The sequence below is a fragment of the Micromonospora sp. NPDC051924 genome (assembly GCF_055586005.1).
The window spans coordinates 1-57063 of record NZ_JBVJJA010000010.1; the positions used below are offsets into that span (position 1 = coordinate 1).

The 57063-nt window shown below is 73.5% G+C and carries 51 protein-coding genes (1 of these 51 only partly in view); 35 read left to right on the forward strand and 16 right to left on the reverse strand.

The genetic code is table 11. From position 1 onward, the window contains the following. Positions 1-126: 126 nt before the first annotated feature. Complete coding sequence (locus ACZ6S5_RS10310) at positions 127-1260, reverse strand: peptidoglycan recognition protein family protein (protein ID WP_465999685.1); 1134 nt, start codon at positions 1258-1260, stop codon at positions 127-129. Positions 1261-1645: 385 nt separating this feature from the next. Between ACZ6S5_RS10310 and ACZ6S5_RS10315 the strand changes: the two genes are divergently transcribed. The 12 genes from ACZ6S5_RS10315 (at position 1646) to ACZ6S5_RS10370 (ending at position 14533) form a co-directional block, all read left to right on the forward strand. Then, the gene (locus ACZ6S5_RS10315; RefSeq protein ID WP_465999686.1) at positions 1646-2092 is read left to right on the forward strand and encodes a TlpA family protein disulfide reductase; all 447 of its coding nucleotides are present in this window, start codon (positions 1646-1648) and stop codon (positions 2090-2092) included. Between the two features lie 118 nt (positions 2093-2210). Then, positions 2211-2651, forward strand: coding sequence for a DUF4395 domain-containing protein (locus tag ACZ6S5_RS10320; RefSeq protein ID WP_465999687.1), 441 nt, complete (start codon positions 2211-2213; stop codon positions 2649-2651). Positions 2652-2917: 266 nt separating this feature from the next. Next, the gene (locus tag ACZ6S5_RS10325; RefSeq protein WP_465999688.1) at positions 2918-4030 is read left to right on the forward strand and encodes a LacI family DNA-binding transcriptional regulator; all 1113 of its coding nucleotides are present in this window, start codon (positions 2918-2920) and stop codon (positions 4028-4030) included. Next, the gene (locus ACZ6S5_RS10330; protein WP_465999689.1) at positions 4027-4959 is read left to right on the forward strand and encodes a carbohydrate ABC transporter permease; all 933 of its coding nucleotides are present in this window, start codon (positions 4027-4029) and stop codon (positions 4957-4959) included. The genes ACZ6S5_RS10325 and ACZ6S5_RS10330 overlap by 4 nt, the downstream gene beginning before the upstream one ends. A gap of 2 nt (positions 4960-4961) precedes the next feature. Next, complete coding sequence (locus tag ACZ6S5_RS10335; protein WP_465999690.1) at positions 4962-5801, forward strand: carbohydrate ABC transporter permease; 840 nt, start codon at positions 4962-4964, stop codon at positions 5799-5801. A gap of 41 nt (positions 5802-5842) precedes the next feature. Continuing rightward, entirely contained in the window at positions 5843-7138 is a 1296-nt protein-coding gene (locus tag ACZ6S5_RS10340; RefSeq protein ID WP_465999691.1) for an ABC transporter substrate-binding protein, read from the forward strand. A gap of 2 nt (positions 7139-7140) precedes the next feature. After that, positions 7141-8274, forward strand: coding sequence for an ADP-ribosylglycohydrolase family protein (locus ACZ6S5_RS10345; RefSeq protein WP_465999692.1), 1134 nt, complete (start codon positions 7141-7143; stop codon positions 8272-8274). Then, positions 8271-9653: an ADP-ribosylglycohydrolase family protein gene (locus ACZ6S5_RS10350; RefSeq protein ID WP_465999693.1), complete on the forward strand. Its 1383-nt coding sequence runs from the start codon at positions 8271-8273 to the stop codon at positions 9651-9653. Before ACZ6S5_RS10345 ends, ACZ6S5_RS10350 begins: the two co-directional genes overlap by 4 nt. Then, complete coding sequence (locus ACZ6S5_RS10355) at positions 9650-10585, forward strand: ribokinase (protein ID WP_465999694.1); 936 nt, start codon at positions 9650-9652, stop codon at positions 10583-10585. Before ACZ6S5_RS10350 ends, ACZ6S5_RS10355 begins: the two co-directional genes overlap by 4 nt. Then, entirely contained in the window at positions 10582-12525 is a 1944-nt protein-coding gene (locus ACZ6S5_RS10360; RefSeq protein ID WP_465999695.1) for an SUMF1/EgtB/PvdO family nonheme iron enzyme, read from the forward strand. The genes ACZ6S5_RS10355 and ACZ6S5_RS10360 overlap by 4 nt, the downstream gene beginning before the upstream one ends. After that, positions 12525-13712: a CaiB/BaiF CoA transferase family protein gene (locus ACZ6S5_RS10365; protein ID WP_465999696.1), complete on the forward strand. Its 1188-nt coding sequence runs from the start codon at positions 12525-12527 to the stop codon at positions 13710-13712. Before ACZ6S5_RS10360 ends, ACZ6S5_RS10365 begins: the two co-directional genes overlap by 1 nt. After that, on the forward strand, positions 13712-14533 hold the full coding sequence (locus ACZ6S5_RS10370; protein ID WP_465999697.1) for an HpcH/HpaI aldolase/citrate lyase family protein: 822 nt from the start codon (positions 13712-13714) through the stop codon (positions 14531-14533). Before ACZ6S5_RS10365 ends, ACZ6S5_RS10370 begins: the two co-directional genes overlap by 1 nt. A gap of 22 nt (positions 14534-14555) precedes the next feature. Here the strand turns inward: ACZ6S5_RS10370 and ACZ6S5_RS10375 are convergent, their stop codons facing one another. Together ACZ6S5_RS10375 and ACZ6S5_RS10380 are read right to left on the reverse strand one after the other, a co-directional pair. After that, positions 14556-15068, reverse strand: coding sequence for an anthrone oxygenase family protein (locus tag ACZ6S5_RS10375; RefSeq protein WP_465999698.1), 513 nt, complete (start codon positions 15066-15068; stop codon positions 14556-14558). Continuing rightward, positions 15065-15463 carry a nuclear transport factor 2 family protein gene (locus ACZ6S5_RS10380; protein ID WP_465999699.1) on the reverse strand — a complete coding sequence of 133 codons (399 nt, stop codon included), beginning with the start codon at positions 15461-15463 and terminating at the stop codon, positions 15065-15067. Before ACZ6S5_RS10380 ends, ACZ6S5_RS10375 begins: the two co-directional genes overlap by 4 nt. Before the next feature lie 68 nt (positions 15464-15531). Between ACZ6S5_RS10380 and ACZ6S5_RS10385 the strand changes: the two genes are divergently transcribed. Further along, positions 15532-16122 (forward strand): TetR/AcrR family transcriptional regulator, encoded by a 591-nt coding sequence (locus ACZ6S5_RS10385; protein WP_465999700.1) that lies wholly within the window; start codon positions 15532-15534, stop codon positions 16120-16122. Positions 16123-16153: 31 nt separating this feature from the next. Here ACZ6S5_RS10385 and ACZ6S5_RS10390 read toward each other — a convergent pair whose 3' ends face one another. From ACZ6S5_RS10390 to ACZ6S5_RS10415, 6 genes are all read right to left on the reverse strand, one after another. After that, on the reverse strand, positions 16154-16564 hold the full coding sequence (locus ACZ6S5_RS10390) for a VOC family protein (RefSeq protein WP_465999701.1): 411 nt from the start codon (positions 16562-16564) through the stop codon (positions 16154-16156). Between the two features lie 142 nt (positions 16565-16706). Beyond that, on the reverse strand, positions 16707-19076 hold the full coding sequence (locus ACZ6S5_RS10395) for an ATP-binding cassette domain-containing protein (RefSeq protein WP_465999702.1): 2370 nt from the start codon (positions 19074-19076) through the stop codon (positions 16707-16709). Between the two features lie 140 nt (positions 19077-19216). Continuing rightward, positions 19217-19573: a VOC family protein gene (locus tag ACZ6S5_RS10400; protein WP_465999703.1), complete on the reverse strand. Its 357-nt coding sequence runs from the start codon at positions 19571-19573 to the stop codon at positions 19217-19219. Positions 19574-19637: 64 nt separating this feature from the next. Further along, on the reverse strand, positions 19638-20084 hold the full coding sequence (locus tag ACZ6S5_RS10405; protein WP_465999704.1) for a helix-turn-helix transcriptional regulator: 447 nt from the start codon (positions 20082-20084) through the stop codon (positions 19638-19640). Between the two features lie 204 nt (positions 20085-20288). Then, positions 20289-20726 carry a lipoyl domain-containing protein gene (locus ACZ6S5_RS10410; RefSeq protein ID WP_465999705.1) on the reverse strand — a complete coding sequence of 146 codons (438 nt, stop codon included), beginning with the start codon at positions 20724-20726 and terminating at the stop codon, positions 20289-20291. A 105-nt stretch (positions 20727-20831) separates the two neighbouring features. Further along, complete coding sequence (locus ACZ6S5_RS10415; protein WP_465999706.1) at positions 20832-26909, reverse strand: DNRLRE domain-containing protein; 6078 nt, start codon at positions 26907-26909, stop codon at positions 20832-20834. A gap of 671 nt (positions 26910-27580) precedes the next feature. Between ACZ6S5_RS10415 and ACZ6S5_RS10420 the strand changes: the two genes are divergently transcribed. Next, a complete protein-coding gene (locus ACZ6S5_RS10420) occupies positions 27581-28690 on the forward strand; it encodes a WD40/YVTN/BNR-like repeat-containing protein (protein ID WP_465999707.1) in 1110 nt (369 codons plus the stop codon). A 12-nt stretch (positions 28691-28702) separates the two neighbouring features. Here ACZ6S5_RS10420 and ACZ6S5_RS10425 read toward each other — a convergent pair whose 3' ends face one another. Next, positions 28703-29035 (reverse strand): hypothetical protein, encoded by a 333-nt coding sequence (locus tag ACZ6S5_RS10425; RefSeq protein ID WP_465999708.1) that lies wholly within the window; start codon positions 29033-29035, stop codon positions 28703-28705. 173 nt (positions 29036-29208) lie between these two features. On the opposite strand from ACZ6S5_RS10425, the gene ACZ6S5_RS10430 reads away from it, so the two are divergent. Genes ACZ6S5_RS10430 through ACZ6S5_RS10440 form a run of 3 tightly spaced genes read left to right on the forward strand, consistent with a single transcriptional unit; the run spans position 29209 to position 33392 of the window. After that, positions 29209-30507 carry an NAD(P)/FAD-dependent oxidoreductase gene (locus tag ACZ6S5_RS10430; RefSeq protein ID WP_465999709.1) on the forward strand — a complete coding sequence of 433 codons (1299 nt, stop codon included), beginning with the start codon at positions 29209-29211 and terminating at the stop codon, positions 30505-30507. Positions 30508-30518: 11 nt separating this feature from the next. After that, entirely contained in the window at positions 30519-31568 is a 1050-nt protein-coding gene (locus tag ACZ6S5_RS10435; RefSeq protein WP_465999710.1) for a glucose 1-dehydrogenase, read from the forward strand. 12 nt (positions 31569-31580) lie between these two features. Beyond that, the gene (locus ACZ6S5_RS10440) at positions 31581-33392 is read left to right on the forward strand and encodes a glycoside hydrolase family 15 protein (protein ID WP_465999711.1); all 1812 of its coding nucleotides are present in this window, start codon (positions 31581-31583) and stop codon (positions 33390-33392) included. A 3-nt stretch (positions 33393-33395) separates the two neighbouring features. Here the strand turns inward: ACZ6S5_RS10440 and ACZ6S5_RS10445 are convergent, their stop codons facing one another. Continuing rightward, positions 33396-34355, reverse strand: coding sequence for a LysR family transcriptional regulator (locus ACZ6S5_RS10445; protein WP_465999712.1), 960 nt, complete (start codon positions 34353-34355; stop codon positions 33396-33398). On the opposite strand from ACZ6S5_RS10445, the gene ACZ6S5_RS10450 reads away from it, so the two are divergent. Further along, on the forward strand, positions 34245-34586 hold the full coding sequence (locus ACZ6S5_RS10450; RefSeq protein WP_465999842.1) for a hypothetical protein: 342 nt from the start codon (positions 34245-34247) through the stop codon (positions 34584-34586). The two genes, ACZ6S5_RS10445 and ACZ6S5_RS10450, sit on opposite strands and share 111 nt — an antisense overlap. Positions 34587-34590: 4 nt before the next feature. Here ACZ6S5_RS10450 and ACZ6S5_RS10455 read toward each other — a convergent pair whose 3' ends face one another. Together ACZ6S5_RS10455 and ACZ6S5_RS10460 are read right to left on the reverse strand one after the other, a co-directional pair. Beyond that, positions 34591-34764 carry a hypothetical protein gene (locus ACZ6S5_RS10455; RefSeq protein WP_465999713.1) on the reverse strand — a complete coding sequence of 58 codons (174 nt, stop codon included), beginning with the start codon at positions 34762-34764 and terminating at the stop codon, positions 34591-34593. Between the two features lie 107 nt (positions 34765-34871). Further along, entirely contained in the window at positions 34872-35375 is a 504-nt protein-coding gene (locus ACZ6S5_RS10460) for a MarR family winged helix-turn-helix transcriptional regulator (protein WP_465999714.1), read from the reverse strand. A gap of 148 nt (positions 35376-35523) precedes the next feature. Here ACZ6S5_RS10460 and ACZ6S5_RS10465 point away from each other — a divergent pair, with 148 nt between their 5' ends. From ACZ6S5_RS10465 to ACZ6S5_RS10475, 3 genes are read left to right on the forward strand one after another with little or no spacing between them, the layout of a single operon-like run. Next, complete coding sequence (locus tag ACZ6S5_RS10465; RefSeq protein ID WP_465999715.1) at positions 35524-36417, forward strand: SPFH domain-containing protein; 894 nt, start codon at positions 35524-35526, stop codon at positions 36415-36417. 42 nt (positions 36418-36459) lie between these two features. Beyond that, on the forward strand, positions 36460-36807 hold the full coding sequence (locus ACZ6S5_RS10470; RefSeq protein WP_465999716.1) for a PadR family transcriptional regulator: 348 nt from the start codon (positions 36460-36462) through the stop codon (positions 36805-36807). Continuing rightward, positions 36804-37880, forward strand: coding sequence for a hypothetical protein (locus ACZ6S5_RS10475; protein ID WP_465999717.1), 1077 nt, complete (start codon positions 36804-36806; stop codon positions 37878-37880). The genes ACZ6S5_RS10470 and ACZ6S5_RS10475 overlap by 4 nt, the downstream gene beginning before the upstream one ends. Before the next feature lie 22 nt (positions 37881-37902). Here the strand turns inward: ACZ6S5_RS10475 and ACZ6S5_RS10480 are convergent, their stop codons facing one another. Genes ACZ6S5_RS10480 through shbA form a run of 3 tightly spaced genes read right to left on the reverse strand, consistent with a single transcriptional unit; the run spans position 37903 to position 41005 of the window. After that, on the reverse strand, positions 37903-39510 hold the full coding sequence (locus ACZ6S5_RS10480; RefSeq protein WP_465999718.1) for a sensor histidine kinase: 1608 nt from the start codon (positions 39508-39510) through the stop codon (positions 37903-37905). Positions 39511-39557: 47 nt separating this feature from the next. Next, positions 39558-40430, reverse strand: coding sequence for a hypothetical protein (locus tag ACZ6S5_RS10485; RefSeq protein WP_465999719.1), 873 nt, complete (start codon positions 40428-40430; stop codon positions 39558-39560). Continuing rightward, positions 40427-41005, reverse strand: a complete 579-nt coding sequence (gene shbA, locus ACZ6S5_RS10490; RefSeq protein WP_465999720.1) for an RNA polymerase sigma factor ShbA — start codon at positions 41003-41005, stop codon at positions 40427-40429. Before shbA ends, ACZ6S5_RS10485 begins: the two co-directional genes overlap by 4 nt. A gap of 160 nt (positions 41006-41165) precedes the next feature. On the opposite strand from shbA, the gene ACZ6S5_RS10495 reads away from it, so the two are divergent. The 14 genes from ACZ6S5_RS10495 to ACZ6S5_RS10560 all read left to right on the forward strand — a co-directional run. Next, positions 41166-42173, forward strand: coding sequence for an ABC transporter ATP-binding protein (locus ACZ6S5_RS10495; RefSeq protein ID WP_465999721.1), 1008 nt, complete (start codon positions 41166-41168; stop codon positions 42171-42173). Beyond that, entirely contained in the window at positions 42170-42940 is a 771-nt protein-coding gene (locus ACZ6S5_RS10500) for an MlaE family ABC transporter permease (RefSeq protein ID WP_465999722.1), read from the forward strand. The genes ACZ6S5_RS10495 and ACZ6S5_RS10500 overlap by 4 nt, the downstream gene beginning before the upstream one ends. Position 42941: 1 nt before the next feature. Next, positions 42942-43745 (forward strand): MlaE family ABC transporter permease, encoded by an 804-nt coding sequence (locus ACZ6S5_RS10505; protein ID WP_465999723.1) that lies wholly within the window; start codon positions 42942-42944, stop codon positions 43743-43745. A gap of 2 nt (positions 43746-43747) precedes the next feature. Beyond that, on the forward strand, positions 43748-45028 hold the full coding sequence (locus ACZ6S5_RS10510) for an MCE family protein (RefSeq protein ID WP_465999724.1): 1281 nt from the start codon (positions 43748-43750) through the stop codon (positions 45026-45028). Continuing rightward, positions 45025-46059, forward strand: a complete 1035-nt coding sequence (locus ACZ6S5_RS10515; protein WP_465999725.1) for an MCE family protein — start codon at positions 45025-45027, stop codon at positions 46057-46059. Before ACZ6S5_RS10510 ends, ACZ6S5_RS10515 begins: the two co-directional genes overlap by 4 nt. After that, positions 46056-47039: an MCE family protein gene (locus tag ACZ6S5_RS10520; RefSeq protein ID WP_465999726.1), complete on the forward strand. Its 984-nt coding sequence runs from the start codon at positions 46056-46058 to the stop codon at positions 47037-47039. Before ACZ6S5_RS10515 ends, ACZ6S5_RS10520 begins: the two co-directional genes overlap by 4 nt. Continuing rightward, positions 47039-49711: an MCE family protein gene (locus ACZ6S5_RS10525; RefSeq protein ID WP_465999727.1), complete on the forward strand. Its 2673-nt coding sequence runs from the start codon at positions 47039-47041 to the stop codon at positions 49709-49711. Before ACZ6S5_RS10520 ends, ACZ6S5_RS10525 begins: the two co-directional genes overlap by 1 nt. Further along, positions 49708-50943 (forward strand): MCE family protein, encoded by a 1236-nt coding sequence (locus tag ACZ6S5_RS10530; RefSeq protein WP_465999728.1) that lies wholly within the window; start codon positions 49708-49710, stop codon positions 50941-50943. Before ACZ6S5_RS10525 ends, ACZ6S5_RS10530 begins: the two co-directional genes overlap by 4 nt. Continuing rightward, the gene (locus tag ACZ6S5_RS10535; protein WP_465999729.1) at positions 50940-51848 is read left to right on the forward strand and encodes a hypothetical protein; all 909 of its coding nucleotides are present in this window, start codon (positions 50940-50942) and stop codon (positions 51846-51848) included. Before ACZ6S5_RS10530 ends, ACZ6S5_RS10535 begins: the two co-directional genes overlap by 4 nt. 16 nt (positions 51849-51864) lie before the next feature. After that, positions 51865-52371 (forward strand): hypothetical protein, encoded by a 507-nt coding sequence (locus ACZ6S5_RS10540; RefSeq protein WP_465999730.1) that lies wholly within the window; start codon positions 51865-51867, stop codon positions 52369-52371. A 239-nt stretch (positions 52372-52610) separates the two neighbouring features. After that, complete coding sequence (locus tag ACZ6S5_RS10545; RefSeq protein WP_465999731.1) at positions 52611-54254, forward strand: serine/threonine-protein kinase; 1644 nt, start codon at positions 52611-52613, stop codon at positions 54252-54254. A 53-nt stretch (positions 54255-54307) separates the two neighbouring features. Then, on the forward strand, positions 54308-55333 hold the full coding sequence (locus ACZ6S5_RS10550) for a hypothetical protein (RefSeq protein WP_465999732.1): 1026 nt from the start codon (positions 54308-54310) through the stop codon (positions 55331-55333). Between the two features lie 73 nt (positions 55334-55406). After that, complete coding sequence (locus ACZ6S5_RS10555) at positions 55407-56363, forward strand: membrane protein (RefSeq protein ID WP_465999733.1); 957 nt, start codon at positions 55407-55409, stop codon at positions 56361-56363. A gap of 136 nt (positions 56364-56499) precedes the next feature. Beyond that, positions 56500-57063: the 5' portion of a hypothetical protein gene (locus tag ACZ6S5_RS10560; protein WP_465999734.1), read on the forward strand. 255 nt of this gene lie beyond the right edge of the window; only the first 564 of its 819 coding nucleotides appear in the window; the start codon lies at positions 56500-56502; its stop codon lies off the right edge, out of view.

Genomic DNA, 57063 nt, shown 5'->3' on the forward strand with positions numbered 1-57063 from the left:
GGAGGGGGGGGGGGGGGGGGGTGTCGGGGGGGGGGGGGGGCGGGGAGGGGGGGGGGGGGGGGGGGGGGGGGGGGGGGGGGGGTTCCCCCCCCCCCCCCCCCCACCGCCCTCCCCACCGGTGCGCCGTCAGTCCATCTGGAACGACTGACGCACCACACCCCCCACCAGAGCACACCAGGTGGTGGTGCTGACCTTGCCGTTGGTGTCCAGGCCGTGCAGCTCCTGCAGGTCCTGCAGGGCCTTCTTGGTGACCCAGTCGTACTCGCCGGTGACGGCGACGTCGGCGTACCCCTTGGAGTTGAGCATGAACTGCACCGCGCTCACCGGGATGCCGACCGCGTCCTTGTCGAGTTCGGGCGCGAGGGTCTCCCAGGTCGGCGCGGTGAGGGTGGCGTCGATGTCGACCGGGATGCCGTTGCGCGCCTGCCAGTCCTGCACGGCGGCGACGGTGGCGGCGTCGAAGACACCGGTGACCGGGACGGCGTAGCCGCGGAAGGTGAGCAGGTACTGCGCCACCTTCACGACCGGCCCGCCGACGAAGCGCCAGATGTCCGGCCAGCGCCGGGCGGGCACGTCGGCCAGGTCGGTGCCGAGCTTGGCGAAGACCCGGCGGCGCAGCGCGGGGAACTCCCGGTAGAACATCGCCCCGGGGCACTGGGTGGCCCGGAAGTCCCAGTGGCCGAAGATGTCGTGAGCGTGCAGGCCGTACTGCCGGCAGACGGTGGTGCAGAGCTTCACCAGGGTGGCGAGCAGTTCCTCCGGCGGCGTCTCGGTGACGTACGTGCCCTCGTTCTCGATGCCGATCGCCCGGCCGTTCTCGCCGGGGCAGTGCGCCGAAATCATCTGCCGGTCGCCGGCCTGCAGCCGCTCCAGGCTGCCGTGCCGCCCCTCGGTGACGTAGCCGCCCCGGCTCACCGTGAAGTGCTGCCCGGTGTCCGACCAGTGGTTCACGTCCATGTGCAGGTTCTGGCAGTCCCGGGCGAGCTGCTTGGCGTGCTCCTCCGAGTAGTCCGTGCTGTTCGGAAACGCCATGTGGTGCACGATGATCTTGTTGGTGGGGATCGCGCTGATCGACAGTGGATCCGCCGGCGGACGGGCGCCCCACTCGTCGCAGCTGATGATCCAGTCGAGGTCCGCGCCCGGGTCGGCCTGCGCGGCGGCCGGGAAGGCGAGCTCGCTCCCGACGACCGCGACCGCGGCGGCGCCGAGTCCGGCCCGCAGCAGGGTACGGCGGTCCAGCTCGGGGTGGTCGAAATGCATGTCATCTCCTCTGTGGCCGGTCGGGCGGCCCCACGACGGCACGCGGCAACGGGCGGCGGCCCGCTCGGGCGTCCTGAAAAGGAACTCCAAGAACCGCGCGTGGTGTGGAGGATATTGCCACGACGGGGCCGAGCGCCAGAGGGTGAGCCGGATCGATGCGAACGCGCGGGCGGACCTGCTCCGCATCTCCACGGGCGGCCGATCGCCCTGGAGGTCGCTCTCACCCTCCTGAGCGGGCGGCCGGCCTTCCTCGCCCGCGTCGACGAGTCCCTCGCCGGCTGAGCCCGCGGTCGGCAGGCCATTCCGACCCGGTGGATAGGTGATCTGCGTCCGACCTGCGGGACGGCAGGCCCGGGGCAGCGGCTCGCTGTGGCACCCTTGACCGGTGCGAAGCCCCAGCATGACCGGCGTACTCGTGGTGCTGGTCGTGCTCGCGCTCGCCGGCGTTCTCGGCTGGTGGTGGCAGCGCCGCGACGGCCGGATCCAGGCCGTCGCCACGCGCGGCGACGACGTGGCGGCCGGCGCGCTGGCCGGCGTCGGCGTGCCGGCCGGCGCGGTCACCCTCGTGCAGTTCTCCGCCCCGGTCTGCGCGCCCTGCCGGGCCACCCGGCGGGTGCTCGAGGCCGTCCGTGCGGACCTCGCCGGCGTGCACCTGGTCGAGGTTGACGTCGAGGAGCACCTGGACGTGGCCCGCGCGCTCGGCGTCTGGCGTACCCCGACCGTGCTGGTGGTGGACGCGGCCGGACGCGTGGTCCGGCGGGCCGCCGGCGTGCCGGACCGCGACGACCTGCGCGCGGTGCTCGCGCCGCTGCTCGCCGAGGTGACGCGGTGACCGGGGTGGCGTTGACCCGGCGGCGGGTGGTGGATCACGGGTGGCTCGCGGCGAGTCTCTGTGCGGCGGTCCGTCCCGCCTGACCGACCGACCCCCTCGCCCGGAACGGAACCTTCGCATGCTGCTCGACCCCCGTGGGCCGCGGTTCGCCGCCGTCCTCACCACCGTCGTCCTCGCCGTTGCCCTGATCACCGGCTCGGGGCTGCTCGTGCTCGCCCAGGCCGTCGTCTTCGCGATCACCGCCGCCAACCCCCGCCTCGGCCCGTACGGCCTGCTCTACCGCACCCTGGTGGCGCCGCGGTTGGGCCCGCCCGCTGAGCTGGAGCCGGCGGCGCCGGTCCGCTTCGCCCAGCTCGTCGGCCTGGTCTTCGCCGGCCTGGGCGCGGCCGGCTGGCTGGCCGGCGTGCCGGCGCTCGCGCTGGCCGCCACCGGCGCCGCGCTCGCCGCCGCCTTCCTCAACGCCGCCTTCGACCTCTGCCTCGGCTGCGTCAGTTACCTGGCGCTGCGCCGCCTCGCCGGCCGCCCCCTGGCCGCCCGGGTGCCCGGCCCGACGCGCTGACCGCGGGCGGCGGCACCGCGCCCCCACGCCGGCACGCCCGGCACGCCGGCCGGTAGCCCCGCCGTGCCGGGCGTGCCGCGCCGCGAGCAGAAGCGGCCCGGGGGGCGAGGTCACCTTCCGTAGCGCGGGGCATCCCGGGCATCGATCGAGCGGTGATCCAGCTCGCGGGCGGTTGGAAACGTTTTCGTAACGAGCCCTTGACCTGACTGTCGGATCGGGCGCAGACTCCCGGAAACGTTTACAGCAGGCAGCTGGAGGTGCGGGACGTGGGTCGTAAACGTTTACAGGAGTCGGCCGACGGCCGGCCCACCGTCCACACCGTCGCCGCCCGCGCCGGCGTCTCCATCGCCTCCGCCTCGCGCGTCCTCAACGGTGTCGGCGGCAGCCCGGAGACCATCCGCAAGGTGCGCGAGGCGGCGGCCGAGGTCGGCTACGTGCCCAACGCCATCGCCCGCTCGCTCCAGTCCCAGCGCACCGGCCTGATCGCCCTCGCCGTCGAGGACATCGGCAACCCGGTCTACGTCGAGATGATGCGGGCCATCGAGTCCGTGGTCGCCGCCTCCGGCCGGCAGCTGCTGGTGCACGCCACCGGCGGGCAGATCGCCAACGAGACCGCCCTCCTGCGCCGGCTCGCCCACCGGTACGTCGACGGCATGATCGTCTCGCCGATCCGGGTCACCGACGACCACCTCGCGGCGCTGGTCGACAGCCCGGTGCCGGTGGTGGTGGTCGGCCAGCTCGGCGCCGACGCTCCGGTGGACAACGTCCGCACCGACTCGCGTACCGGCGTGGGGCTGGCAGTCGACCACCTGGTCGCGGCCGGACGACGGCGGATCGGCTTCGTCAACGGCCCGCTCGACACCGTCCCGGGCGTCGCCCGCGACGCCGGCTTCCGAGCCGCCCTCGCCGCGCACGGCATCGACCTCGACGAGCGCCTGGTCGAGGTCGGCGACTTCCGGTACGCGGCCGGCCGCGCCGCCACCGAACGGCTGCTGGCCCGGACCCGTCCCGACGCGCTGATCTGCGCCAACGACCTGATCGCCGTCGGCGCGCTGCACGCCCTCCTCGCCGCCGGCCACCGCGTCCCCGAGGACGTGGCCCTGGTCGGCATGGACGACACCGAGCTGGCCCGGATGATGTTCCCGCAGCTGTCCAGCGTCTCCCTCGGGTCGGCCGAGCGCGGTCGGCGCGCCGCCGAGCTGCTGCTGCAGCGCATCGCCGACCCGAGCCTGCCGCCCCGCCGGGAGCAGGTCGCGCCCAGCCTCGCCGTCCGCGCCTCCAGCGCCGCCGTGCCCGACGCCGCGCCGCTGTTCGTCCCCGCGACCGGCACCGCCGGCGATGACCTGCCCGCGCCGCGTACCCCGGAGGTGACGGCATGACCACGGTGGCCGAACGGCCCGACGTCGCCCACGCCGACGGGCCCCGCCCGGCCCGCACCCGCTCCGACCGGCTCGGCATCTACCTGTTGCTGCTCCCGTCGCTGTTGCCGATCGTGGTGCTGTCGGTCTTTCCGCTGCTGCGCGGCATCTACCTGGGCTTCACCGACGCCCGCGCGGGCCGGCACGTCGAGATCAGCTTCACCGGGCTGGCCAACTACCGGAAGCTGCTCGGTGACGAGCTGTTCTGGAACTCCTTCAAGATCGGCCTGCTCTGGGCGGTCGGCGTGACCGTGCTCCAGTTCCTGCTCGCCCTCGGCCTGGCCCTGCTGCTCAACCAGCAGTTGCGCTTCCGCGGCATCGCCCGGGTCCTCGCGGTGGTGCCGTGGGCGATGCCCCCGGTGGTGGTCGGCATCCTCTGGAAGCTCGTCTACCACCCCGACGCCGGCCTGCTCAACGAGTTCTTCCACCGGATCGGCGCCGACGGCCTGCGCACCAACTGGCTCGGCGACTTCAGCACCGCCCTGCCCGCGGTGATCCTGGTGGGCGTCTGGGCCGGCATGCCGCAGACCACCGTCGTGCTCCTGGCCGGGCTGCAGGGCGTGCCCCGCGACCTGCACGAGGCCGCCGCGGTTGACGGGGCGAGCACCTGGCACCGGTTCCGCAACGTCACGCTGCCCGCCATCGCGCCGGTCATCGTGGCGATCACCTCGCTGGACTTCATCTGGAACTTCAACTCGTTCGGCCTGGTCTACGTCCTCACCGCCGGCGGGCCGGGCGGCAAGACCATGCTGCCGATGCTCTTCGCCTACGAGGAGGCGTTCCGCTACGGCAACTACGGCTACGCCGCCGCGCTCGGCAACGTGATGGTCGTGATCATCGTCGCGCTGCTCGCCGTCTACCTGCGTCGCCGGCTGAGGGAGGCGAACTAGAGATGTTCGGAAAGCCGAGCCGCACCGCGCGGAGCCTGCAGTACCTCGCCCTGACCGGGTACCTGATCTTCCTCGGGTTCCCGCTGGTCTGGCTGCTGTCCACCGCATTCAAGCCACCGCGCGAACTGGTGCGGCTGCACCCCACGCTGATCCCCACCAACCCGACGCTGCAGAACTTCGTGCAGGCCTTTACCGAACAGGAACTCGGTCGGGCCGCGCTCAACAGCCTCCAAGTGTCACTCGCCTCGGCGGTGCTCACCGTGCTCGTCGCGCTGCCCGCCTCGTACGCCCTGGCGCGGTTCCGCACCAAGCTCGGCACCGCCGCGCTCGGCTGGGTGCTGCTGTCGCAGCTGTTCCCGTTCGTGCTGCTGATCATCCCGATCTTCCTGGTGCTGCGCGGGGTGGGGCTGGCCAACACGCACGCCGGTCTGGTGCTCATCTACGTGGTCTGGGCGCTGCCCTTCGCGCTGTGGATGCTCCAGGGTTTCGTCCGCAACATCCCCCGCGAACTGGAGGAGGCGGCCAGCGTCGACGGCGCCACCCGGCTCCAGGTGCTGCGCCGGGTCGTCTTCCCGCTGCTCGCCCCGGGCATCGTGGCCACCGCGCTGTTCTCCTTCATCTCCGCCTGGAACGAGTTCTTCTTCGCCCTGGTCCTGCTCAAGACCCCGGAACTGGCCACCCTGCCGGTGACCCTGGCCCGGTTCGTCGGCATCGAGGGCACCGCCCGGCTCGGCCCCCTGGCCGCCGGATCCCTGCTGGCCACCCTGCCCAGCCTGATCTTCTTCGCGTTCATGCAACGCCGGCTCTCGTCCGGGTCGCTCGCCGGCGCGGTCAAGGGCTGAACCGCATCCCCCAACCCACCACCAAGGAGAGGAAATCCCCCATGCTCCGTAGCAGATTCCGTCGACTCGCCGCGGCCGCCGCGGTCGCGGTCGTCGGCCTCGGCGCCCTCACCGCGTGCGGTGACGGCGGCGGCGAGGACGAGAACGCCTCCGGCCCGGTCAAGCTGCGTTTCCTCAGCCTCGCCTGGCAGAAGGAGTCGCTGCAGGCCAACAAGGACCTGGTCGCCAAGTGGAACAGTGAGCACCCCGACATCCAGGTCGAGTACGTCCAGGGCGACTGGAACTCCGTCCACGACCAGCTGCTCACCTCCTTCGAGGGCGGCGACGCGCCGGACATCGTCCACTACGAGGCCGCGGCCATTGGCGAGTTCAGCAAGCAGGGCTACCTGGCCGACGTCTCCAAGCTGCTCTCGGACGACTTCAAGGGCCAGATCGACCCGGGCGTCTGGGACACCGCCACCTTCGACGGCAAGGTCACCGGCATCCCGTTCCTGCTGGAGTCGCAGGTCGTCATCGCCAACAAGAAGCTGTTCGACGCCGCCGGCGTCGCCGTCCCGCCCGCCGACGGGGGTTGGACCTGGGACGAGTTCCAGGCCAACGCGCAGAAGCTCACCAAGCCCGGCCAGTACGGCGTCGCCTGGGCGCTCAAGTCGCCCACCAACCGGGTGATGAACTTGGCGCTGAACTACGACGGCAAGTTCTTCTACACCGACGGCGGCAAGACCGAGGTCAAGGTCGGCGACGCGGAGAAGGAGGTGCCGAAGCGGATCCACGACATGCTCTACACCACCAAGTCCGCCTCCCCGGAGGCGCTCGGCATGAGCGGCGCGGACACCCTGCCCGGCTTCTTCGGCGGCAAGTACGCCATGCTCCCCGGCTCGGTCTCGCTGCGCCAGCAGATGGTCGAGCAGGCCCCGGCCGGCTTCGAGTGGGTCACCCTTCCGCCGATCAAGGGCCTGTCCACCAAGCAGGCGGCCAACCCGCAGACGCTGTCCATCTCCGAGGACAGCAAGCACAAGAAGCAGGCCGCCGAGTTCCTCCAGTGGTTCCTGAACCCCACCAACATGGCCACCCTGGCCAAGGGTGACTGGCTCGTGCCGACCGGCAAGCAGGCCAACCAGGAGCTGGTCAAGGCCACCGGGGGCAAGCAGGGCTGGGACGTCGCCGCGGACAGCGCCGCCGACCTGACCGTCGCCCCGTTCCAGAAGGTCGACGCCTACCCGGAGTGGAAGACCAAGTACGCCACCCCGGCCCTCCAGCAGTACTTCGCCAACAAGATCACCCTGGACCAGCTCGGCACGCAGCTGGTCGACGGGGGCAAGCAGGTTCTGAGGTAACCATGTCACTCTTGCTCGACACGTCGGTCGGTTGCCTCGTCGGCGCCGCCGTGGGCGACGCCCTCGGCGGAGCCACCGAGACGGCCCTGCCCGAGCAGATCCGCGCCCGGTTCGGCGGCTGGGTCGAGGGGATCGTCGGCCCGTACCACGCCGACTGGGCCACCGCGCGGCCACTCGCGCCGTACCACAAGGGCGACGGGCACATCACCGACGACACGTTGATGACCCACGCGCTGGTCCGGGCGTACGCGGCCAAGCGGGACCACCTCGACGCGTACGACGTGGTGGAACTGCTCGTGCCCGACCTGATCGAGCGGGTGGTCTACATCCCGGACCTGGAGCGGGAAGGGGTGACCTTCCACCGCCTGGCCGCGGCCGAGCGGTGGCTGGTCACCCGCCTGCACCACGCGCACGCCGACCCCCGCGAGGCCGGCGTGGGCAACATCGTCAACTGCGGCGCCGCCATGTACATGGCCCCGGTCGGCATCGTCAACGCCGGCGACCCGGCCGGGGCGTACGCGGAGGCCGTGGAGATCGCCGGGGCGCATCAGCACAGCTACGGGCGGGAGGCCGCGGCGGTGTTCGCCGCCGCGGTCGCCGCCGCCGCGCCCTCCGGCGCGGGCGTCGACGACGTGCTCGCCGCGGCGCTCGACCTGGCCCGCGACGGCACCCGCGCCGCCATCGACGCGGTGGTCAAGGAGGCCCGGGGGCACGACGACTGGCGGGCCGCCATCCCGGCGCTGCGCGCCGCCGTCGCCCCCTACGACACGGTGGGGGAGGAGTACCGCAGCCCCGGCCTGGGCGCCCGCCGCCCGAGCCGACTGCACGCCATCGAGGAGCTGCCGGTGGCCCTGGGCATGCTGGTGGTGGCCGGCGGCGACTACCGCGCCGCGGTGCTGGGCTCGGTCAACTACGGCCGCGACGCCGACTCCACCGCCACCATGGCCGGCGCGATCGCCGGGGCGCTCGGCGGTGCCGCGGCGGTGCCGGCCGAGTGGTCGGACACGGTCGCCGCGGCGTCCCGCACCGACCTGGTCGAGCCGGCCCGGGTGCTCGCCGAGGTGGCCACCGAGGTCTTCCGGCGCGACCGGGAACGCTTCGCCCGCCGTGCCGAACGCTTCGGCGGCCTGGCATGAGCGCAGCGGCCCGGGGGCTGCGGCTGACCTGGGTGCAGCCGGAGGACCTGCTGCCGCACGAACTGGCCGCCAGCACCGACGAGGGGCGCGACGTCGCCGACCTCGCCGCGCGCTGGGCGGCGGCCGGCGGCGACGTCACCGCCCCGGTCAGCGGGGCGTCGGCGGTGCCGGCCGCCCCGCGGCTGCGCGCCCTCGCCGTCGAGCTGCTCGACGCCGCCGACGCCCGGCCCGCCCCGGACACCGAAACCGAGCCGGGTGACCTGGACGCCGTCCGGAAGAGCTGGCCGGGCGCGTGGCAACTGCCCACCACCGTCGAGCGGGACCGGCTGCACGGCGCCTGGCTCGGCCGGGCCGCCGGCTGCCTGCTCGGCAAGCCGGTGGAGAAGATCCCCCGTCCCGGGATCCGGGAGATCCTCTCCGCCACCGGCCGGTGGCCGCTGCGCGACTGGTTCACCGCGCAGGGGCTGCCGGCCGAGGTGGCCGCCCGCTGGCCGTGGAACCGGCGCAGCGCCCCGACGAGTCTGGCCGAGAACATCGCCGGCATGCCCGAGGACGACGACCTCAACTTCGCGCTGCTGGCCCTGCGCATCCTGGAGACCCACGGCAGCGACTTCACCAGCGCCGACGTGGCCCAGGCCTGGCTGGACTGGCTGCCCGCCGGACGGGTCTTCACCGCCGAGCGGGTCGCCTACCGCAACCTGCTGCTCGGCCTCACCCCACCGGACACCGCCCGCCGGCACAACCCGTTCCGGGAGTGGATCGGCGCGCAGATCCGCACCGACGTGTACGGCTGGACCAACCCCGGCCGCCCCGACCGGGCCGCCGAGGCCGCCTGGCGCGACGCCGCGGTCAGCCACGTCCGGGCCGGGGCGTACGGGGCGATCTGGGTGGCGGCCCTCGCCGCCGCGGCACCCGTCGCCGGCGGCATCGACGAGGTGCTCGACGCGGGGGAGTCGGTGCTGCCCCCGGGCAGCCGGTTCACCGCCGCGATCCGGGAGGCCCGCGCCCTCGGCGCCGGCACCGACGACTGGGAGAGCATCGTGGACACCCTCTACGCCCGGCACGGGCACCTGCACTGGGTGCACGTGCGCAACAACGCCGCCCTGGTCGCGGCGGCCCTCGCGTACGGGCGCGGCGACTTCGAACGGTCCATCTGCGCCGTCGTGAGCGGCGGCTGGGACACCGACTCCAACGGGGCCACCGTCGGCGCGGTCACCGGGGCGCTCACCGGCGCCGCCGGGCTGCCGTCGCGCTGGGTCGCCCCGCTGCGCAACCGGCTGGCCAGCAGCATCGCCGGCTTCGACGGCATCGGCTTCGACGAGCTGGCCGACCGTACCCTCGTCCTGACCCACGCCTCGGGCGAGCGGAGCGCCGCATGAGCGCCCGGGTGGTGGTGGTCGGCAGCGCCAACCTCGACCTGGTCGTCACCGCGCCGCAACTGCCCAGGCCGGGCGAGACGGTGCTCGGCGACGACTTCCGCACCGTGCCCGGCGGCAAGGGCGCCAACCAGGCCGTCGCCGCCGCGCGGGCCGGCGCGGACTGCGACTTCATCGGCGCGGTCGGCGCCGACGAGTTCGGCACGCAGCTGCGCGACAACCTGGTCGCCGCCGGCATCGACGTGCGGGGCCTGCGCACCGTCGACGGGCCGTCCGGCGTCGCGCTGATCGCCGTCGACCACGCCGCGGAGAACTGCATCGTGGTCGCGCCCGGCGCCAACGCCACGCTGGCCGACCTCGACGGCGCCGACCGGACGGCGATCGCCGCCGCGGACGTGCTGCTGCTGCAACTGGAGGTGCCGCTGGCCGCGGTCGGCCAGGCCGCCGCGTCGGCCCGGGACGGGGGCGCCGCCGTGGTGCTCAACGCCGCCCCGGCCCGGCCGCTGCCGACCGAACTGCTCGACCTGGTCGACGTGCTGGTGGTCAACGAGCACGAGGCCGCCGTCGTGGCCGGGGTGTTCACCGACGAGCCCGCCGCGCTGCTGGACACCCTGGTCACCCTGGTGCCCCGGGTGGTGCTCACCCTCGGCGCCCGCGGCGCCGCGTACGCCGACCGGGACGGCACCCGGATCGAGGTGCCGGCGCCGAAGGTCGACGCGGTGGACACCACCGCCGCGGGCGACGCCTTCACCGGCGCCCTCGCGGTCGCCCTCGCCGAACGCGGCGGACTGGCCGCCGACACCGCCACCGCGGTGCTGCGCTGGGCGTGCGCCGCCGGCGCGGCCTGCGCGCAGCGCCCTGGGGCGTCCACCGCGCTGCCCGAGCGGGCCGCCGTCGAGGCGCTGGCCGCCGCCACCTACGGAGGGGACGAGTGAGCTTCAACCCGTACGTGCCCCGGCCCATCGACCGGCCGACCGACGTGCCGCTCGGCGCGCACGCCGACCTGACCACCCTGGACGAGGCGAAAGTCTTCGCCGCCCCCGACGACCCGGCCGACTGGCCTGCCTGGCGGGAGCAGCTCACCCGGTGGCGGGCCGACGCCCGCGCCCGACACGGCTACACCGGCGCGCACTACGACGAGATCGCCGGGGACTGCTTCACCGTCTGCCTCGCCTGGCTCTGGGACGAGACCCTCTACGATCACGACCGGGGCATGTTCACCGTCGAGGCGTTCCTCGACGCGGCCCGGCGTGACTTCGGCGGTTTCGACGGCATCGTGCTGTGGCACGCGTACCCGGTGATCGGGCTGGACGAGCGCAACCAGTTCGACTGGTACCGCGACGTGCCCGAACTGCCCGAGGTGGTACGGACGTTCCAGGCCCACGGGGTCCGGGTGTTCGTCGACTACAACCCGTGGGACACCGGCACGAGGCGGGCGGCCGGCGCCGACGCCGACGAGGTCGCCGCGCTGGCCGCCACCCTCGGCGTGGACGGGGTCTTCCTGGACACCCTCAAGGAGGGCGCCGGTGAGCTGCGCAGGGCCCTCGACGCCGCGCGCCCCGGCCTGGTCCTGGAAGGGGAGAGCCGGGTGCCGCTGGCCCGGATCGCCGACCACGGCATGTCCTGGGCGCAGTGGTTCGCCGACTCGGACACCCCCGGCGTGCTGCGGGCCAAGTGGTTCGAGCGCCGGCACATCCTGCACCACACCCGCCGCTGGCACCGCAGCCACCTCGACGAGCTGCACTCCGCCTGGCTCAACGGCTGCGGCGTGCTGGTCTGGGAGAGCGTCTTCGGCGTCTGGGTCGGCTGGAACGACCGGGACAAGGCCGTGCTGCGCGCCATGCGCCGCGTGCAGGGCAGCCACGCCGCGTGGTTGCGGTCCGAGGACTGGGTCCCGCTCGCCGACCACCCCGGCGCCGGCCAGGTGTACGCGTCCCGCTGGACCCACGACGACCGGCCGCTGTGGACCGTGGTCAACCGGGGCGCCGACCACGACGGGCCCTGGCTGGTCACCGACCCCCGCCCGGAACGCTTCGTCGACCTGGTCACCGGCGCCGAGCTGACCGTCACCGAACTCGAGGACGGCCGGGTCGCCGTCGGCGGGTCCCTGCCTGCCGGGGCGATCGCCGCCGTGGTCGCCACCGACGCCCCGCTGCCCCGGCACGCCCCGCCGACCGGCGACCCGTCCTTCCCGGCCCGCGCCGCCGTGCGGACCCGCACCCCGTGGGCGCGGCTGGCCGCCCTGCCCGACGGCATGGCCACGGTCGAGGCCGGCCGGCGCGAGCTGACCGTCCACCACCGGGTCCGGGAGACCGGCCTGTACGGCGAGGCCCCGTACGTCGACGAGTGGAAACCGCTGCCGCCCCGGCTGCACCACACCGGCACCCTGCACCGGACCGTCCGGCTCGGCCACTTCGCCATCGCCACCCACGAGGTCACCCACGGCCAGTACGCCCGGTTTCTCGCCGCCACCGGCTACCGGCCGGTGCGACCGGAAAGGTTCACCGCCGGACAGGGCCCCGCCGACGCCCCGGTCACCGGGGTGGACCTCGCCGACGCCCGCGCGTACGCGGACTGGGCGGGGATGCGGCTGCCGACTGAGGACGAGTGGCAGGTGGCTGCCGAGGCGGGACTGCTCGTCCGGCGGGAACCCCTGGTGTGGAACCTGATCGAAAGTGAACACACCGACGGGCGGACTCGGTTCGTCATCCTCAAGGGCGGCTGCGCGTACCGAGCGGAGGGTTCCGACTGGTACCTCGACGGTGGCCGGCAAGACCCCGACGTCTCGGTGAAGCTGCTGCTGACCGGCGCCGGCCTCACCCGCTCCACCTCGATCGGCTTCCGCTGCGCCGCTGACCTGCCGGGGGAGGCGTGATGGCCGCGCCGCTGCACGGGATCAAGGTGGTCGACCTGGCCACCCTCTTCGCCGGGCCGCTCGCCGCCGCGTTCCTCGGCGACTTCGGTGCCGATGTGATCAAGGTGGAGCACCCGACGAAGCCGGACCCGTCCCGGGGACACGGCCCCGCCAAGGACGGCGTCGGCCTGTGGTGGAAGGTGCTCGGCCGCAACAAGCGCACCGTCACCTGCAACCTCTCCGATCCGCAGGGCGCGCAGCTGCTGCGCCGGCTGCTCGCCGACGCCGACGTGCTGGTGGAGAACTTCCGCCCCGGCACCCTGGAACGCTGGGGCCTGGGCCCGGACGAGCTGCACGTGGTCAACCCGCGGCTGGTCATCGCCCGGATCAGCGGCTTCGGCCAGGTCGGCCCGTACGCGCCCCGGCCCGGGTTCGGCACCCTCGCCGAGGCGATGAGCGGCTTCGCCGCCGCCACCGGGGAACCCGACGGGCCACCGACCCTGCCCCCGTTCGGCCTCGCCGACTCGGTGACCGCGCTCGCCGCCGCGTACGCGGTCATGCTGGCCCTGCGCGGCCGGGACCTGACCGGCCGGGGCCAGGTGGTCGACCTGGCCATCATCGAACCGATCATGGCGATGCTCGGCCCGCAGATCACCTGGTACGACCAGCTCGGCTACGTGCAGCCCCGGCTGGGCAACCGGTCCAACAACAACGCCCCCCGCAACACCTACCGCTGCGCGGACGGTCGATGGGTCGCGGTGTCCACCAGCGCGCAGAGCATCGCCGAGCGGGTGGTGCGCCTGGTCGGCCGGCCCGAGCTGGTCGACGAGCCGTGGTTCGCCACCGGCAGCGGCCGGGCCGCGCACGCCGACGAGCTCGACAAGGCGGTCGGTGCCTGGGTGGCCCAGCGCGGCCGGGACGAGGTGGTCGCGGCCTTCGAGGCCGCACAGGCGGCGGTCGCCCCGGTCTACGACGTTCGCGACATCGTTGCCGACCCGCAGTACGCCGCGCTCGGCACCGTGGTCACCGTCCCCGACGAGGAGTTGGGCGAGGTCCGGATGCAGAACGTGCCGTTCCGGATGTCCGCCAGCCCGGGGGAGATCCGGCACGCCGGCCGCCGGCACGGGCAGGACACCGACGCGGTCTACCGGGCGCTCGGGCTGACCGACGACGAGCTGGCCGCGCTGCGCGACCGGGGGGTGATCTGATGCTGCTCACCTGGCTCTACGTGCCCGGCGACCGGCCCGACCGGTTCGCCAAGGCGGTCGCCTCCGGCGCCGACGCGGTGATCCTCGACCTGGAGGACGCCGTCGTCGCCGGGCGCAAGGCGTACGCCCGCGAGGCGGTCGCCGAGTTCCTCGCCGAACCGCAGCCGGTGCCGGTCCAGGCGCGGGTCAACGAGCTGACCGGCCCGGACGTCGACGCCGACCTGGCCGCCGTCGCCGGGAAGCCGGGGCTGTCCGGGCTGCGGCTGCCCAAGGTGGAGTCCGCGAGTGTCGTCGCCGCCGTCGCCGCCCGGGTCGACATCCCGCTGCACCCGATCATCGAGTCGGCGGTGGGGTTGGAGTCCGCGTACGCCATCGCGGGCGCGCACCCGGCGGTGGCCTCGCTCGGGCTCGGTGAGGCGGACCTCGGCTCGGACCTGGGCGTCGCCACCGACGACGGCCTGCTCTGGGCGCGCGGCCGGATCGTGGTCGCGGCCCGCGCGGCCGGCCTGCCGCCGCCGGCCATGTCGGTGTACGCGAACGTCGCCGACCTCGACGGGCTGGCCGCCTCCTGCGCCGCCGGGCGGCGGCTCGGCTTCCTCGGCCGGACGGCCATCCACCCGCGCCAGCTGCCGGTGATCGTCGAGGCATTCCGCCCGGCCGACCACGAGGTGGCCAAGGCCCGGGAACTGCTCGCCGCGGTCGCCGACGCGCAGACCCGTGACTCCGGCACCGTGGTGTTGCCCGACGGCCGTTTCGCCGACCGGGCCATGGTGGCGGCGGCCCGCCGGGTGGTCGACCTCGCCGCCCGCTGCGCCGCCTGACCGGCGTCGCACACCGCGAGCCTCACGACCGCGTCCTTCGGGTGACCACCACGAGCAGGAGCAGGAAGGCGAGCAGGGCGGCGCCGGTACGGAGGTCGTTGAAGAGCTCCCAGCGGCGCAGGATCGCCGCGTGGTCCGCGGGCGCGCCGTCGACCGCCCACACCTTGATCTTTTGGTTGATCGGCACGTTGCCGAACCGGGTGACCACGAACGAGGTCAGCACCAGGCCGCCGGCGAGGGCGGCCAGCCGGCGGGCGGTGCCCCGGGACAGCACCGCGAGCGTGGCCAGGCTCAGCACCGACAGCCCCATCAGGGACTGCATGACCGGCCCGTTCATCCGCATCAGCGCGACGTGGAAGGTGAGCCGCACGTCCAGCGGCACCGCCCGGAACGCCTGCACCACGTTGAGCGCCCCGTAGCCGAAGGCGCCGGACAGCAGCCCGGTGCTGAACAGGGCGACCGCCGCGACCACCCGTCGGCGGGTGCCGTCCCGGTCGTCGTCGCGGGCGACCGGCGCGTCGGCGAGGCGGGTCACCGCTCGTCCTCCGTCCCGACGATCCGGGTGAGCTGGTCGACCCGCCGTAGCCGGCCGTCCGGGGCGAGTCGCCCGAACATGTGGATCTCGGTGACGATGTGGCGGCCGCGCGTCAGCGCGATGAGCGTGTAGCGGGCGGCCACCCGGTCGCCGCCGACCAGGGCGTCGTGGACGTCGACCTCACACCGGGTCACCGTCCGGCGGACCGGCCGGGCGTGTGCCGCCAGGCGCTCCCGGTCGAGGTGCAGCCCGTCGCTGTACCAGGCGATGTCGGGCGTGTGGTAGCGGTCCATGACCACGCCCGGCTCCTCGTCGCCGAACGCCATCTCCTGCACGTACGTGCGTAGGTAGCCCGCCAGGTCGTCGCGGGGGATGGGGGGTGTCTCCGTCAGCATGGCGCCCCTTCGATCCTTAACTCTGACAGTGATGTCAAGGCTAGAGGTCTTGGGTAGCCTTGACAACCGTGTCTGAGCAAAGTTCTCCCGAGCGTCGTCGGCGCGTCCGCGCGGAGGCGCGCCGCAGCATCTCGGCCATCCTCGACGCCGCCATCCAGGTGCTCGGGGAACGGCCGCAGGCGACCATGGAGGACGTCGCCGCCGCCGCCGGCCTCTCCCGGCAGACCGTCTACGCCCACTTCCCGTCCCGGGACGCGCTCATCGCCGCCGTCTACCAGCGGATGACCGACGAGGTCCTCGCCGCCCTCGACGAGGCGCGACTCGACGAGGGGCCGGCACCGGAGGCGCTGCTGCGCCTGCTGCGGGTGAGCTGGGGCGCCTTCGACCGCTACCCGACGCTGCCACCGCCGCCCGGCACGGCCGACGTCGAGCTGCACCAGCCCGTCTTCGACCGGCTCGACCGGCTCATCCGGCGCGGGCAGCGGGCCGGCGAGTTCGATCCCGACGCCGCCCCCGGCTGGCTCTTCGCCGCCACCATCGCGCTCGGCCACGCCGGCTGGGCGGAGGTCGTCGCGGGCCGGATGTCCGCCGCCGACGCGGCGGCCGCGGTGCAGGCCGGCATCCTCCGGGTGTACGGGGCGAAGCCGGCCGCCGCCTGAGCCCCGGTCGGCCTCGCCCGCGTCGGGTGGCTCAGCCGACCTGGTTGATGCGGATCAGGTTGCCCGCGGGATCCCGGAAGGCGCAGTCCCGGACGCCGTACGGCTGGTCGGTCGGCTCCTGGACGACCTCGGCGCCACTGGCCTCCAGGCGCGTGAAGGCGCCCTCGAGATCGGCCGTGGCCAGGGTGACGATGGCGTAGGTGCCCTTGGCCATCATCTCGGCGATGGTGCGGCGCTCGTCGTCGGTGACGCCGGGATCGGCGGTCGGCGGGTGCAGCACGATGGACGTGCCGGACCCGCCGGCGGGGCCCACCGTGATCCAGCGCATCCCGCCGTATCCGACGTCGTTGCGGACCTCGAAGCCGAGGGCGTCGCGGTAGAAGGCCAGCGAGGCGTCCGGGTCGGTGTGCGGGAGGAAGGCCGAGTGAACGCTGATGTCCATGGCGGACAGGCTACGTGGTCCCTGACCCGTCCCTCCCGATTGCGGACCGGTCCCGTCACCCGCGCCGCCCCGGTCGTCCCGCCGACGTCCTCGACGTGCTCCGGCCCGGCAGGCGTCCGAGACCCGTCGGCGAGGGGCCCGGTCAGCCGCCGACATAGGCCGCGAGGTGCTCGCCGGTGAGCGTGGCGCGGGCGGCGACGAGGTCGGTCGGGGTGCCCTCGAAGACGATCCGGCCGCCGTCGTGGCCGGCGCCCGGGCCGAGGTCGATGATCCAGTCCGCGTGCGCCATGACCGCCTGGTGGTGCTCGATGACGATGACCGACTTGCCGGCGTCGACGAGCCGGTCGAGCAGGCCGAGCAGCTGCTCGACGTCGGCGAGGTGCAGGCCGGTGGTGGGCTCGTCGAGGACGTAGACGCCGCCCTTCTCGGCCATGTGGGTGGCCAGCTTGAGCCGCTGCCGCTCGCCGCCGGACAGCGTCGTGAGCGGCTGGCCGAGGGTGAGGTAACCGAGCCCGACGTCGGCGAGCCGACCGAGGATCTTGTGGGCCGCCGGCGTGCGCGCCTCGCCGTCGGCAAAGAACTGCTCGGCCTCGGTCACCGACATCGCGAGCACCTCGCTGATGTTCCGGCCACCGAGGTGGTATTCCAGCACCGAGGCCTGGAACCGCTTCCCCTCGCACTCCTCGCAGACGGTGGCGACACCGGCCATCATCGCCAGGTCGGTGTAGATGACGCCGGCGCCGTTGCAGGTGGGGCACGCGCCCTCGGAGTTGGCGCTGAACAGCGCCGGCTTCACGCCGTTGGCCTTCGCGAACGCCTTGCGGATCGGGTCGAGCAGCCCGGTGTACGTCGCCGGGTTGCTCCGCCGCGAGCCCCTGATCGCCGTCTGGTCGACCGACACCACGCCGTCCCGCCCCGCCACCGAGCCGTGGATCAGCGAGCTCTTGCCGGAGCCGGCCACCCCGGTGACGACGACCAGCACGCCGAGCGGGATGTCGACGTCGACGTCCCGCAGGTTGTGGGTGTCGGCGCCGCGCACCGCCAGGAACCCCGACGGGGTCCGCACCGACGGCTTCAGGGACGCCCGGTCGTCCAGATGGCGGCCGGTGACGGTGCCGCTGGCCCGCAGCCCGTCGACGGTGCCCTCGAACACCACCTCGCCACCGGCCGTGCCGGCGCCGGGGCCCAGGTCGACGACGTGGTCGGCGATCGCGATCGCCTCCGGCTTGTGCTCCACGACGAGCACCGTGTTGCCCTTGTCGCGCAGCCGCAGCAGCAGGCCGTTCATCCGCTGGATGTCATGGGGGTGCAGCCCGATCGTCGGCTCGTCGAAGACGTAGGTGACGTCGGTGAGCGACGACCCGAGGTGGCGGATCATCTTGGTGCGCTGCGCCTCGCCGCCGGAGAGCGTGCCGGCGGGGCGGTCGAGGCTGAGGTAGCCGAGCCCGATCTCGACGAACGAGTCGAGGGTCGCCCCCAGCGCCGCCAGCAACGGCCCGAACGACGGCTCGTCCAGGCCGCGCACCCACCCGGCGAGGTCGTTGATCTGCATCGCGCACGCGTCGGCGATGTTGATCCCCTTGATCTTCGACGACCGGGCCGCCTCGCTGAGCCGGGTGCCCCCGCAGTCGGGGCAGGTGGTGAAGGTGATCGCCCGCTCCACGAAGGCGCGGATGTGCGGCTGCATCGCGTCGACGTCCTTGGCCAGCATCGACTTCTGGATCTTCGGGATCAGACCCTCGTACGTCAGGTTGATGCCCTCGACCTTGATCTTCGTCGGCTCCTTGTGGAGCAGGTCGTGCAGCTCCTTCTTCGTGTACTTCCGGATTGGCTTGTCCGGGTCGAAGAAGCCGCACCCGCGGTAGATCCGGCCGTACCAGCCGTCCATGCTGTAGCCGGGGATGGTGAGCGCGCCCTCGTTGAGCGACTTGCTGTCGTCGTACAGCGCCGACAGGTCGAAGTCGTTCACCCGCCCCATGCCCTCGCACCGCGGGCACATGCCACCCGTGATGCTGAAGCTGCGCCGCTCCTTCGTCGTGGCACCTCCGCGCTCGATGGTGACCGCGCCGGCGCCGCTGATCGAGGCGACGTTGAAGGAGAACGCCTGGGGCGAACCGATGTGCGGCTGCCCGAGCCGGCTGAACAGGATCCGCAGCATCGCGTTGGCGTCGGTGGCGGTGCCGACAGTGGAGCGGGGATTGGCCCCCATCCGCTCCTGGTCGACGATGATCGCCGTGGTCAGCCCCTCCAGCACGTCGACCTCGGGCCGCGCCAGCGTCGGCATGAAGCCCTGCACGAAGGCGCTGTAGGTCTCGTTGATCAACCGCTGTGACTCCGCGGCGATCGTGCTGAACACCAGCGAGCTCTTGCCGGAACCGGAGACGCCGGTGAAGACCGTCAGCCGACGCTTCGGGATCTCGACGTTGACGTCCTTGAGGTTGTTCTCCCGCGCGCCGTGCACGCGGATCACGTCGTGGCTGTCGGCGCCGTACGCCGTCGGGGCCATGCTCATGATGTCTCCATCCTGTGGGCCCGGCGGCGCGGCGCCCGGCCGAGGCGTCCGGCCGGGCAGCGGCCGTCGCGTCTCACGTCACGGTCGATCATCTCGTGCTCGGCGTCCCGCCGTCCCGCTCGAAGGACGGCGGCGCCGGTTCACCGGTCCTGGAGCAGCCCGAGGACGTTGCCGTCGGGGTCGGTGACGGTGGCCACCAGACGGCCGCCGCCGACGTCGTGCGCGGGCTCCTGCACGGTGGCGCCGGCGGCGGTCACCTCGGCCAGCTTCGCCTCGATGTCCGGTACGTGCCAGTAGGCGACCGGGGTGGTCATGCCCTGCGGTCCGCCGGCCGGCACCAGGCCGATCTGCTGGCCGGCGGTCTCGAAGCCGACGTAGTAGGACGTGTCGGTCTGCGGTGGCACGCCGAGCAGGGCGGTGTACACCGCCTTGGCCGCGGCCAGGTCGGAGACGGGGTGCAGGACGGTCTTGACGCCCTGGGTGGTGGAGCCGGTCATGGTCACTCCTGAAGTCGTGGGTCACGGGCGACCCGGTGTCTCGACACGGGTGATGTCCCGGCGGTCAGGCTATTTCCGGCTCCGTGACCCGCGCTTCTCGATTCCTGATCGGTCTGGTCACCTGTTTCGTCACGCACGACGGCATCTCCGCGGTCGCGCGCACCGCCTGGCGCCGGTAGACGCTGGGCGGCACGCCGACGAGCTCGGTGAACCGAGTGCTGAAGGTGCCCAGCGACGCGCAGCCGACCGCGAAGCAGACCTCGGTGACGCTGAGGTCGCCCCGGCGGAGCAACGCCATCGCGCGTTCGATCCGCCGGGTCATCAAGTATCCGTATGGTGACTCCCCGTAGGCGAGGCGGAACTCGCGGCTCAGGTGGCCGGCCGACATGTTCACGCCCCGGGCGAGCGCCTCGACGTTCAACGGCTGCGCGTACTCCCGGTCGATCCGGTCGCGGACCCGGCGCAGCCGCGCCAGGTCGCGCAGGTGGTGGTCTGCAGGTGTGCTGGTCACGTGGGCGATCGTGTCACGTCGCGCGAAGGTTGCCCAGCAGGTGAGGCGCCCGCCGGCCGCGAGTGTCGGCCGCCACGCCGGCTGCTGAGTGGCGGCGCCGATCCCGGCCGCGGCTATCCGGGGCGGACCGTCCGTGACCCGGAGCACCCTCGCACGGGTGCGACCGGGCCACGGACGGTCCCGCGATCAGCGACCATGCTCGCGTCACGTCTGAGCCGACGCGATCCCATCTGCGGCGGGCGAGATGACAGCAATGGGCGTACCCACCGCAACCACCTGATCGGCCCTCACGAGAATTGCCGCGACGGTACCCGCTGCGGGCGAAACAACCTCCGTTTCCACCTTGTCCGTCGAGATCTCGGCCAACGGCTGCCCGGCTTCCACCGTCTCGCCTGCGGTTGCCATCCACCGGAGCACCGTTGCTGACTCCACACCTTGACCGAGCGGGGGCATGAGCACCCCCACCTGTCCGGCACCGACCCCGGCACTGCTCACGCCGGCGGGCTCGCCGGGCATGGTTCCCGCGCCCGAGGCGTCTCGCCGGGCACGCAACAACAGCACCAACTCGACGACCGTGTAGACGAGGAACAGCGAGACGACAACCCGGACGAACAGCGACCGGCCGGTCACGATGTATGCCACCAGGAACACGATCGCCCCGGTGAGGAGAGCGGCCGACCTCTTTCGGTTCTTACCGAGCATCCTCATCGTCAACCCATCATCGTTCCGTTTGTGCTGATCGTTGCCTCAGACCCACCGTGCGTATCTGCGGTGCGTCCAGCTGAATTCTCGCCGCAGGTTTCTCGCGTACCGCCGGTCATCGGCGGCCGTCTGACAGTGGTGGGCGAGACAGCTGATGTGGTAGTTCATGTTCGACCACGTCGAGCGAAAATCGTTGAACCCGGAGATCATGCCGGCAGCGTTGCCGATGCGTCGCCACCTCTTCAGTCCCTTCCCGAGCGGGCGGAATCTGGCCCATCGGCCTACTGCTCGCTGTGCCCGATAGAACCGGTACGCGCCATAGCCTGCCCGAGCTTCCCCGTAGCCGTCGACGTACGACAGGGAGTACCAGGAGATCTTGGCAACGTCCCAGCTGACGGCGGCGACGTGACGGGTCCAGCAGTTGTGCCTGAATGGATTCCAGCAACGCCCGTCCAGATCAAACTTGTTGAGCGGATCCTGACAGCCGTAGTCGTACCGGTTGCAGCTGCCCCCGTAGACCGGGTCGACCTGGAGGAACCGGCCGGTGGCGCTGTTGTAGAGCCGGACCCCCATCAGGGTGATCCCCGACGGCGTGTCCGACGCCCGCTGCTTGCCGCCGAGCCACCCGTACCGCTGCTTGCCGACCCCGGTGGTGTCCCGCGGCGTGCCGAACTCGGTCGACTCACCCGTGCTCGACAGGCCCTGGTCGGCGTCGTGGATGGTGCCGACGACGTCTCCGTGCAGGTTGGTGACCTGCCAGTCGAGAGTGCCGCTGTCACTGTCCCAGGTCGCCACCATGTCTTCCATCCCGGCCACGTTCCGCGTGCAGCGGGTGGCCGATTCCTGGGTCCAGGCCGGGCTGTCGTCATCACCGTCGTAGTGGTGGGTGGCCTGCACCGCTGCGCCGCTGGCGTTGTCGGTCCAGGATCGGATCCGCTCGCCGTTCACGTCCAGCGTGTAGTCGGTGGTGCGGCTGCCCTGCGTGATGGTGTCGACCAGGTCGGTGACATGGTATGTCGTCGTGACCGTGCCGCCGGCCGGATCGGTGGTGTCCACGGCTGGCAGGGTGGTGATCCGGCCGAGGGCGTCGTAGCCGTACCCGGTGGTGTTCACCCGGTCGGCGGAGTCGTAGGTCCACGACTGGCTGGCGGACGACGTCGTGGCCTGGCAGCTGCCGTCCGACGTCGGGTCGTAACTCGTCCGCGACCTGCGGTTGCTCGCCGTGTCGAATGAGTACGTGCGGGTGGTGCACTGCCCGCCGACGATGTCGTTGACCGCGTTGAGGCGACCGGCGGCGTCGTAGCCGTAGTGCTGCTCGGACAGGGTAGAGACGTGCTCCCGCCACTGGTCGTGCGCCGAGGCGGTCACCGACTCGCTGTAGAGGTTGCAGTCACCTACGCCGCAGCCCGGTTTGGCGTAGCCCAGCCCCACGGCCTTCCCGACCTCGTCCACCTGCCGGGTGACGGTGACGCCGTTCGGCCAGTTCTCGTTGGTGAGGTTGCCGTCGGTGTCGTAGCTGCCGCTGAAGGTGCCGGCCTGCGCGTCGGTCACCGAGGTGAGCAGACCGCGCCGCTCGGTGCCGCCGTCGTAGGTGTAGGTCCGGTCCGCCATGCCGTCGCTGCTCGTCGCGATGCGGCCGAGCAGGTCGTAGGTGGTGGTGGAGGTGTTTCCGTCGGCGTCGGTGTAGGACGTCAGCCGGCCGAGGGTGTCGTACCCGCGGATCAGCTCCGCGGTCACCGTGCCGGCCACCACCGACTGCGTCCGGACCAGCTGGCCGCTGGCCGGGTCGTAGACGTTGCGCGCCGTCGGCACGGCGGCGCCCATTCCGGTCGCGGCGGTCACCGACGTCTCGTAGGTCCGGCCAGCGCCGTCGTACGTGGTGGTGGCCGTCCGCAGCGTACCCGCGCCGGTCCTCTCCGCCACGGTCCGGGGCTGGTTGTACATGTCGTACGTGGTGACCGTGACGGGCAGTTCCGGACCGCTGGCCGCCTGTCCGCCGGGCTGCACCCGGCAGGGCAGGTTCGCCCACTCCGGCTTGAGGTCACACTCGCTGTAACCCGATCCCGAGGTGGCCCGGTAGTAGACGGTCTGCCGGGTCGACGGCGTGTTGGTCGTCGTGCCGCCCGCCGGCGCGGTGACCGAGGTGGGCAGGCCGGTGACGGTGTCGTAGGTGGTGCGGCTGGTCAGCGCCAGGCCGGACGGGTCGACGGTCGAGACGGTCGCCTGACGCAGGTTCCAGTCGTACTGGGTGGTGGTGCGGCGCACGTCGGTGTCGCTCTCCACCCCGCCGGCGTCCCAGTAGTGCACGCTCTCGTCCTGCGTGGTGACCAGGTTGTAGGGGCCGCCGTTCGGGGCGCCCTCGTCGTAGGTGTACGCGGTGCGGTTGCGGCCGCGGATGGTGGTGCCGTTGTCGAGCATGACGTCGTGCTCCGGACCGTAGGTCCAGAGCAGCCGCTCGCCCTCGGGCGAGTAGCTGTTGAGCGTCGAATGGCTCTTGGCGAGAGCTGTCTCGGCCGCCGCGTCGTCCGTGCTGGAGGCGTTCAACGCCAGCTCCCGGTCACCGGCGCTGAGTGTCCGCACCACGTTGCCGAAGCTGTCGAACCAGGTGGCGCTGATGCCGCCGCCGGGCTGGGCGATATCGACACTGCGGGCGTTCGCGTCCAGGTAGGTGACGGTCGCGCGTTCGTACGACGTGGGCAGCGCACCGCCGGTCGGGTCACCGTCGGGCACCTGGCTGGCCGGGAAGATCGCGGTGGCGTCGGTCGGCCCTTCGGTCTGCGCCCATCGGGTGGTCTGCCCCGGGGACAGGTCGTACGGGGCGCCGGTGCCGGAGACCGGCACCTTGTAGACGACCGTGGTGGTCGCCGTGCCGGCGGACAGGGCCGAGCGGGTGACCCGGTTGAGCCGGCCGATCCCCGGATCGCCCGGGATGGTGGTGTAGCCGAGCTGCCACGCCTGCTGCCCGCTCGGGGTGACCTGGCTGAGCAATCCGTCGAGGTTGTAGTCGTAGGTGTCCCAGAGGTGGGTGGTGGTGCCGTTGTTGTCCCAATCCAGGCGGGGGTCCCACTCGGCACGCAGGCGACCGGCGTCGTCGTAGGTGTAGCGGGCCATCGCCACCGTACGCATTGCAGGGGTGGGCAGGTCCGGGTCCCAGGCGGTGAAGCTGATCTCCTTGACCCGCCCCGCGTAGTCACCCCAACCGTCCGAGGCGCTGCCGGTGGCCGTGGTGGCCGTGGCGTAGGTAAAGGTCAGCGCCCGGCAGCCCCGGGTGAGGGTCGCGCAGTTGACCCCGTCGGCCACCGGCGCCAGCATCCGGGTCGGGCGGACGATCTCGGTGTTGTTGATTGTCGCCTTTTCCCAGCTCAGCGTGGTGGTCTGGTTGTTGCCCGGCACGGTGACGGCGGTGGGGAAGTACTTCCCGGTGGCCGAGCCGGTGACCCGGGTGAAGGTGGTGGTGTCACTGTCCTCGTCGCTGAGCGCGTACGAGTCGGTCGCGCTCGCGTAGGTCAGCTTCAGCCCCTCCATCCCGATCTCCGGGTCGAAGTCGGTCGAGGTCTTCTTGGTGAAGCCGATCGTGTCGCCGTCCGGCGTGCCGACCTGTACCAGGGAGCCATAGACGGTCAGCGACGTGTAGGGCGAGGACGCCTCATCGACGACCGCGCCGGACACCCAGCCCGGGCCGAACATGTTGGCCGAGTCCGTCTGCGTCGACCGCCGGGTGTTGTAGGACCGGCCGACGGTCAGGTCGGAACCGTACGAGTCCACCGAGACGTCGGTGTCGGAGAGGCCGTAGTTGCCGGTCACCAGGTTGACCGAGCCCGGCCCGATCTCCTGCGACGCCGCCGACGCCTGGTTCCGGTCGAAGCTGATCTTCACGGCGCTCGACGTGCCGCCGGTGCCGCCGACGAAGGTGCCGCGGACCTGCAGCGGCCCGTCGCGGGGGATGGACTGGGGGTCGACAGTGGTGAGGGTGGCCTCGACATCCCAGTTGAGTTTGGGGAAGGCGCCGTTGCCGCTGGTCGGCACAGGCCAGGTGACCGCGCCGCCGCCGGCCGCGACGGTGACGTCGGCGGCCGGGATGTCGGTCCAGGTGTCCGCGTCGCCGCGCCGCCACTGGTACGTCACGCCGGTCGCCGCGGCCTGGCCGACGCCGGTGATCGCGGTCTTGGCGGCGGTGATGTCACCGGTCTTCGGCGCGGTGACCGCGCCGCTGCCGACGGAGAACAGGTAGGCCCGGGTGGGCGAGACGTTGCCGGCCCGGTCCCGGGAGCGGACGTAGAGCGTCTGCGGCCCGTCCGTCGTCGGCGTGATGGACACTGTCGCGGTGCTGCCCAGGCTGACCGCGTTCACCGACTGGTTCGGCGGGTTGGTGTTCAGCCCGTACTCGTAGGCGCTGACGTCCATCACTCCGGAGGCCCCGAAAGTGAAGTTGCCGGCGGTGCCGACCGCGCCGCCCCACTGCCCTTCGGGGTAGGCCGTTGAGGAGACCGTGGGCGCGTTGGCCGGCGCCGTGGTGTCGATGATGAAGGCGCAGTAGCTGCTCCAGTTGCCGTTCACCGAGCCGTCGTTGCCGCGCACGTGCCAGGAGTAGGTGGTGTTGTTGGCGAAGGCGCCGGCGGGGACGCTGGTGGCGAGCCAGGAGCCGGAGGCGCCGGGGCCGATGATCGCGCTGCCGATGTGGCTGCCGCCGCCGGTGACCCACTCGAACTCGGCCTTCACCGACGAGCCTTCGGAGTCGGTGATCTGCGCCCGCAGTTGCGGGGTGGTGGTGTTGATGTAGGGCAGGTTCGAGCCGGTCGCACACGCCGTCGACGGCACGGTGGCGCGGGAGCTGACGGTCGGTGGGGTGTTGTAGGTGAGGTTGACGTAGGGGTCGTTGGTCCCCTCCATCGAGTCCCACTTCTTCCAGCTGTAGTTGTCCGTCTCGCTGTGCGCCCGGATGCCGAGATTCACGGTGGTCGAGGACGTGCCGTTGGCCGTGTCGGCGAAGGCCCCGGTCGCCGAGGCGTTCACCCATCCGCCGCTGCAGCCGCTGTAGCCCTTGGTCACGCTGGAGTAGCCGGTGACCTTGACCCAGGTGGGCTGGTTGGTCCACCGGGCGGTCGAGTCGGAGTAGAGGGTTTCCCACACGTCCCACTGCCGGGCCGAGCAGGACCAGGAGTGGAAGTTGTAGAGGTACAGCGTCGCGGCCTGGACCTGCTTGCCCTGCAACCAGCCGAGGTTGCGGAAGCTGAGCAGCGACCGGGCCTTCGTGGTGCCCCCGTCGTAGGTGCCGGCACGCAGTTCCGTGGCACCGGACTGGTCGCTGGTGTAGTCGCTCTCGATGAAGGCGTCGTAGTTCGGTTTGAGGGTGACTGCCGGGTCGATGGTGACCGGGAACCGGGTCTTCGGGTCGGTCAGCCACGCCTGGTCGGGAGTCAGGGTCACCTGCGCGCTCGCCCCGGCGGCGCGGGCGGCCGCGGCGCGGGTCGCGACGGTGGTGTGCCGGGTGGCGACGCCGGAGCGCGGGTCGACGGTGGCGTCCCACATGGTCGGCGCGGGGGAAACCCCGACGAGGTGGCGGGACCTGTCGCGGATGTCGAAGCCGCCCTGGTCGTTCTTCGCGACGGTGAGGCCCTTGCCGCGCAGCGGCAGCGGGATGCTACGGACCTGCGCGACGGCGTCCCGGTTCTTGACGACGAGGAACTGCTCGTAGCCGGTGCGGGTAGCCTCCACGACGAGGTCCACGCCGGGGCGGACGTCCGGGTAGGTGGCCCTGGTGCCCTCGACCGTCGGCCGGGGCAACGGTCCGGACCAGCCCAGGGACACCTGCTGGTCGCCGGTGCCGAGGGTGGCCAGGTCGTGGTCACCTGCGCCGGCCGGGCCGGACAGTCGTAGGTGACCGGGGTGGGCGATCGCGTTGACCGACCCGTCGGGCTGTTGGACCAGGTTGAAGTTGACCGGTGTCCACCGGCCGTCGGTGTCCTTCATCCGTACCGGCCCGAGGTGCATCTCCACCTGCACCGAGCCGTTGGGCAACGCCCAGAACTCCGACGTCTCCGACGTCAACCCGGTGATCTTCACCTTCTTGCCGGTGATCCGGGCCGTGGTCAGTGCCGCCGCCTCGTCCGGACGCTCCGACACCGTCGGCCCGACTACTCGTGGTGACGGTCTCGGGGTTGCGGCGGCCGGCGTGACGGCCAGCTGATTCGTGGTCGAGACGGCCAGTGTCACGGCTAGGCCGGACGCGATCAGACGTCCAGTCCGGCCAAATCTCCTTGTCCATTTTCTGCGCACAGTCGTACGACTGTCCACGATGTCCTCCCCCGTACGGGCTCGATGGATAGTGAGAAAGAGGCTACGGACCTGGAAGTTTCTCCTGATAGGACGATCGACCAGGAGTATTGAGCCGATCAGCTCTTGATCATCGGTGTCCGCCCAGGTATAAGCGACCATCATCGATGACCCAGCTGTCACCACTTCTAGTGGTGACAGCCGCGCCCGACCTGCGACGGTGGTCGAAGTTCCCTAGATTCGATCACTAAGAGTGACTGAACGTCGATCGGCGGGCCAGGCGGGGATCGGACCGGTGGTTCCGAGATTTTCGCGCCGAATCGGGCTCAGGGGAGCGGGCGGCGGGTCGGGGGCTGCCAGAATCTCCCGGGAAGCACTTCCCCGGGCAGAGGTGGTGGATTGACCTCCCAACTCGCGCGACTCGTCGGTGACCGGGACCACCGGGGCATGCCAGACGAGATGGACGACCCGAAGCGGGAACGGTGACCGCCGGCGGTGCCATCCGGGTGTCGGCGCCCGCGGTGGCACCTCCCACAGCGGGGCTGGCGGTGGGCCGGACCGACTTCGTCTCACCTACCACGGGTTGGGCCTGCCTCGGTGGGCCAGCCGACCACCTGCTCCTCCGCACGGACGACGCGGGGGCCACCTGGCAGCCTCGGCTGTCCTGGCGCGGGCAGCCGAGCAGCAGCGTTACCGCGTTCGACGCCGACCAGGCCGCCCTGGTACTCGGGCTGTGGCCGCCGCACCGGGTCAACGGCCAGCCCGTCGACGCGGCCGGACCAGCCGCGATGGTCGCCGCCGTGCAGGACGCCAGCGGCACCTGGACGCTGAGCTCACCGCCGGACGCGCACCGATCCACCGGCAGGTTCCACTTCCTCGCCCCCGGCCGCCTGTGGCTGCCGGTGAGCCCGCTCGTCCACGGTGAAGCGTGGCGGGTGGCCCGCACCGACGACGGCGGGGCAACCTGGACCTCGTTCGCCGGCGCCGACGAGCGTCCCATCCTCCAGGCAGCCTTCAGCACCGACCGGGACGGCCTGCTCGTCACCATCGACCGCCGGCGCGCCGATCTTCTGTGGACCACCCGTGACGGTGGCGAGACCTGGGCCCGTACCCCGCTGCCCGCGCCGCCGGAGGTGCCCGCTCACGCCACCACCTGGCTGACCCCGGTGGTGCGGCCCGGCCGGCCGACGCTGCTGCTGCTCCGCGCCGAACGGCACAACCAGGCGCCCGCGCGGTGGGCGGGCAGCTATGCCTACCTCGACGTCGGCGGATCCTGGGTCGGGCCGTACCGGCTGCCGACGACCCCCACCGGACCGGACATCGCGGTCGTCGGCGCGGACGGGCGGTTCTGGGCGGCGGCCGGGCGCGACCTGTGGGACGCCGACGACCTCGCCGGACCGTGGCGGCACCGCACCGTGCCGCTGCGGGCCGAGCACCTGCGCGCCGACCCCTGGGATCCGAGCCTGGTGCCCCTGCCCACCACCGAGGTCGTCGCCGACCTCGCTCCCGTCGGCGCCGGAGTGCTGTGGCTGACCAGCACGCACGGTGCCGCACTCGGCGGCGTGCCCAGCGGTCGGCTGTTCCGCAGCGAGGACGACGGCGGCACCTGGACCGCAGTGACCGTGGAATGAGGGACCGCCAGGTCAGCTGACGTCGCACGTCCGGCCGGTACGGCCGTCGAAGTACCGCACCCGGTAGCGGTCGGGCAACTGGCGGGCCAGTTCCCGGGCCAGGTCCTCGCCGCGCCGGTGGAAGCGCTCCTGGTGTTCCGGCGTCGGGAACCCGGACGCCGGCGGGTCGGCACGATCGAGGGTGTCGTCGTACGCCCGCGCCCAGGCCAGGAGGTCGCGCACCAGCGCCGGCGTGATCGGCAGGAGACGCGGGTCCACGTCACCGGGGTGGCCGGCGCGACCACCCCACAGCGGGAAGCAGCCGTAGTCGGCCATCACCGTGACGACGATCTCTTCGCCGCTCATGAACGCGTGAGGCTCCCCGGGGACACTGTCCGGCCGCCCGACAACCTACCAGGGCAGGGGCGTCCCCGCCGATCGACGATTGCACTGTGCAACGAATCTTTCCGCCGCTGCGGTTTCCGGCATCCCGACCCGGGTAGCGGTCTCCACGGTGCACACATCGTGAGGAGGCCCCCATGGCACGACCGCACGTCGTCATCGTCGGCGCGGGCTTCGCCGGGTTCCACGCCGCGCGGCGGCTGTCCCGCATTGCCCGGGGCCGCGCCGACATCACCCTGGTGAACCCCACCGACTACTTCCTCTACCTGCCGCTGCTGCCCGAGGTGGCCGGCGGCGTTCTCGACCCGCGGCACGTCGCGGTGCCGCTCACCGAGGCGCTGCCGGGCGTACGGCTGGTCCTCGGCGAGGTCGACGAGCTGGACGTGGCCGGCCGGCGGGTCGGCTACCGGGACCCCACCGGGAAGCGGGACCGCCCGCACTACGACCGCCTGGTGCTCGCCGCCGGCAGCGTCAACAAGCTGCTGCCGATCCCCGGTGTCGCCGACCACGCGCACGGCTTCCGCGGCATCCCGGAGGCGCTGTACCTGCGCGACCACCTGGTCCGCCAGCTCGAACTCGCCGACGCCGCCGAGGACCGGGCCGAGCGGGCCGCCCGCTGCACGTTCGTGGTGGTCGGCGCCGGCTACACCGGCACCGAGGTCGCCGCCCAGGGGCAGCTGTTCACCCGCGAACTGGCCCGCCGCCACCCCCGGCTGGCCCACGTGCCGATCCGCTGGCTGCTCTTCGACACCGCCGACACGGTGCTGCCCGGCATGCAGCCCCGGCTCTCCGCCACCGCCGAGCGGGTGCTGCGGGATCGTGGCGTCGAGGTGAACCTGGGCGTCTCGGTGCAGGAGGCCACCGCCACCGGCCTCCGGCTCACCGACGGCCGTACCCTCGCCACCCACTCGCTGATCTGGTGCGTCGGGGTACGCCCCGACCCCCTCGTCGAGGCCACCGGCCTGCCGCTGGACCACGGCCGGCTGGCCGTCGACGAGTACCTGGCCGTGCCGGGGCGCCCGGAGATCCTGGCCTGCGGCGACGCCGCCGCCGTGCCCGACCCGCAGCACCCCGGCCAGGCGACGCCGATGACCGCGCAGCACGCCGTACGCCAGGGCCGGCTCGCCGCCGACAACATCGCGGCCAGCTACGGCACCGGGCGCCGCCGTCCGTACCGGCACCGCGACCTCGGTTTCGTGGTCGACCTGGGCGGCTGGCAGGCGGCCGCCGCCCCGCTGCACGTCCCCCTGTCCGGGGTCCTCGCGCGGGCGGTGACCCGCGGCTACCACCTCACCGCGCTGCCGGCCGGACGCGCCCGGGTCGCCGCCGACTGGCTGCTCACCGCGCTGGGCTCCCGCCCGGCCGTCGGGCTCGACCTGGTGTCCGGACCGGCCGTGCCGCTGGAGACCGGCACCCCGGAAACCGTTCACGCCTGAGAGGAGGCGCCGTGCGCGCCCTGACCGTCGTCCCGCAGCACGCCGACACCGCCGCCCTGACCGACCTGCCCGAGCCGACCCCCGGCGACGGGGAACTGCTGGTCGAGGGCGTCGCGCTGGGCATCTGCGGCACCGACAAGGAGATCGTCCGGGGACATTACGGCTGGGCCCCGCCCGGCCACGACCGGCTCGTGCTCGGCCACGAGTCCCTCGGCCGGGTCCGCCACGCCCCGGCCGGCGGCGACTTCGCCGCGGGGGACCTCGTGGTCGGGGTGGTCCGCCGGCCCGACCCGGTGCCCTGCGGGGCATGCGCCCGCGGCGAGTTCGACATGTGCCGCAACGGCCGCTACACCGAGCGGGGCATCAAGGAGCGCCACGGCTACGGCAGCGAGCTGTGGACCGTCGAGGCCGACTACGCGGTCCGGCTCGACCCGAAGCTGGCCCGGGTCGGCGTGCTCATGGAACCCACCAGCGTGGTCGCCAAGGCGTGGGAGCAGGTCGACCGGGTCGGTGCCCGCTCCTGGTACGAGCCGAGCACCGCGCTGGTCACCGGCGCCGGGCCGATCGGCCTGCTGGCCGCCCTGCTCGGCGTCCAGCGCGGCCTCGACGTACACGTGCTCGACCTGGCCGACGACGGCCCGAAGCCGGCGGCGGTGGCCGCGCTCGGCGCGACCTATCACAGCCGCCCGGTCGCCGAGGTCACCGACAAGCTCCACCCGGACGTCGTCATCGAGGCCACCGGCGCCGGCCGGGTGGTCGTCGACGCGATGAACGGCACCGCCGCGTACGGGATCGTCTGCCTCACCGGCGTCTCCTCCGGCGGCCGGACCATCCCGGTCGACGCCGGCGCCACCAACCGGGACCTCGTCCTGGAGAACGACGTGGTGGTCGGCTCGGTCAACGCCAACCTGCGGCACTACGCGGCCGCCGCCCGTGCCCTCGCCGCCGCCGACCCGGAGTGGCTGGACCGGCTGATCACCCGTCGGATACCGCTGAGCCGGTTCGCCGAGGCGCTCACCCCGCGACCCGACGACATCAAGGTCGTTCTCACCCTCGACTGAGAGGAGGGCGCCGTGCCCCGTCCGATCGAGGACTACGCGCTGGTCGGCGACCTGCACACCGCCGCGCTGGTGGCCCGGGACGGCTCGGTCGACTGGCTCTGCCTGCCGCGCTTCGACTCGCCCGCCTGCTTCGCCGCCCTGCTCGACGACGAGGAGGCCGGGCACTGGCGGCTCGCCCCCGCCGCCGGCGGCCCGGCCACCCGCCGCCGCTACCGGGAAGACACGCTGATCCTGGAGTCCGAGTGGGACACCCCGGACGGCAGCGTCCGGGTGGTGGACCTCATGCCGCCGCGCGACCGGACGACCGACCTGGTCCGGATCGTGGAAGGGCTCTCCGGGCGGGTGCCGATGCGGATGGACCTGCGGTTGCGCTTCGACTACGGCCACATCGTGCCCTGGGTCCGCCGGCGCGGCCGGGACCTCGGCGCGGTCGCCGGCCCGGACGCCGCCTGGCTGCGCACCGACGTGCCGCTGCACGGCGCGGACCGGTCCACGGTCGCCGAGTTCGCCGTGGCGGCGGGGGAGCGGGTGCCGTTCGTGCTCACCTGGCAACCGTCCCACCTGCCCCGGCCCACCCCGGTCGCCCCGGACGCGGCGCTCGCCGACACGGAGCGGTACTGGCGCACCTGGGTCGCGCGCTGCGCGTACGACGGGCGCTGGCCGGACGCGGTGCGCCGGGCGCTGATCACGCTCAAGGCGCTCACCTACGCGCCCACCGGCGGCATCCTCGCGGCGGCCACCACCTCGCTGCCGGAGCAGCTCGGCGGGCCGCGCAACTGGGACTACCGCTACTGCTGGCTGCGCGACGCCACCTTCACCCTCCAGGCCTTGCTCGGCACCGGGTACGTCGCCGAGGCCAAGGCGTGGCGGGAGTGGCTGCTGCGCGCGGTCGCCGGCGACCCCGCCGACCTGCAGATCATGTACGCCCTGGACGGCACCCGCCGGATTCCCGAGCAGACCCTCGACTGGCTCGGTGGGTACGCCGGCTCCCGTCCGGTGCGGATCGGCAACGCCGCCGCCGAGCAGCTTCAGCTGGACGTGTGGGGCGAGGTGCTCGACGGCCTCCAGCTCAGCAGGGAGGCTGGCATCGCCGCCACCGAGGAGGCCTGGGACGTGCAACGCGCCCTGCTGGACTTCCTGGAGGGCAACTGGCGTCGGCCCGACAACGGCCTCTGGGAGGTCCGCGGACCGCGCCGGCACTTCGTCCACTCCAAGGTGATGGCCTGGGCCGGCTTCGACCGGGCCGTCACCGCCGTCGAGCGGTACGGCCTCGACGGCCCGGTGGACCGGTGGCGCGCCCAGCGGGACGCCGTGCACGCCGAGGTCTGTGCCCGCGGCTTCGACCCCGACCGCAACACCTTCACCCAGTACTACGGCTCCCGAAGGGTGGATGCGGCGCTGCTGCTCATCCCCCGGATGGGCTTCCTGCCGTGGACCGATTCGCGGGTGGTCGGCACGGTCGAGGCGATCCGCCGCGACCTCTGCGTCGACGGCTTCCTGCTGCGCTACCGGCCGGAGCACGACGACCACGTCGACGGGCTGCCCGGCGGCGAGGGCGCCTTTCTCGCCTGCACCTTCTGGCTGGTCGACGCCCTGCACAACACGGGCCGCACCGGGGAGGCGGAGGAACTCTTCGCCCGGCTGCTCGACCTGCGCAACGACGTCGGCCTGCTCAGCGAGGAGTACGACCCGGCGGCCGGCCGGCAGCTCGGCAACACCCCGCAGGCGTTCAGCCTGGTCGGGCTGGTCAACTCGGCGCGCCAGCTCAGCGGAGCCAGCACCCGCACCTCGGCCAGCCGGGCCGAGCAACAAACCCCCGCGTAGCCGTCACGTGGCCGCCCAGGCCGGCGCCCACGTCGCGGCGTCGACCCGCGGCGGCGTCGGGCCGAGGTGGTCACGGAGCGCGGCGAGCGCAGGGTGCCGGTTGTCGGCGCGCCGGACCAGCGAGTGCGGGTAGACGGGGGTCGGGTCGCGCAGCGGAATGCGCCGCAGGTCGTGCTGCGCGGGCCAGAGAAGCCGGGCCTGCTCGCCCACCAGGGTCGCCACCACGGGGGACTCGGCGACGACGTCGAACAGCGCCTCGGTGCCGAAGTTCGGCCCGGTCGCGTCGATGGTGAGGCCGAACGCGGCGGCGAGCGCCGCGTAGTAGGCGGCCCACTCGGTCCCGGTGACGATCCCGGGCATCCAGATCCGGTGCCCGGCCAGGGCGGCCGGGGTGACCGTGCGGGCCCTGGCGAGCGGGTGCGCCGGGCCGGTGAGGAGTTGGAGCGGCTCGTCGAGGACCCGGGTGGCCACCACGCCCTCCGGCAGGGGCCCGGTGACGGCGCGGAACGAGGCGTCGATCGTGCCGGACCGGACGGCGGCGACCGCCTCCTCGATGTCGAGCAGGGCCACCACGTCGAGTTCGATCCCCGGGTGCGCCCGGTGGAAGTCGTGCAGCAGGCCCGCCGGGGCGATCCGCCGGCCGATGACGTCGACCCGGAGCGCGCGGCGGCCCGGCCGTACGGAGGCCACGGCCCGCTCCTCGGCCGCTAGCAGGTTGCGGGCGTGCGGCAGGAACGCCTGCCCGTCGATGGTCAGCCGGGCGCCGCGGGCGGTACGGGTGAACAGCCGCACTCCGAGCTGCTTCTCCAGGGCGGCGACCCGCTTGGAGACGGCCTGCTGTCGGTCTGGTCGGTGTGGCTGGCGTTCGTCCGCCCCGGCGTCGCCGGGCTGGTGCTGGTGATCGCCGTCGAGTTCGGGCTGATCGCCTGCGTGGGCGTGTTCAACCCGGTGTTCGCCACGCACCGGCTCGCGCACACCGCCGACGAGCGGGTCGCGCGTACCCTCGCCGCCTGGTCGATCAGCAGCAACGCCGTCGTCGGGGCGCTGACCGCGCTGTGGGGGCTGCTGGCCGCAGTCACCGGACCGCGTGCCGCGATCGCGGTCGCCGGGCTGCTTATGCTGGCGACCCCGCTGCTGCTGCCCCGGCCCGACCGGACGCCGCGGCGCGCGCCGGACCTGGTCCGGACCGGCTGACCGGTCAACCGCCGGCCGGCTCGCGGCGCGGGTGGGTGAGCCCCTCGGCGATGCCCTCGATCGTCTGGGCCAGGTAGTCGAAGTCGGGCACGGCGACCCGTTCGGCGCGCTCGTGCAGGTTGGCCGGGGTGACCGTGTCGTCGATCCGGGCGACCTCGTGCCGTCCGTCGCGTTCCATGACTGCCTCCCTCATGGCGGGGCGGCGCCGGCCGGCAGCGCCGTCAGGCGTTTTCGTGCACAGACCAATCATTGCACTGTGCAACCGCCTGTGCCAGGGCAACCGCGTCAGGCGTCGGCGGTCGCCTCCTCGTTCCGCGCGGCGAAGCCGAGCCACCACTCCTGCTCGGGGACCTCGCCCGCGGCGGCGGCGAACGCGGACAGCGCCTCGGTCACCGCCGGCTGCCAGTAGCCGGCCGTGGCCGCCACGATCCGCGACAATTCCTCCCGGCGGCGCCGGATCACCTCCGCCACCAGCCGCTCCCCGGTCGGGGTGAGGCGCAGCCGGACGACCCGCCGGTCGGCGGTGGACCGGGTACGGCGGATCAGGCCCTTGCGGATGAGCCGGTCGCACATCCGGGTCCCGGTCGACGGGGCGACCTGCAACTCCGCCGAGATGTCCGCCGCGCGCTGCGGGCCCCGGGTCGCCAGCACGACCAGCGCCCGGAACTGCGGCAGGGTCACGTCGGCGTCGAGGTCCGCGAGGGACCGGGCGGCCAGCCCGACGAAGGCCCGGCTGGCGGCCATCAGCGCCTCGACGGCGCGGTCGGGCTCCGCGGCGGATGGTGACATGTCGACCATTCTCGCAGCCGCTCCGGCCCGGGGCCGGTCCCGACCGGCCGGGGCGGATGGCGCGCGGTCGCGGCGCGCAGGCGTGAAACGCGGCGCAGTGGGTAGGCGCGGCGCCGGGAGGCGGAGGCCTCCGGGATCGAGGGGGACCATGGGAGCCGCCGTCGCCATCGCGCTGGTCATCGTCGTCGTGCTCGTGGCGCTCGCGTTGTCGTTGAGTGTCCGGCTGGTGCAGCAGTACCAGCGGGGCGTGGTGTTCCGGTTCGGTCGGGTGCAGGATCGCATCCGGCAGCCCGGCTTCCACCTGATCGTCCCGGTCGCCGACCGGATGGTCCGGGTCAGCATGCAGACCACCGTGATCGGGGTCCCCGCGCAGGGCGTCATCACCCGGGACAACGTCACCCTGACCGTCGACGCGGTGGTCTACTACCGGGTGGTCGACCCGGTGAAGGCGCTGGTCAACGTGCGCGACTACCCGTCGGCCGTGCTCCAGGTGGCGCAGACCGCGCTGCGCTCGGTGATCGGCAAGGCCGATCTCGACACCCTGCTGCGGGACCGGGACCGGATCAACGCCGAGCTGAAGGCGGTCATCGACGCGCCGACGGAGAAGCCGTGGGGCCTGCTCATCGAGCGGGTCGAGGTGAAGGACGTGGCACTGCCCGAGGGGATGAAGCGGTCGATGTCCCGGCAGGCCGAGGCCGAGCGGGAGCGGCGGGCCCGGGTGATCGCCGCCGACGGCGAGTTCCAGGCGTCCCGGCGGCTCGCCGACGCGTCCCGGGCGATGGCGAACACGCCCGGGGCGTACCAGCTGCGACTGCTCCAGACGGTGGTGGACGTCGCCTCGGAGAAGAACAGCACCCTGGTCATGCCCTTCCCGGTGGAGCTGTTGAAGTTCTTCAACGCGTACTCCGAGGGCGCCGAGCGGCAGCCGGCGGCGCCCGGCGGGCCGAAGGAGCAGGCCACCCCGGTCGGGCCGGTGCTCGGCCCGGTCACCGAGAGCGTGGCGGCGGCCGCCGAGGGGGACGGGCACCGACCCGAGCGGTGACCGGGCGGCGCATATACCGGCTGTCGGTATATTCTGCCGTGCATGAGTGACACTCCGCTGCGGGAACCCACGTTCCTGGTCCTCACCGCGCTGGCCGAGACACCCCAGCACGGGTACGCCGTCATCGAGGACGTGCTGCGCATCTCCGACGGGCGGGTCCGGCTGCGCGCCGGCACCCTGTACGCCGTCCTCGACCGGCTCCGCGCCGACGGCCTCATCGAGGTCGACCGCGAGGAGGTGGTGCAGTCCCGGCTGCGCCGCTACTACCGGCTCACCGCGCTCGGCGCGACCCGGCTCGCCGAGGAGGTCGCCCGGCTGCGCCGCAACGCCGACGCCGCCGGCCGGCGGCTGCGCCGGGCCGGCCTGCTCCCCGAGGGAGGAGCGGCGTGACCGCCGACCGCCTGGAGCGCCGTTACCGTCGGCTGCTCGCCGTCTACCCCTGGGAACACCGCCGGGCGTACGAGGAGGAGATGCTCGCCGTCCTTCTCGCCGGGGCCCGGCCCGGTCAGACGCGACCCGACGCCGGAGACGTGGTCAACCTGATCGGCGCCGGCCTGCGTGCCCGGGTGCGGGTGGGCGTACGCGGACTCACCGAACCGGCCTGGGTCGACGCGGCCGCCGTCACCGGCGTCCTGGTGGCGTTGGTCCTCTGCGTCGCCGCCGGCAAGAGCCTGGCCGACCAGCTCGTCGCCGATCCCGCGCTGCCGCCGGCGCTGCGGGCGACCGGGCCCGACCCGGTCGACTGGCTGCGGGTGGCCGGCTGGGCGGCCGTCGCGGTCGCCGCCCTGGTCGGCCTGCGACGGGTGGCCGCCGGGCTCGCCTGGGCCGGCGTCGCCGGCTGGTTGGTGCTGGTCGGGCCGGGCGTGGTCGACCAACCGTCCTACGTGGTCGACACCCTGCCGCAGTTCGCGCTCGCCGTGGTGGCGGCCGCGGCGCTCACCGTGCCGTCGCCGCCGCGCCGCGCGGTCGCGGTGCTCGGCGCCCGCCGGCTGGCGGCGGCGGTGCTCGCCTCGCTGGCGGCGGCGGCCCTGCTGGAGCTGAACCGGGTCACCAGCCCGCTGTTCCACCTGACCGACGCCGTCGTGCAGTACCAGAGCTTCCACGGGCTGGAGGCCGACAGCGAGCCGGTCATCTGGCTCTACGTCGCCGGCCTGGCCGTCGCCGCCCTGGCCGTCCTGGTCGCCGTGGTCACGCTCGCCCCGGCGGTGCGGCGACGGATCCTGGTGCTCCTGGCGCCGGTCGGCGCGCTGGCCCTGGCGATCGACACCGCCCTCGCGGGCTGGGCGGTGTCCACCGTGCACATGGGACACGCCATCCCGCTGGTGCCGGCGCAGTGGGCGCTGCTGGTGCTGGTGCCGCTGGTGACCTTCCTGGCCGGGGTGCTGCTGGTCCGCCGCCGGGAGGAGACGCTGCGCATGGTCGCCCTGGGCCGGGCCGCCGACCGGGATCGGCCGGCCGCCTGACCGACCGCCGGCGGTCCCGTGCTCAGACCGGGGCCACCGGCGTCCGCTCGCCGGCCTGCTCCGGCACGGCCACCGCCGTCGCCGGTTTCGGCAGGGTGAAGACGAACCGGGCGCCCTCGGTGTACGAGTCGTCCAGCCGCAACGTGCCGCCGTGGTACTCGACGATCTTCTTGCAGATGGCCAGCCCGATCCCGGTGCCGTCGTACGCGCCCCGGGGGTGCAGCCGCTGGAAGATCAGGAAGATCTTGTCGGCGTACTTCGGCTCGATGCCGATGCCGTTGTCCGCCACCGCGAACGACCACTCCGTCGCGTCCTCGACGGCCTCCACCCGGATCCGGGGCGTCCGGTCGGGCCGGCGGAACTTCACCGCGTTGCCGAGCAGGTTCTGCCAGAGCATGGTGAGCAGCGTCGGATCGCCGTGCACGACGGGCAGCGGATCGCCGACGATCTCCGCCCCGGCCTCGGCGATCGGCTCGGACAGGTTCGCCTCGGCCTGGGCCAGCATCGCGGCCAGGTCCACCTCCTGGTCTTCGCCGTAGACGCGGCCGATCCGGGAGAAGGCGAGCAGGTCGTTGATCAGGTTCTGCATCCGGGTCGCGCCGTCCACCGCGTACCCGATGTACTGGCGGGCCCGCTCGTCGAGCTGGTCGGCGTAGCGGCGCTGGAGCATCTGGCAGAACGACGCCACCTTGCGCAGCGGTTCCTGCAGGTCGTGCGACGCGACGTACGCGAACTGCTCCAGGTCCTCGTTGGAGCGGCGCAGCTCGGCGGCCTGCTGTTCGAGGGCGTCCCGGTGCCGCCGGCTGGTCTTCAGCGCGTCGACGACCCGCTGGCGCATCGTCTCCACGTCCGCGGTGAGCCGGGCGATGTCGGCCGGGCCCTCGGGCGAGAGCCGGTGGTCGAAGTCGCCGCCGGCGACCTGCCGCACCGAGGCGCCCAGCCGGCCCAGCGGGCGCAGCACGGTCACCCGGACCAGCATCGAGATGACGATGCTGGACAGCAGCAGGGTCGCCAGGACCGCCACGAACAGCAGGTCACGCAGCGCGCGGGCGTCGTCCAGGTCGGCCCGCCCGGTCGCCTGCTCCCGGTCCAACCTGGCCTCCAGCCCGGTCAAGGCGGCCTGGGCGGTGTCGAAGGCGAGTCGCCCGCGTTCCACCACCGGGGCCAGCTCCATCGGGGTGGCGCCCGCCCGGCGGGCCGCGATCAACCGGGTCGGGTAATCGGCGCGCCACCGGTCGGCGAGCGCGAGCGCCGCGTCCAGATCACGACGGGCCTCCGGCTCGTCCGCGAGCAGGTCGCGGGCCCGCTGCGCGGTCGCGCGCTCGGCGGCCATCCCGTCCTCGTACGGCCGCAGCAGAGCCGGATCGCCGGTGATGAGGTAACCGCGTACCGCCGCGACCTGCTCCAGCAGCCCGGTCTCCAGCCGGCTCACCGCCGTGCGGGCGGGGGAGATCCGGTCGGCCAGGCGGTTGGAGACCGCGGCGGTGTGCGACAACGCCGCCGCGCCGACCCCGCCGCCGGCGAGCACCAGCACGGTCATGGCGATCATCATGGCGCTGAGCCGGCGACTGGTCGTCAGCCGCGACCGTCGGCCGTCGCCGGCGATCCCGCCCGCCCCTCCTGCGCTCACGGCAGCACAGTAGCGGAGTGCCGGGAATGTCGCGCGAAAGCGCCGCCTCAGTCCAGCACGCCACCGGTGGGCAGCGGCAGGGGCAGCAGCGGCGACAGGGACGGCAACGGCAGCTCGGGCAGCGGCAGCAGCGGTCCGGTAGTGGTCGGCGAGCTGCCCGGAGCGGGGGAGCTGGTCGACCCCGAGGGCCGTGGCCGGGGAGCCGAGGTCCCACCCGACGAGGGGCGGGCCGCCGGTGTGGTCGGCCCGGTGGCGGGCGCGGACGGGCTCGGCACCGCCGACGGCAGTGGCGCCCGGGCCGCGGCGAGGTCCCGGGTCAGCGCGTCGAGTTCGGCGCGCAGCCGGGCGACGGTAGCTGGGTCGGTGACGTCGGCGAGTTCCCGGCGCGCCCGCTCCACGAGCTGTCCGGCCTCGTCGAGCCGGCCGGCGTCGAGGGCGGCGCGGGCCCGTGTGATCAGCTCCTCGACGTCGCGGACCTCCGCCTGCTGCGGGTACAGCACCTTGGTCAGCGACCAGAGCGGACTGCCCGGCCCGGCGGTACGGCTGCTCACCCCGAGCCCGGCGGCCAGGGCGAGGAGCGCGACGGCGGCCGCCGCGAGGCGTACGGCCCACGGCCGTCGCCGGCGGGCCGACCGGGCGGCGGACAGCGGCGTCGGCCCGTCCGCGGGCCGGGCCGGCGGCGCGTCCGGTGCCGGGCGGCCGGCGGCGGGCGGGGTCGGGCCGGCGTCCAGCGCCGCCGGCCGCACCGGGGCCGGGACGTCGTCGCCCAGATCGGCGTGCCAGGCGGCGAGCATCTCGGCCACCGGGTCGCCGGCGGGGGCCGGCTCGCCGCGGCCGAGGGCGTCGAGCAGCACGTCGTCGCGGGCGAGGATGTCCAGATCCATCGCCTCGTCGCCGCCGCCCGGCGTGCGCTCGCTCATGCCGCCACCTCGTCAAGGGAACCCTCGGCAAGGGTACGGAGCCGGGCCAGGGCCCGGGACTGGGCCATCCGCACGGCGGCCGCCGTCATGCCGACGATGGTGCCCACCTCGTCGGCGGAGAGGCCCACCGCGACCCGCAGCAGGATGATCTCCCGCTGCGCGTCGGGCAGCCGGTCCAGCAGGGCGGACAGCCGCCGGGCCAGGTCGGTCGAGACGGCCTGCTGCTCGGGGCCGGGCGCGGCGTCCGGCCGGTCGAGGGGCGCGTCGGTGGGGGTGACGGCCGCGTCCCGGACGGCCGCCCGCTGCGCGTCGGCGACCTTGTGTGCCGCGATGCCGTACACGAAGGCGGCGAACGGTGCGCCCTGCTCCCGGTAGCGGGGGAGGGCGCGCAGCACCGCCACGCACACCTCCTGGGCCACGTCGTCGGCGGTGGTGTACGCGCCGCCGACCCGGCCCAGCCGGGCCCGGCAGTAGCGCACCAGCCCGGGACGGACGTCGGTGAGCAGCGCCTCGGTCGCCGTCGGGTCGCCCGCGGCGGCCCGGCGGACGAGCTCTTGCTCGATCGATGTCGTCATGACGTTCGCGAGGCACCCTCATTACCGGCCGGTTTCCGGCACGCTATCGGGCTCCCGGCGGTTTTGCCTAGCTCGCCGACCGTCCCGTCAGCATCACGCAAAGTAGTTGTTGCGTCCGGCGACGCCCTCCCGATGTCCCAGTGAGACGAAGGGAGGGGCGATGGGCGTCGAGGTCGCGGTACGCGGACTCACCAAGTCCTTCGGCGGGCACCCCGTCTGGTCGGACATCACCCTGACCCTGCCCGCCGGGGAGATCTCCGTCCTGCTGGGACCCTCCGGCACCGGCAAGTCGGTGTTCCTCAAGACCCTCGTCGGGCTGCTGCGCCCCGACCGGGGCTCCATCCTGATCGAGGGGAAGGACCTGCCCCGGCTGTCCGAACGCGAGCTGTACGAGGTGCGCAAGCTGTTCGGCGTGCTGTTCCAGGACGGTGCCCTGTTCGGCTCGATGAACATCTACGACAACGTGGCGTTCCCGCTGCGCGAGCACACCCGCAGGTCCGAGTCGCAGATCCGGACCGTGGTCACTGAGAAGCTCGACATGGTGGGCCTGGTCGGGGCCGAGAAGAAGCTGCCCGGCGAGATCTCCGGCGGCATGCGCAAGCGGGCCGGACTGGCCCGGGCGCTGGTCCTCGACCCGCAGATCATCCTCTTCGACGAGCCGGACTCCGGACTGGACCCGGTCCGCACCGCCTACCTCAACCAGCTCATCATCGACCTCAACCAGCGTACCGAGGCGACGTTCCTGATCGTCACCCACGACATCAACACCGCCCGTACGGTGCCGGACAACATCGGCCTGATCTACCACGGGCACCTGGCCATGTTCGGGCCCCGGGAGATGCTGCTGTCCAGCACCGAGCCGGTGGTCCGGCAGTTCCTCAACGCCCAGCGGATCGGCCCGATCGGCATGGCCGAGGAGAAGGACGCCGAGGAACTCGCCGCCGAGGCGGAGGCCGGCGTCGAGCTGCCGCCGCTGCCGCCGATCCCGCCGCAGCTGCCCCCGTCGAACGGGCTGCCCCGCCGGGCGGAGCGTCCCCCCGGCCAGTGGTGCCGCGAACACGGCGTCACCCCGCCACCGGGCTCCTTCGCCGCCGACCGGCCCGCCGCCCGGGCCGCCGACCCGTTCGCGGAGCGGTCCACCGTCGAGCTGCCGGAGGTGATCCGGTGAGCACTCCCACCGCCGCCCTGCGCGGCCCCGGCGAATTCTTCGCGTTCTGCCTGGACACCCTGCGCGGCCTGGGCCGGCGACCGGTGCAGGTCCGCGAGTTCGTCCAGCAGGCCTGGTTCATCAGCTCGGTGTCGATCCTGCCGGCCGCCCTGGTGTCCATCCCGTTCGGCGCGGTCATCGCCCTGCAGCTCGGCTCCCTGGTCCGGCAGCTCGGCGCGCAGTCGTTCACCGGCGCCGCCTCGGTGCTCGCCGTGGTCCGCGAGGCCGGGCCGATCGTCACCGCCCTGATCATCGCCGGCGCGGGCGGCTCGGCGATCTGTGCCGACCTGGGCTCCCGCAGGATCCGCGAGGAGCTGGACGCCATGCAGGTGCTCGGCATCGATCCGGTCCACCGCCTCGTGGTGCCCCGGGTGCTCGCCTCGATGCTCGTCGCCGTCCTGCTCAACGGCCTGGTCAGCGTGGTCGGCGTGACCGGCGGGTACGCGTTCAACGTCGTCCTCCAGGGCGGCACGCCCGGGGCGTACGTGGCCAGCTTCCAGGCTCTCGGGCAACTGCCCGACCTGCTCGTCGGCGAGGTGAAGGCGCTGCTGTTCGGGGCCGCCGCAGCGCTGGTCGCCAGCTACAAGGGGATGACCGCCAAGGGCGGCCCCAAGGGCGTCGGCGACGCGGTCAACCAGAGCGTCGTCATCACCTTCATGCTGCTGTTCGCGCTGAACTTCCTCGTCACGGCCGTGTACTTCCAGGTCGTCCCGCAGAAGGGCAGCTGACATGACCGTCCTGCGGTACCTCGACGACCTCGGCGGCCAGCTCGCCTTCCACCTGCGCGCCCTGGCCTGGGCGCCGCGCACCCTGCGCCGCTACAAGCGCGAGGTGGTCCGGCTGCTCGCGGAGGTCAGCTTCGGCACCGGCGCGCTCGCCGTACTCGGCGGCACCATCGGCGTCATCTGCTTCCTCACCTTCTTCACCGGCACCGAGGTCGGCCTCCAGGGCTACCAGGCGCTCGACCAGATCGGCAGCAGCGCCTTCACCGGCTTCGTGTCGGCGTACTTCAACACCCGGGAGATCTCCCCGCTGGTCGCCGCGCTGGCCCTGTCCGCCACCGTCGGCTGCGGCTTCACCGCCCAGCTCGGCGCCATGCGGATCTCCGAGGAGGTGGACGCCCTGGAGGTGATGGGCGTGCCCTCGCTGCCGTTCCTGGTCACCACCCGGATGATCGCCGGCTTCATCGCCGTCGTCCCGCTGTACGTCATCGGCCTGCTCGCCAGCTACCTGGCCACCCGCACCATCGCGGTGACGTACTTCGGCCAGTCCGCCGGCACCTACGACTACTACTTCCACCTCTTCCTGCCGCCCGAGGACGTGCTCTGGTCCTTCGGCAAGGTGCTGGTGTTCAGCGTCATCGTCGTGCTGGTGCACTGCTGGTACGGCTACACCGCCCAGGGCGGCCCCGCCGGCGTCGGCGTCGCCGTCGGCCGGGCCGTGCGCACCGCCATCGTCGCGGTGAACATCGTCGACTTCTTCCTGTCCCTGGCCATCTGGGGCGCCACCACCACCGTCCGGATCGCGGGGTGACCATGCGACACCGTGTCCTCGGCATCGTCTTCATCGCCCTGCTCACCGCGGCGCTGACCGCCTCCGTGCTGCAGTACCGCCAGGCGTTCACCCCGGTCGACCGGGTCACCCTGCACGCCGACCGCGCCGGCCTGCAACTCCTCGACGGCGCCGACGTCAAGGTCCGCGGCGTCGTGGTCGGCGACGTCCGCTCGGTACGCAGCGACGGCCACGGCGCGGTCATCGGGCTGGCCCTCGACCCCGCCACCACCGGCCGGATCCCGGCCGACGTGACCGCCCGGCTGCTGCCCAAGACCCTCTTCGGCGAGCGTTACGTGGAACTCGTGCCGTCGCCGGCCAGCACCGCCGGGCCGATCCGCGACGGCGCGGTCATCAGCCAGGACCGCAGCCGCACCGCGATCGAGCTGGAGCGGGTGCTCGACCGGGCGTTGCCGCTGCTGCAGGCCCTCCACCCCGACCAGCTCGCCGCCACCCTCGGCGCGATCGCCACCGCCCTGGAGGGGCGCGGCGACCAGCTCGGCGCCAACCTCACCCGGCTCGACGCGTACCTGCGGCAGCTCAACCCGCAGCTGCCCACCATCGCCGAGGACGTCCGCCAGCTCGCCGCCGTGCTGGACAGCTACGACGCCGCGCTGCCCGACCTGCTCGCCCTGCTGCGCGACGTCACGGTCACCGCCGACACGGTCACCGACCAGCGCGCCCAGCTCGCCGCGCTCCTCGCCGACACCACCGACACCGCCGACACCACCCGGGCCTTCCTCGACCGGCACGGCGACCAGCTCATCCACCTCGGCCAGGTCAGCCGCCCGGTGCTGGAACTGCTCGCCACCTACGCCCCCGAGTACCCGTGCCTGGTCCACGGCCTCGTAGCCCTGCAACCCCGGGTCGAGGAGGTCTTCGCCGGCGGCCGGATGCACATCACCCTCGAGGTCACCAAGGACGGCGGCCCGTACGAGAAGGGCCGCGACGAGCCGGTCTACGCCGCCGACGACGGCCCGAACTGCCGGCACCTGCCCAACCCGGCGGTGCCCGCCCCGGAGGTGCCGGTCGCCGACGGCTACGACTACGGCGGCACCCGCACCCGGCCACCGCTGCCCGTCGGCCTGCCCGCCGGCCCCGCGGTGCCCGCGGGCGCGATGGGGCAGGCCGGCACCAGCCAGGAACAGGCCCTGGTCAAACCCCTGGTCGGCGGGCTCACCGGGACACCACCGGCCGAGGTCCCGGACATCGCGGTGCTGCTCTGGGGGCCGCTGCTGCGAGGAGCGGTGGTGAACGCCCGATGACCGGGAAGACGACCTCCGCGCTGATCAAGCTGGTGCTGTTCGCCGCCGTCACGCTGCTGGCCACCGGGCTGCTCGCCCAGACCCTCGGCGCGTTCCCGCCCGACGGGGTCACCTACCGCGCCCGGTTCACCGACGTCACCGGGCTGCTGCCCGGCGACGACGTACGCATCGCCGGGGTCCGGGTCGGCAAGGTCAGCGACATCGCCGTCGTCGACGACACCGTCGCCGAGGTGAGCTTCACCGTGGACCGGGACGTGCCGGTCGCCACCGGTGTCCGGGCCGCCGTCCGCTACCGCAACCTCGTCGGCCAGCGCTACCTGGCGCTGACCGAGGGCCCCGGCGACCGCCGCCCGCTGCCCGCCGACGGACTCATCCCGCTCACCCGGACCAAGCCGGCGCTGGACCTGACCGTGCTGTTCAACGGATTCCGGCCGCTGTTCACCGCGCTCGACCCCGACGACGTCAACAAGCTCGCGTACGAGATCATCCAGGTCCTGCAGGGGGAGGGCGGCACCGTCGCGAGCCTGCTGCGCCGGACGGCCTCGCTGACCACCACGCTCGCCGACCGGGACGCCGTGATCGGCCGGGTGGTCACCAACCTGAACCAGGTCCTCGGCACCCTGGCCGCGCACGACGGCGACCTCGACCAGAGCGTCACCCAGCTCCAGCAGTTCGTCTCCGGGCTCTCCGCCGACCGCACCGCCATCGGCGCCGCACTGGTGAACCTCGGCGAGCTGACCGACACCACCGCCGGGCTGCTCCGCCAGACCCGGCCGCCGCTGGCCGCCGACGTGGCGGCCCTCGGCGACCTCGCCGGCACCCTCGACCGCAACTCGGCCGTCATCGACTCCACCCTGGGCCTGCTGCCGCAACGCTACGAGCAGCTCACCCGGGTCGCCTCCTACGGGTCCTGGTTCAACTTCTACCTCTGCGACTTCGACGGCCGGGTGGCCGTCGCCGGCCAACCGCCGCTGACCACGCCGAGCGTCAGCGCCACCGCCGCCCGCTGCGCCACCGGAGGTGACCGGTGAGACCCTTCCGCGAACGCAACCCCGTCGTCGTCGGCACGGTCGGCCTGGCCGTCATCATCGCCGCCCTGCTCGGCGCCTTCCAGCTCGACCGGATCGCCGCGCTCACCGGCCGCTCCTACCAGGCCGCGTTCCACGACGCCAGCGGCCTGGCCACCGGCAACGAGGTCCGGGTGGCCGGCGTCCGGGTCGGCGTGGTCACCGCCGTCGACCTGGCCCGCGCGCCCCACCCGTACGTGCGGGTCCGCTTCCGGGTCGACGACGACGGCGTACGCCTCGGCCAGGACACCGGCGCCACCATCCGGATCAAGACCGTGCTCGGTCAGAAGTATCTCGCGCTGTCCCCGGCCGGACCGGGACGGCTGCCCGAGCACGCGCAGATCCCCCTCGATCGCACCGCCGCCCCGTTCGACGTGGTGCAGGCCGTCACCGGTCTTGCCGACACCCTCGACAAGGTCGACACCGACCAGCTCGCGCAGGCGTTCACCACCCTGTCGCAGACGTTCGCCGACACCCCGCCCAGCGTCGCCACCTCGCTGACCGGCCTGTCCCGGCTGTCCCGCACCGTCGCCGGTCGCGACGCCGAGCTGCGTACCCTGCTCGCCCGCGCCCGCACCGTCACCGGCGTGCTCGCCGAACGCGACGAGGAGTTCCGCAAACTGGTCACCGACGGGGAGAAGCTGCTCGCCGAGGTCAGCCGCCGCCGCGACGCCATCCACCAGCTCCTCGTCGGCACCGACCAGCTCGCCACCCAGCTGTCCGGGCTGGTCGCCGACAACCGCGCCCAGCTCGAACCGGCGCTGCGCAAGCTGCGCGACGTGGTCGCCGTCCTGCAACGCAACCGCGACAACCTGGAGCAGACCATCCGGCGGATGGGGCCGTTCGTCACCGCCTTCGCCAACGTGGTCGGCAACGGCCGCTGGTTCGACTCCTACGTCGACGGTCTGCTCCAGCCCTACCTGCCCGCCCCGGGAGGACGCTGATGCCCGGTCGGATCCAGCGCTGGCGGCGTCCCCTCGCCGCGGCCACCGTACTGCTCACCGCCGTCGCCGCCGGTGCCGTGGTGTGGCGGCACGAGACACCGCAGCGGCGGGTCGTCGCGTACTTCACCCGCGCGGTCGGCGTCTACCCGGGCTCGGACGTCCGGGTGCTCGGCGTCCGCGTCGGCGAGGTGGAGAAGGTCACCCCGCAGGGCCGCGTCGTCCGGGTCGAGATGCGCTACGACCCGACCCTGCGGGTCCCCGCCGACGCCCAGGCGCTGATCGTCCCGCCCAGCGTGGTCAGCGACCGATACGTGCAGCTCACCCCGGCCTTCACCGGTGGAACCGCGCTCACCGACGGCGCCGAGATCCCGGTCGCCCGGACCGCCGCGCCGATGGAGATCGACGACATCTACCAGGCGCTGGACGAGTTCAACCGGACGCTCGGCCCGCAGGGTGCCAACGCCGACGGCGCGCTGTCCGGCCTGGTCGCCACCGGCCGGGCCAACCTCGAGGGCAACGGCCAGCACCTGCACGACACCCTCGGCGGCCTGTCCCGCGCGCTGACCACCCTCTCCGCCGGGCGTGGCGACCTGTTCGGCACCGTCACCAACCTGCAACGCTTCACCACCACCCTGGCGCAGAACGACCAGCAAGTACGCCGCTTCCAGCAGCAGCTCGCCGACGTCGCCGAGCAGCTCGCGGGGGAGAAGGAGGAGCTGGCCGCCGCGCTGCGCAACCTCGCCACCGCGCTCGCCGAGGTGACCACCTTCGTCCGGCAGAACCGGACCGCGCTCACCTCCAACGTCACCGCGCTGGCCGACATCACCCGCGTCCTGGTCCGCCAGCAGCAGGCCGTCATCCAGATCCTCGACGTGGCGCCGCTGGCCCTGGGCAACCTCAACCTCGCCTACAACCCGCGGTCGGGCACCCTGGACACCCGGGACAACGCCCTCGGCCCGTACGACCCGGTGACCTTCGTGTGCTCACTGATGGCGGACCAGCTGCCCGCCGCCGAGGTGCCGGCGAAGTGCACCGCGCTCGCACAGACCCTGTACGCCCAGGGCCGGCCCCTCACCGACCAGCTGCGCAAGCTGATCAAGCTGCCGCCCCGGCGCCCCGGCGGCCGGCGGGTCCTCTCCGGGGTCCGCGGGCTCCCCCGGTGCGCCGACCGCCGACCAGGCGCCGGGCGGCTTCTCCACCTCCACCGATCCCACCCTCGGCGGCATCCTGCGAGGCCCGGCATGAGCGAGCGGCAGCGAGCGAAGCGGAGTGCCGGCAGGAGTGGGCTGCGGCTGCTGGCCGCCGCGTTCACCATGGCGCTGCTGCCGGCCGGCTGCGGCCTGCCCGAGGTCGCCGACCTGCCGCTGCCCGGCGGCCAGCCGGCCGGCGCGGGCTACACGGTCACCGCCGAGTTCGCCGACGTGCTCGACCTGGTGCCCCGCGCCGCGGTCAAGGTCGACGACGTCACCGTCGGCACGGTGGAGAAGATCTCCCTGTCCGGCTGGCACGCCCAGGTCCGGCTGCGCCTCGACCGCACCGTACGGCTGCCCGCCAACGCCACCGCCGCCGTACGCCAGAGCAGCCTGCTCGGCGAGAAGTACGTGACGGTGTCGGCGCCGCCCACCGAGCCGGCCCGCGGGCGGCTCGCCGACGGCGACGTCATCCCGCTGTCCCGCACCACCCGGGGCGCCGAGGTCGAGGAGGTCCTCGCCGCCCTCGGCCTGCTGCTCAACGGCGGCGGCCTGGCCCAGATCCGGACCATCAACCAGGAGCTGGGCACCGCCCTGGCCGGCCGCGAGGCGGACCTGCGGGACACGCTGACCCAGCTCGACACGTTCATCGGCGGACTGGATCGGCAGAAGGCCGACATCGTTCGCGCCATCGACGCGCTCGACCGGCTCACCGGCCGGCTCGCCCGCCAGCGCCAGGTCGTCGGGGACGCGCTGGACTCCCTCGCCCCCGGCCTGACCGTGCTGGCCCGGCAACGCGCCCAGCTGACCAGGGCGCTCACCGCCCTCGGCCAGCTCGGTACGGTCGGCACCCGGGTGGTCGAGCGCAGCCGGGCGGACACCGTGGCCGGCGTCAAGGCGCTGCAACCCATCCTGGAACAGCTCGCCGCGGCCGGCGACGACCTGCCCAAGTCCCTGGACTTCATGCTGTCGTACCCGTTCCCGCCCAACGTCACCGGGGCGATCGTCGGCGACTTCGTCAACCTCTCCGTCACCGCCGACCTGGACGCCGCGAGCATCCTGTCCAACCTGCTGGCCGCCGCGCCCGCCCCGGCCCCGCGGGCGCCGCGGACGCAGGCCCCGACCGCGCCCCGGCCGCCCGCCACCACCGGCCCGGCGGTCCCCGGCAAGCCCGGGGTCGACCTGCCCGAGCTGTCGCTGACGTGCCTGCCGGACCTCAAGGACTTCCCGGCCACCTGGACGCCGCCGGAGGAGTGCGGCCTGCCGGCGGGCTGCCAGCTGCTCAAGCCCGGCTCCACGGTGCCGCTCGGCGGGCTGCTGCTGCCCACCGGCGTGGTGCCGCCCGGCACCGCGTTCCCCGCCGGCACCGAACTGCCGGACGGCACCGTGCTCACCGCCGACTGCGTACTGCCGGTGACCGGCGCCGTCACCGGTCAGATCGGTGACCTGACCGACGTCCTGGGTGGAGGGCTGCTGCCGTGATCGGACGCACCGTCAGACTCCAGGTGCTCGCCTTCGTCCTGGTGAGTGTGCTGGGTATCGGCTACGTCGGGATCCGCTACGTCGGCCTCGGCGACCGCCTCCTCGGCAACGGCTACGTGCTCCACGTCGACCTGGCCCGTGCCGGTGGGCTCTTCGCCAACGCGCCGGTCACCTACCGCGGGGTCCCCGTCGGCCGGGTCACCGCCGTCGGCCTGCACGACGACGGGGTCCGCGCCGACCTGCGCATCGACCGGGGCGTCCGGGTGCCCGACGCGCTGCGGGCGGTGGTCGCCCAACGCTCGGCGGTGGGGGAGCAGTACCTCGACCTGCGCCCCGACCGCGACGACGGCCCGTACCTCGCCGCCGGGGCGGTGATCCCGGCCGACCGGACCGGCCTGCCGCTCGCCCCGGAGGCCCTGCTGACCAACCTGGACGCCCTGGTCCGCTCGGTCGGCCCGGACGACCTCAGCGTGCTGATCACCGAGCTGGGCACCGCCTTCGAGGGCAACGAGCAGGCCCTCGCCCGGATCCTCGACTCCGGCGACGGCCTGCTCGCCGAGGCCGACGCCCGGCTGCCCGAGACGCTCGCCCTGATCCGCGACGCGCGCACCGTGCTCACCACCCAGGCGGAATCCGCCGAGGCACTGCGCCGCTGGTCGGCCGGCCTGGCGCAGCTCGCCGCCACGCTCCGCGCCGCCGACCCCGACCTGCGGCGGCTGATCGCCGCCGGACCGCCGGCCGGCGCCGAGCTGCGAAGCCTGCTGCGCGGCCTGGAGCCGGACATCGGCACCCTGCTCGGCAACCTGGTCACGGTGAACGGGATCGCCGCCCGGCGGCTGCCCGGCATCGAGCAGCTCCTGGTGGTCTACCCGATCGCGGTGGCCGGCGGCTTCACCGTCACCCCCGGCGACGGCACGGCCCACCTCGGCCTGGTCGTCAACGCCGGCGACCCGCCCGCCTGCGTCTACCACGGCGGCGGCACGACGTGCAGCGCGAACGACCGGGCCGCTGGGGCGAGCGTCCGCGGGGCGGGCAACGCGCCGCGACCCGGCGGCGCCGACCCCGCGCCGGCCGTTCCCGACCCGGCGGCCACCTCGGGGTACGACCCGGCGACCGGCCTGGTGCTCGGCTCCGACGGCCGCCCGTTGCAGTTCGGTGGCACCGGCGGCCAGTACCGCACCGCCGGTGACCAGTCCTGGAAACAGCTGTTGCTCGCCGGCCTGACCCCGTGACCGGCGTACCGGAGGAGGTGGCGGTGCCCAGCCGCAGGAACACCACACTGAGAGTCATCAAGGGCGCCCTGGCCGGTGGCCCGGCCCCGACGCGCCGCCGCCTGGTCAGCCGCCCGCTGCCCCGAACGGACGCGCCGATCGAGCGGGTGCTGGAACGCCTCGACCGGGAGCCGGTCGAGGACCCGATCGAGGCGGGGGACCTGACCGTGGCCGGCGACCCGGCCGAGGTCGAGGACCTGCCCGAGCGGCAGGATGCGCCGGCGCGGCCCGCCCGGCGCCGCCACCCGTCGGTCCGGCCGGCCCCGAACGCCCACCAGAGGGCCGACGCCGACGCCGGCTCCGATGTGGAAGGCGACCCCGATGCGGAGAGCGACCCCGGCCCCGACGTCGGCGCCGGGGCGGCGACGCCCGGCGGGCCGGCCCGGGGCCGCGCCCTGACCGCGCTGCTGGTCGTGCTGCTCGCCGCCGCCCTCGCCGGCGCCGGCGTCTGCGGCCACCGCTGGTACGTCGATCGGGCCACCGACCAGGCGCACCGGCAGGCCGTCGCCGCCGCGCGGCAGGCCGCTGTCGACTTCGTCTCGATCAGCGCCGCCAGCGTCGACCGGGACCTGCAACGCGTCACCGCCGGGGCCACCGGCGACTTCAAGGACGAGTTCACCCGCGGCCAGAAGCAGGTCCGCGCCGCCGTGGTCGAGAACAAGGTCCAGTCGCAGGGCGTCGTCCTGCGCGCCGCGCTGGTCTCCGGCGACCGCCGGCACGCCGTGGTGCTCGTCGCGGTCGACGCCACCGTCAAGAACGTCAAGGCACCCGACGGCCGCCCGTCGCACTACCGGATCCAGCTCGACCTGGTCCGGGACGGCGACTCGGGCGAATGGCTGGTGTCCAAGCTCCAGTTCGTCGGCTGACCGGCAGGAGAAGACCATGCGTGTTCACACCGTGCTGCGCCGCCGCCCGGCCCGGCTGCGCCCCGTACCCCTGCTCGCCGTCGCGATCGTCCTCGCCGCGGCCGTGGCCCTCGCCGGCTGGCTGGCCGACCGCCGCACCGGGCAGCGTGACCAGGCCGTACGCCAGGCCCTGGCCACCGCGCCCGCCGCCGCCAAGGCGCTCTTCTCGTACGACTACCGCACCTTCGACGACAGCATCGCCAACGGCCGCACCTTCGCCACCGGCGGCTTCGCCGAGGAGTACGCGCAGACCACCGCCGCGCTCAAACCGACCGCCACCAGACAACAGGCGGTGGTGCTGGCCGAGGTGTCCGCCACCGGCGTGGTCCGCGCCGAGACGGACCGGGTGGAGCTGCTCCTCTACCTCAACCAGTACCGCCGCAACGTGACCACGGCGGGGGAGAAGGTCGACCAGAACCGGGTCGTGCTCACCATGGTCCCGGTCCACGGCGAATGGAAGGTGGTCCAGGCCACCGCCATCTGACCAGCCGGGTTGCCGGGGTCTGCTAACAGTGGCGGCGTGTCCGCAACCGACCACCCGCCGACCACGGTGCCCAGCCCGCGCGCGACCGACCCCGAACCTTGCCGGCAACCCCGGTCCGGGGTCGCCAACCGGACAGCGGATGCACCCGTTGCGCCGATGGACGGCAGCTCCGCGGTGACCAGAATGATCAGCGAGACGGGGGTCGACACCCGTCCCTTGATCGCCGTGGAGTTCGTGGCATGAGCGGCTGGCAGCTGTCCGGCTACACCCCCGTCCGTCGGCTCGGCGCCGGGGCGTCCGGCAGCGTCATGCTCGCCACCCACGACGCCACCGGCGCGCCGGTCGCCATCAAATACCTGATCCGCGCCATCGGCGACGACCCGTCCTTCCGGACCGCCTTCCGCCAGGAGGCCCGGCTGCTCGCCGACATCGACGACCCGCACGTCTCCCGGCTCTACGAGTACGTCGAGTCCGCCGAGGGCGCGGCGATCGTCATGGAACTGGTCAACGGGGTGTCGCTGCGGCAGATGCTGCGTGAGCACGGCCCGACCACTCCCGAGTCGGCGCTCTGTGTGCTCAAGGGCTCCCTCGCCGGGCTGGCCGCCGCGCACATCCACGGCGTCGTGCACCGTGACTACAAGCCGGAGAACGTGCTGGTCACCGGGGAGGGGCTGAGCAAGCTCGCCGACTTCGGCATCGCCATGCCGATCGGGCAGGGCTCCGACACCACGGTCTCCGGCACGCCCCGCTACATGGCCCCGGAGCAGTGGACCGGCGCCCCGGCCAGCCCCGCCTGCGACATCTACGCGGCCACCGCCACCTTCTTCGAGTGCCTGACCGGCCGGCCGCCGTACGACGGGAAGAACCTCTTCGCCCTACGCGAGCAGCACGCCTCCGCGCCGATCCCCACCGACCCGGCCCCGGCGCCGGTGCACGAACTGCTCCGGCACGGCATGGCGAAACGGCCGGCCGAGCGGCCGCAGCCCGCTCAGGTCTTCCTCGAGCTGCTCGACCGGGTGGCCGGCGAGGCGTACGGCTCGGAGTGGGAGGAGCGCGGGCTGCGTGAGCTGGCCCGCCGGGCGGCACTGCTCGCCGCGCTCTGGCCGTTCCCGGACGGCAGCGGCGGCGCCACCAGCCTGGCCAGCACCGCGCTCGGCGCGGGCACGGGCACGGCGCGTACCCGGCGGGGCCTGTTCCATCGTGGCCGGAGGCGCACCGCGCTGGTCGGCGGCGCGCTGGTCGCGGCGTTGCTGGCCGGTGGCGTCGGCTACCGCTATGCCGCCCACGACGACCCCGCGGTCGCCGCCGGGCCGGCCGGCCCGGCCACTGTCGACCCGACCGGCGCCAGCGCTCCGGCCGCAGCCCCGACGCCGACCCCGGCCCCCACCCCCAGCGCTTCGGCCACGCCCACGCCGTCGGTCACCCCGACCGCCACGCCCAGCCGGTCCCGCTCGGCCGCGCCGACCCGCCCACCGGTACGCACCAGCGCACCGCCCCCGCCGACCAGCACCGCCCCGCCGCCCCCGCCCGACGTCACCGCCCCGACCGTCAGCGGCGTCAGCGCCAGCCCCAACCAGCTGTCCCCGGGGGTGTGCTCCTACGGCTACCAGAGGAGCACCGTCAGCGCCACGGTGACCGACGACCGCAGCGGGCCGACGGCGCTGAAGGTCAGCTTCCGGTACACCCTGGATGGCGTCACCTCGACCGTCGGGATGAGTTCGGGCGGGCAGGGCGCGTTCCAGGCAACGCTCGGCCCGCTGCCGACGCCGAAGGACAACACCCGGATCCCGATCTACGTCACCGCCGTCGACGCCGCCGGCAATGCGGCCACCTCCGCGTCGCCGGCGTACGTGACGCTCTACCGAGACTGCCCCATCGGCTAGGAGAACGACGTGCCCGCTGCCCAGTGCCTCACCACGATCCGGGGACGGCTCGCGTGACCCGGCCGGAGGAGCCCACCGAGGCGCTGCCCACCCGGGCGATGCCGCCGGTCACCGACCCCGGGGCCACCGTCGACCTCGACCGCACCGTTGCGCTCGATGGCGCCGGGCCCACCGCGCACCTCGCGGCCACCGACGTCACGGTGCAGCTGGACGCCCCGGCCCCGACGGTCCACCTCGGCACGACCGACCGGACCCTGTACCTCGGCGCGCCGGAGCGGACGGCGGCCGTCGGCGCGCCGGAGCCGACCGTGCACCTCGGCGCGACCGACCGGGCGCCGACCGTCAGCCCGCCGGTGCGGACGGTGAGTCCCGGCGCCACCGACCGGACCGTCAGCTTCGGGCCGGCGGACGCCGCCACCACCAACTTCGCCGCGCCGAGCGGGCCCGCGACCGCCGCTTACGGCGGCACCGCCGGGCCCGCACCCGCCCCGACCGGGCCGGCCACCGCCGGCTACGGCGGGACGACTGGCGCGTACGGCCACGGCCCGGCGTCGAGTGGTCCCGGGCAGCCGGCGTCCGGCGGCGAGGTCCGGTTCGGGCCGGGCGTGCCGGCGATCCCGCCCGGCGCCCCCGTCTGGCCGGCCCCGGCCTCGGCGCGCCGCCGACGCCCGGTGTGGCGCCGGGTGGTCTCGGTGCTCTCCACCCTGCTGACCCTCGCCCTGGTCGCGGTGGTCGGGCTGTACCTGTGGGAGCGGCTCAGCCCACTCGAGGTGGAGGGCGTCACGGTGGCCGTGCCGCGCCCGGCCGGCGACCGCTGCGACGTCACCGTCGACGTGGTGGCCACCGTACGGACGAACGGCCGGGGCGGGACGATCCGCTACCAGTGGTTCCGCTCCGACGCGCCGCCCGGGGCCCTGCTCAGCGAACGGGTCGGCCGCGGCCAGCGGACCGCCACCCTCACCCTCAGGTGGACGTTCAGCGGCGTCGGCGCCACCACCGAGACGGCCACCGTCAACATCATCGAGCCGTCGCCGGTCCAGGCCGGTACGCCGGTCGCCTACCGCTGCCGGCGCGGCTGACCGGGTTTTCCGACGCGACGCGGCGGGTAGGTCCGAGGCGGACCGACCCGAATCCGTCCGTGGAGGCCCTTCGATGAGAGACAACTTCGGGAACGCGGTGGGCGACGCGTTCCGTTCGGTGATGCTGTTCCTGCCCAAAGCGGTCGCCTTCATCGCGATCCTGGTGGTCGGCTGGCTGATCGCCAAGGCCGTGCTGAAGATCGTGGACAAGGTCCTCGAGCGGGTGCACTTCGACAAGGCCGTCGAGCGCGGCGGCATCAAGACCGCCCTGGCCCGCTCCCGCTACGACGCCAGCGACATCGTCGCCAAGCTGGCCTACTACGCCGTGCTGCTGGTCACCCTGCAGCTCGCCTTCGGCATCTGGGGCCCGAACCCGATCTCGGACCTGATCGCCGGCGTGATCGCCTGGCTGCCCCGGGCGTTCGTCGCCATCGTCATCGTGGTGGTCGCCGCGGCCATCGCGAAGGCGGTCAAGGACATCATCTCCAGCGCCCTCGGCGGCCTGTCCTACGGCCAGATCCTCGCCAACATCGCCTCGGTGTTCATCCTCGGTCTGGGTGTCATCGCCGCGCTCAACCAGATCGGCGTGGCCACCGCGGTGACCACCCCGGTGCTGATCGCCGTCCTGGCCACCGTCGGCGGCATCCTGGTCGTCGGCGTCGGCGGCGGCCTGGTCCGTCCGATGCAGAGCCGCTGGGAGAACTGGCTGGCCCGCGCCGAGGACGAGTCGCGCACCATCGCCACCCACGCCCGCGCCTACCAGGCCGGCCGGCGGGACGTCGAGGCGCGGCTGACCCAGGACAACCCGTACGCGGAGGCCGAGCTGACCCAGCCGGTGGCCCGGGACACCGAGGCCGACCGCACCCAGCCGGTCGCCCCGCACGGGTCGACGGCGCCGACCGTGTCGCCGTACGGGGAGGCGGAGCGCACCCAGCCGACCACGCCGCGCCAGCCCACCGTCGAGCAGGCGGCGGACAGCGAGGCCACGATGGTGCTGCCGCCGGTGGACGCGGACAAGTTCCGCCGCTGACCGCCGGTGCGGTGAACCGGGGCGGGCCCGATCGGGCCCGCCCCGGTCGTGTGTGCCCATGCCGCTTCCTTCTCGGGCCACCACCGCGCCGTCGACGCTGCCTACAATCACCGGTCAGGTCCTGAGGAGTGCGTGAATGCGCGTCAGCATGGCGACCGGCGCCGGTACGGCGGGCCGGCCGAACGAGGATTTCGTCGGCGCCGTCCCCGGCGCCGCCGTGCTGCTCGACGGCGCCGGGATCCCGGGAACCGAGTCGATCTGCTGCCACGGTGTCGCCTGGTACACCCACCGTCTCGGTGGCGCGCTGCTCGGCCGGCTGTCCCGGGACGACGGGCGGGACCTCGCGGCGATCCTCGCCGCCTCGATCGCCCAGATCGCCGCCGAGCACCGCGGCACCTGCGACATCACCAACCCCAGCAGCCCGCAGGCGACCGTGGTGATCGTCCGCGCCCACCTGGGCCGCCTGGACCATCTCCTGCTCGCGGACTCCTACCTCGTCCTCGACCGGGCCGGCGGTGGCCCGCAGGTCATCACCGACGAACGTGAGGTCACCGCCAGGCGCATCTGCTCGGCACCGCTGGAGGGCGTCCCTACGGGAACTCCGGAGTACGACCGGATCCGAGAGTCCTGCGTCGAGGCGCTGCGCGCCCGCCGGAACCGGCCGGGCGGCTACTGGATCGCCAAGGACGATCCGCACGCG

Excerpts from the sequence above, each read along its gene's own strand:
- ACZ6S5_RS10310 (WP_465999685.1), bottom strand. The coding sequence starts at position 1,260 with ATGCATTTCGACCACCCCGAGCTGGACCGCCGTACCCTGCTGCGGGCC.
- ACZ6S5_RS10320 (WP_465999687.1), top strand. The coding sequence starts at position 2,211 with ATGCTGCTCGACCCCCGTGGGCCGCGGTTCGCCGCCGTCCTCACCACC.
- ACZ6S5_RS10330 (WP_465999689.1), top strand. The coding sequence starts at position 4,027 with ATGACCACGGTGGCCGAACGGCCCGACGTCGCCCACGCCGACGGGCCC.
- ACZ6S5_RS10335 (WP_465999690.1), top strand. The coding sequence starts at position 4,962 with ATGTTCGGAAAGCCGAGCCGCACCGCGCGGAGCCTGCAGTACCTCGCC.
- ACZ6S5_RS10340 (WP_465999691.1), top strand. The coding sequence starts at position 5,843 with ATGCTCCGTAGCAGATTCCGTCGACTCGCCGCGGCCGCCGCGGTCGCG.
- ACZ6S5_RS10345 (WP_465999692.1), top strand. The coding sequence starts at position 7,141 with ATGTCACTCTTGCTCGACACGTCGGTCGGTTGCCTCGTCGGCGCCGCC.
- ACZ6S5_RS10350 (WP_465999693.1), top strand. The coding sequence starts at position 8,271 with ATGAGCGCAGCGGCCCGGGGGCTGCGGCTGACCTGGGTGCAGCCGGAG.
- ACZ6S5_RS10355 (WP_465999694.1), top strand. The coding sequence starts at position 9,650 with ATGAGCGCCCGGGTGGTGGTGGTCGGCAGCGCCAACCTCGACCTGGTC.
- ACZ6S5_RS10365 (WP_465999696.1), top strand. The coding sequence starts at position 12,525 with ATGGCCGCGCCGCTGCACGGGATCAAGGTGGTCGACCTGGCCACCCTC.
- ACZ6S5_RS10370 (WP_465999697.1), top strand. The coding sequence starts at position 13,712 with ATGCTGCTCACCTGGCTCTACGTGCCCGGCGACCGGCCCGACCGGTTC.
- ACZ6S5_RS10380 (WP_465999699.1), bottom strand. The coding sequence starts at position 15,463 with ATGCTGACGGAGACACCCCCCATCCCCCGCGACGACCTGGCGGGCTAC.
- ACZ6S5_RS10390 (WP_465999701.1), bottom strand. The coding sequence starts at position 16,564 with ATGGACATCAGCGTTCACTCGGCCTTCCTCCCGCACACCGACCCGGAC.
- ACZ6S5_RS10395 (WP_465999702.1), bottom strand. The coding sequence starts at position 19,076 with ATGAGCATGGCCCCGACGGCGTACGGCGCCGACAGCCACGACGTGATC.
- ACZ6S5_RS10400 (WP_465999703.1), bottom strand. The coding sequence starts at position 19,573 with ATGACCGGCTCCACCACCCAGGGCGTCAAGACCGTCCTGCACCCCGTC.
- ACZ6S5_RS10425 (WP_465999708.1), bottom strand. The coding sequence starts at position 29,035 with ATGAGCGGCGAAGAGATCGTCGTCACGGTGATGGCCGACTACGGCTGC.
- ACZ6S5_RS10430 (WP_465999709.1), top strand. The coding sequence starts at position 29,209 with ATGGCACGACCGCACGTCGTCATCGTCGGCGCGGGCTTCGCCGGGTTC.
- ACZ6S5_RS10455 (WP_465999713.1), bottom strand. The coding sequence starts at position 34,764 with ATGGAACGCGACGGACGGCACGAGGTCGCCCGGATCGACGACACGGTC.
- ACZ6S5_RS10460 (WP_465999714.1), bottom strand. The coding sequence starts at position 35,375 with ATGTCACCATCCGCCGCGGAGCCCGACCGCGCCGTCGAGGCGCTGATG.
- ACZ6S5_RS10465 (WP_465999715.1), top strand. The coding sequence starts at position 35,524 with ATGGGAGCCGCCGTCGCCATCGCGCTGGTCATCGTCGTCGTGCTCGTG.
- ACZ6S5_RS10470 (WP_465999716.1), top strand. The coding sequence starts at position 36,460 with ATGAGTGACACTCCGCTGCGGGAACCCACGTTCCTGGTCCTCACCGCG.
- ACZ6S5_RS10485 (WP_465999719.1), bottom strand. The coding sequence starts at position 40,430 with ATGAGCGAGCGCACGCCGGGCGGCGGCGACGAGGCGATGGATCTGGAC.
- shbA (WP_465999720.1), bottom strand. The coding sequence starts at position 41,005 with ATGACGACATCGATCGAGCAAGAGCTCGTCCGCCGGGCCGCCGCGGGC.
- ACZ6S5_RS10495 (WP_465999721.1), top strand. The coding sequence starts at position 41,166 with ATGGGCGTCGAGGTCGCGGTACGCGGACTCACCAAGTCCTTCGGCGGG.
- ACZ6S5_RS10505 (WP_465999723.1), top strand. The coding sequence starts at position 42,942 with ATGACCGTCCTGCGGTACCTCGACGACCTCGGCGGCCAGCTCGCCTTC.
- ACZ6S5_RS10510 (WP_465999724.1), top strand. The coding sequence starts at position 43,748 with ATGCGACACCGTGTCCTCGGCATCGTCTTCATCGCCCTGCTCACCGCG.
- ACZ6S5_RS10515 (WP_465999725.1), top strand. The coding sequence starts at position 45,025 with ATGACCGGGAAGACGACCTCCGCGCTGATCAAGCTGGTGCTGTTCGCC.
- ACZ6S5_RS10525 (WP_465999727.1), top strand. The coding sequence starts at position 47,039 with ATGCCCGGTCGGATCCAGCGCTGGCGGCGTCCCCTCGCCGCGGCCACC.
- ACZ6S5_RS10540 (WP_465999730.1), top strand. The coding sequence starts at position 51,865 with ATGCGTGTTCACACCGTGCTGCGCCGCCGCCCGGCCCGGCTGCGCCCC.
- ACZ6S5_RS10545 (WP_465999731.1), top strand. The coding sequence starts at position 52,611 with ATGAGCGGCTGGCAGCTGTCCGGCTACACCCCCGTCCGTCGGCTCGGC.
- ACZ6S5_RS10555 (WP_465999733.1), top strand. The coding sequence starts at position 55,407 with ATGAGAGACAACTTCGGGAACGCGGTGGGCGACGCGTTCCGTTCGGTG.